Raw genomic sequence first — 57671 nt, 5'->3', positions numbered from 1 at the left:
TGCCAATATAAAAACGAGGGACCGGCAAAGCTGCCGACCCCTCGTTTTCAACGCCCATGCGCGCATGCGCGCCAGCTATGGCTCGCTAGCAAGCGCAGCGCACACCCCACGTATCACGCGCGCGCCGTCGCGTTCGCCGCATACCGTTCGTCCATTTCCGCGGCTTCGCGCTCGCCGCGCAACACGGCATGTGCTTCGGCACGCGTCGCGACGCTCGGGCCCGAGCCCAGCAGCGGCTTGCGCGCAGTCTCACGCAGCGCAATCACCGACACGATGCCGATCAGCGATGCACCCATCAGGTAGTACGCCGGCATCATCAGGTTGCCGGTGTGATCGACCAGCCACGCCGTCACGAGCGGCGTCGTCCCGCCAAACAGCGACACCGAAATATTGAAGCCGATAGCCAACGCGCCATAACGGATCTTCGTCGGAAACAGCGCCGGCAACGCCGACGGCATCACACCGGTAAAGCACGACAGCAGCACGCCCAGAATCATCAACCCGCTGAACACCGGCAGCACCGTGCCCATGCGGATCAGCAGCAGCGCGGGAATCGACAGCGCGAACAGCCCCACGCAGCCGAACAGCATCACCGGCTTGCGGCCAATCGTGTCGGACAGACGGCCGGCGGCGAGCGTCATCGGCATCATCAGCACCATCACCAGCAGCACGAGGAACAGGCCGTGCGTTTCGTTGAAGTGCAGCGTGGCCGACAGATAACTCGGCAGATACGACAACGCCATGTAATCGGTCACGTTGAAAATCAGCACGAGGCCAACGCACAACAGCAACGGCTTCCACTGCTGCGCAAGCAGATGACGGAACGACTGCTTGGGCAATGCCTTGTCTTCGGCTTCGCGCTGCTCAGCCTGCTTCTTGAATGCGGGCGTCTCTTCGAGCTTCAGGCGGATGTACAAACCCACCAGACCCAGCGGACCCGCGATCAGGAACGGCACACGCCAGCCCCACGACAACAGCGCATCGCTCGACAGCGTCGCGGTCAGCACCGCCACCGTGCCCGCGCCGAGCACGTAGCCGATCAGCGTGCCGAATTCGAGGAAGCTGCCCATGAACCCGCGGCGCTTGTCCGTCGAGAATTCCGCGATGAAGGTCGCCGCGCCGCCGTACTCGCCGCCAGTCGAGAAGCCCTGCACCAGACGCGCGACCAGCAACAGCACCGGCGCGAGAATGCCCACGCTGCCGTAGCTCGGAATCAGGCCGATCGCGAAGGTGCCGAGCGCCATCATGATCATGGTCATCGCGAGCACCCGTTGACGGCCGATCCGGTCGCCGAGCGGGCCGAACACCATGCCGCCGACCGGCCGCACAAGGAAAGCCGCGGCGAACGTGCCGAAGGTGGCAATCAACTGAGCCGACGGACTCGACGACGGGAAGAACACCTTGCCGAGCGTGACGGCGATGTAGCTATACACGCCGAAGTCGAACCATTCCATCGCGTTGCCGAGCGCCATCGCGCCGACGGCCCGCTTGAGGAGGGATCTATCGACGACCGTGATGTCGTCGAGCGAAAGGCGTTGCTCTTCTTTGTGGTGTCGCCAGAAGCCGTTGCTGGAAGCGCTCAAGATTGAAACTCCAATGACTGCGACGAAACGCGGGAGCGTCCCGTCGCGGGTGCAGGGGAAGTGCGGTTTCGCGAATGACGCAAAAAATGGCGATGGCATCCCGTCGCCGGCCATGCGGCGATAGGGGAGGGGCGGTCCACCCGACCAATCGGCCATGACCGATCGGAGAAATAGAAAACGCCCGTGCCTCGCGAACGATTCGCGAAAAAACACTCGTCTAGATTGTGCTGACTGTTGCTTCTGCGTGGCCGTGGAAGGGGGGCAGAAACATGAGGACGCCGGGTGGCTGGAAGCTGACCCACGCGCCGCTGGAAGGCTTGAAACGAAAAAGGCCGGTGTATGTTTCCTGGCCCGGTTGGCTAAGGCTCGAAAGCAGCTCGAAAGCAATGGCCAACTGGGCGAAGAGGCGACCGACAAGCCTTCTTGTATAAAAACTGTTCGATTCAGGCGCCTTGCCGGCCGGAAAATGGCGCGCAGGCACAACTTGAAAAGAACGCGAATGAAGGTGAATTGCTGTTGGAACGGTGCACATGTTAGCACGATGAACGAGGATCGTGCAAACCCCAAGTCCTGCCGGAGCGTGGGTCGAGGCGCGCAATCCCTTACCGGGCGGGGGATCGGGCGGATTGAGGCAGTCTGTAGGAGCGGCTTAAGAAGAGCCGAAAATGTACCGTTTAGACCAATTTAGGCGGCCGGAAAGAAGGCTGCCGCGGCGCGAAAACAGGCAAAAAAAATCCGCGCACCGGGCGCGGATCTGGGCGTCTTCCGCGCTCGCTTTGAGAACGCGCTTCGCTGGCTCAAGCCGGGGGCGGCGGCACGTAACCTTGCGCGGTATCCGCGCCTTCGCCGAAGAAGAACTTCTCGGTCTGCTTCATCAGATATTGACGCGCGCGCGGATCGGCCATGTTCAGGCGGTTTTCGTTGATCAGCATGGTTTGCTGCTTCAACCAGGCCTGCCAGGCTTCCTTCGAGATGCCTTCGTAAATACGCTTGCCGAGTTCGCCGGGCAGCGGCGGGAAATCGAGACCTTCGGCTTCCTTGCCGAGCTTCGCGCATTGAACCATACGAGTCATGCTGTGCTTCTCCGTTAATCGATGTAGGGGTGGGCAGTCGCGTTGGCGGGACCTCTGACGGGCCCGTTCAAAGATGCTTCATCAGCACCAGCGATTTGCGCTGCCAGTTATAGAGTCGGCGACGGTCTTCCGGCAGGTCGTCGACTGTGACCTTGACGAAACCGCGCTTGAGAAACCAGTGTTCGGTCCGCGTGGTAAGCACGAAAATGCGCGTGAGGCCGCGCGCCCGCGCCCGTTGCTCGATGCGCTTGAGCAGACGTTCGCCGTCGCCGGTGCCTTGCGCTTCGGGCGACACCGTCAGGCAGGCCATTTCGCCGATGCGCTCCTGCGGATACGGATACAGCGCCGCGCAGCCGAACAGCACGCCATCGTGCTCGATGACCGAGAAATGATCGATATCGCGTTCGATCTGATGGCGGCCGCGCCGCACCAGCGTGCCGTCGGACTCCAGCGGTTCGATCAGCGAGAGAATGCCGCCGACGTCGTCCGGCGTCGCTTCACGCAAGCTTTCGAGGTTCTCATACGAGATCATCGTGCCCACGCCGTCGTGCAGGAACAGTTCGAGCAGCAGGCTGCCGTCGAGCGCGTACGGGATGATGTGCGCCCGTGCCACGCCGCCGCGGCAGGCGCGGATCGAGTGCTTCAGATAGAAACCCGCGTCGCCGGTGACTTCACCGCTTTCGTGCAGCTTGTAGGCGTCGTCCAGCGACAGTTCGCGGACGAGTTCGGTGCCTTCCTCGCCGGTTTGCATGAGGCCCGGCGTTTCGGTCAGGAACACGATCTTGTCGGCACGCAGCGCGATGGCGGCGGCCGATGCCACGTCTTCCATCGACAGATTGAATGCCTCGCCGGTCGGCGAGAAACCCAGCGGCGAGAGCAGCACCAGCTTGCGGCTGGCGAGCGAATGGCGGATGGAATCCGCGTCGATTTTGCGCACCACGCCGGTGTGGGCGAAGTCGACGCCGTCCAGAATCCCGACCGGGCGTGCCGTGACGAAGTTGCCCGACACCACGCTGATGTGCGCATGCGCCATTGGCGTGTTCGGCAAACCCTGGCTGATGGCTGCCTCGATATCGAGCCGAACTTCGCCAGCCGCTTCTTTCGCCGATTCGAGCGCCCTTGCGTCCGTGATGCGCATGCCGTGCGAAAACTCGGATTCCACGCCGTGCAGACTCATCTGCTCTTCGACCTGCGGTCTCGAACCATGCACCAGCACGATCTGGATGCCCATGGCCTGCAACAGCGCGATATCGGACACGAGCGCATTCAGGAGACCCTGATGCACAACCTCGCCGCCGAAACCGACGACGAAAGTCTTGTTGCGAAACGCATGGATGTAAGGGGCGACTGAGCGCATCCAGTCGACAAACTGCGCGTGTTGTGCGAGGTTTTCCGTCGCTCCGGCGGGGGCCGGAACGCTCGCGGGCGCGGGGACGAGGTCGGGTTGGGAATTCATGCCGGGGATTATAATGCGCCCCCATGTCGAATGTACCTAAAAGTCCCGCAGCGGCGAACGAGAAAACGGCGCCGGCCGCCGAACCGGTAGAGGCTGGCGACGCGACGCGGCGCGAGCCGCGCAATCGCGATTCCGCACCAGCGCAGAACGCCGCCGCACCCCGGCGCGACCCGCGCGCGCCGCGGTCAGGCGAGGCGCAGGCCGAAGGCAAGGAGCGCAACGAGCGCAAAGACCTCAGCCAGCGCAAAGACCTCAACGAGCGCAACGAGCCCAGCCAGCGCAAGGACCCCAACCAGCGCAAGGCCCCCAACCAGCGCAAAGAGCTTGACGAGCGCAGCGCGCAGCGCGAGCCACGAACGCCTCGGCCACCGAAGCCACCGAGGCCACCGCGTGTCGTCGTGGCGAATCCGGTTCCGCCGATTACTTTCCCCGAAGCATTGCCGGTATCCGCCCGACGCGAAGAGATCGCGAAGGCCATTGCGGAGAATCAGGTGGTGATCGTGTCGGGTGAAACCGGCTCGGGCAAGACCACTCAGCTGCCCAAAATCTGCCTCGCGCTGGGTCGCGGCCTGGGCGCGGGCGGCGCCGGTCTGATCGGTCATACGCAGCCGCGCCGGATCGCCGCGTCGGCCACTGGCCGTCGTATCGCCGAAGAACTCGGCACGCCGTTCGGCGAAGTGGTCGGATACAAGGTGCGCTTTACCGACAATCTGTCGTCCGGTGCGTCGGTCAAGCTGATGACCGACGGTATTCTGCTCGCCGAAACGCAAACCGATCCGCTGCTACAGGCCTACGACACGCTGATCATCGACGAGGCGCACGAACGCAGCCTCAACATCGATTTTCTGCTCGGCTATCTGAAGGAAATTCTCGTCAAACGGCCCGATCTGAAACTGATCGTGACCTCGGCGACGATCGACGCGGACCGCTTCGCCCGCCACTTCGGCAGCGAAGAGAAACCCGCGCCGGTGATCGAAGTGAGCGGCCGTCTGTATCCGGTCGAGGTGCGCTATCGGCCGGTCGTGGAAGACAGTCCCGCGATCAAGGCGGCACAGGGCGGCACGGCGGGAACCGCGGCAACCGCGGCAACGCCCGTGAACCGGGGCGACAATCGCGAACGGCCCAAAACCCAGCGCGAAGCCGACCGCGATCTGATGGACGCGATCGTGGATGCCGTCGACGAGCTCTGCCGCGAAGGCCCCGGCGACGTGCTGGTGTTCCTGCCCGGCGAGCGCGAGATTCGCGATGCGGCGGAGGCGCTGCGCAAACACCACCCGCCGCATACGGAAATTCTGCCGCTGTTCGCGCGGCTTTCCGCTTCCGACCAGGAGCGCGTGTTCCGCATTTCGAACACGCGGCGCATCGTGCTGGCCACCAACGTCGCCGAAACCTCGCTGACGGTGCCGGGCATTCGCTACGTGGTCGATACCGGCCTTGCGCGCGTGAAGCGCTACTCATATCGCAACAAGGTCGAGCAGTTGCAGATCGAGTCGATCTCGCAGGCCGCCGCGAATCAACGTGCCGGGCGCTGCGGGCGGGTGGCCGACGGTATCTGCATCCGGCTGTACGAAGAGAGCGATTACCTGGGACGCGTGCGCTTCACCGATCCGGAAATTCTGCGCTCGTCGCTGGCCTCGGTCATTTTGCGGATGAAGTCGCTGCATTTGACGGCGATCGAAACATTCCCGTTCATCGAGCCGCCGCCGGGCCGCGCGATCGCCGATGGCTATCAACTGCTGAACGAACTCGGCGCCGTCGACGACGACAACCGGCTCACGCCGCTCGGCCGCGAACTCGCGCGCCTGCCGCTCGATCCGCGAGTCGGCCGGATGATTCTCGCCGCGCGCGACCAGCAGGCGTTGAAGGAAGTGCTGATCATCGCGAGCGCCTTGTCCGTGCAGGACCCGCGCGACCGGCCGATTGAAGCGCAGGAGCAGGCGGACCAGGCGCATCGCCGGTTTGCCGACGAGCGCTCCGAATTCCTGCAATGGCTGAAAATCTGGAACTGGTTCGACGAGGCGATCGCGCACAAGAAGTCGAACAAGCAGTTGCATGAAGAGTGCCGCAAGAATTTTCTGTCGCAGGTGCGCCTGCGCGAGTGGCGCGACGTGCATTCGCAACTGCTGACGGTGGTGCGCGAACATGGCTGGCGGCTGAACGAAGCCGAGGCGACGTTCGAGCAGATTCACCTCGCGCTGCTGACCGGTCTGCTCGGCAATATCGGTCTGAAGGCCGACGACGAGCCGTATTACCTCGGCGCGCGCGGCATCAAGTTTTATTTGTGGCCCGGCTCCGCGCTGGTGAAAAAGGCCGGCAAGTGGGCGATGGCCGCCGAGCTGGTCGAGACCAGCCGTCTGTACGCGCGCTGCATTGCGAAGATCGAGCCGGAGTGGATCGAGAAAATCGGCGCGCATCTGCTGAAAAAGTCGCTCTCCGAACCGCATTGGGAGAAGCGCGCGGCGCAGGTGTCGGCGTTCGAGCGGGCCGTGCTGTACGGTCTGCCGATCTATCACCGGCGGCGCGTGAGTTTCGGTCAGCAGGACCCGGAGCGGGCGCGCGAACTTTTTATTCGCGGCGCGCTGGTGGAAGGCGAGTTCGACACGAAGCTGGCGTTCTTCGCGCACAACCGCAAGCTGCTGGCCGATATCGAGCAGCTCGAACACAAGTCGCGGCGGCAGGACGTGCTGGTCGACGACGAGTTGATCTTTGCTTTCTACGATCAGGCCTTGCCGAAGGGCATGCATACCGGCGCGGCGTTCGAGCGCTGGTATCGCGATCAGGTGAAGGCGAGCGGGCAGCCGGAAGACAAGTTGCGTCTGCTGTATCTGTCGCGCGACGATCTGATGCGGCACGAAGCCGCCGGCGTGACCACCGACCTGTTTCCGAAGCGGATGACGATGGCCGGCGTCGAGATGGCGCTCACCTATCACTTCGAGCCGGGCACGCCGCGCGATGGCGTGACGCTCGCGGTGCCGCTGTATGCGCTGAACCAGGTCGATGCGCGGCGTTGCGAATGGCTCGTGCCCGGCATGCTCAAGGAGAAGACGCAACTGTTGCTGAAGTCCTTGCCGCAGAAGCTGCGCCGCCATTGCGTGCCGCTGCCCGAGTACGCGGCCGGTTTCGTCGAGCGGCACGCGGGCGTGCGCTTCGGCGCGGGCGGTCTGCTCGAAACGCTGATCGCGGATGTGCGCGAGCAGACTCAGGTCGCGATGAAGCAGGCGGATTTCAAGCTCGAGACCTTGATGCCGCATCTGTCGATGAACTTCAAGGTGATCGACGAGCACGGACGGCAACTGGCGATGGGCCGCAATCTGTCGCAATTGCGCGCCGAGTTGGGTGGTCAGGCGCAGCAGCATTTCCAGAAGATAGCGTCGAGCGCGGCTGGTGCCGCGTTGGCCGACGCGGGCGGCGGTGGAGGCGTGGCCGGGCCGGCGACGCAGGGTCTGGGGGCCGCTGGTTCGGGTTCCCGTGGCAAGAGCGGGGCTGCGGCCGGGCCGCAGACGGCGGTGGGTGGAGGGGCTTCGGGTGCTTCGGGTGCTGCGGGTGCTACGGGCACCTCCGGCACCGCGCTTTATGAAAAATTGACGACTTGGAATTTCGGCAAGCTTCCCGAGTTGCTCGAAATTCGTCGTGGCGGGCAGACGCTGTTTGGTTACCCGGCCCTCGTGGATCGCGGTACGCATTGCGACGTCGAGGTGTTCGATTCGCCGGATGAAGCCGCGCGTATTCATCGGGCCGGCCTGCGTCGGCTGTTCGCGCTGCAATTGAAAGAGCCGATCAAGTATCTGGAAAAAAATCTGCCGGGGCTGCGTGAAATGGCGATGCAGTTCATGCCGCGTGGCACCCAGGAAGAACTGCGCGACCAGTTGATCGACACGGCGCTCGATCGCGCATGCCTGCAAGACCCGCTGCCCGCGGATGATGCCGGCTTCCACACCCGCCGCGACGAAGGCCGCAGCCGGTTGACCTTGCTCGCGCAGGAAATCTCGCGGCTCGTGGGGCAAATACTCACGGAATACGCGGGCGTCACCAAAAAGCTGGTGCAGGCTAAACCGTTCGCTGCGGCTTACGCGGACATGCAGAGCCAGCTCGAAGCATTGATCGGCAAGCGCTTCGTGGTGGATACGCCGTATGCGCAGCTTGCCCATTTCCCGCGCTATCTGAAGGGCATTGCGTTGCGCATCGACAAGCTGAAAGCGGACCCGGCTCGCGATGTACGCCAGTTCGCGGAATATCAGCCTTTGCTGCAGCACTATCAGCGCGCGGTCGCCCAGCGCGGTGGTGTGCTCGACCCACGGCTCACGGAATTCCGCTGGCTGCTCGAAGAGTTGCGCATTTCGCTGTTCGCACAGGAGCTGCGCACGCCGATGCCGGTTTCGGTGAAACGACTGCATAAAGTATGGGAGTCGATGCAGCGGTGAGGGCGGGGCGGCCAGCGTTCGCTCCAGCGTCGCGCCAATGGCGCGACGCTGATCGCTCACCAGGCCGCCGTAGCGACTGTCGATACCTGCTCCGCTTGCTTACCAGTGCACACCCGCGCCGATCGATGCGCCGAACTGGCCGCGCGAATCCGTCGTGCCCTGTAGCTTGTAAGCCCATTTGCCGGTATCGGATAACTGGGACACGCCGATGGCCAATGCGGATTGTCCACCGTACGTGCCGCCGGCCAGTGCCACCATGCCATGACCCGGTAACACTGCTTGCGGCAATCCCGCCATGGCGAGAGCCGACGCCGTGCCGCCGTAGGAGTCGCGCCGGGCCGAGCGCACCTGATCGTCGGTATAACTGTTCGCCTGACTGACCGTGCTGCTCATGCCGCGCTGGAACTGCTCGACATTGACCGCGTCGGTACCTTGCACGCCGGCCGCGACGTTGGTTATCTGGCGCTCCGAACCGACCGCGCCCACCGATACTGTATTGGCCCGGTCAGCCACCGAGCCCTGGCCAAGCGCAACCGAATTGTCGGCGGTGGCCGTGGAGTAGGCGCCCAGCGCCGTCGCGTTATCTCCGCTGGCATTCGAGTTCGCCCCGAGCGCCGTGGCGTTCGTGCCGGTGGCTTGCGCGAATGCGCCGGCCGCGACTGACAGCGTGCCCGAAGCCTCGGCGGCCGTGAGTCCATAACTGTCGGCTTGCGCGCTGAACCATGGACTGGTGAACGGGCCAACGGGAATATTGATGACCGCGCCGGCGATTGCCTGATTCAACTGGCTGACGTTGACCGCGTCGTTCGCGTCCACGCCGGTCGCGACGTTGTGCAGAACCGTGCCACCGCTGGCCGTATCTCCACCCAATGTCACGCTATTGCGATCGACACTGCCGTCGCCATTCCGGTCATAGAGAACCGCGCCGTCGAGCTGCGCTGCGTTCGCGGCGCCCTGGTCGCTGACTGCCTTAAGCTGGGCGAAGTTGACTGCGTCGGTATCTGCCGTGCCGGCCGCTACGTTAGTGATCTGACGCTCGCTGCCCGCCGAGCCCACCGACACGGTATTGGCCCGGTCGGCTAGAGAGCGGGCGCCGAGTGCGACCGCATTGTCGGCGATCGCGCTGGCAGTTTGACCCAGCGCGATTGACCGGATGCCGGAAGCGTTGGCGCTCGCGCCCAACGCCACGCTGAAATCGCCACCCGCCCATGCATTCGGTCCTGTGGCCACGCTGAAATTGCCACCGGCGCTTGAATTCGTGCCTGCGGCGAAACTCAGGTTGCCATCGGCGCGCGCGGCGCTGCCGATGGCAAGCGACAACGCTCCTGGATTGCGCGCATCGTCGCTGCCGTCGTTCAGTCCATTGCCCGCCGCCTTGAAATAGCGCGAGGCGTTTGCGCTAGCCGCTTGTAACTGGCTCAGATTGACCGCGTCCGTGGCCGAGGTGCCGGCTGCCACGTGGGTGATCTGACGCTCGGCGTTTGCTGCGCCAACCGATACCGCGTTGGCCCGGTCGGCGAGCGAATGTTGGCCGAGCGCCACCGAGTTGTCGGCAGCGGCGCTGGCCAGATAACCGAGCGCCACGCCGCCCACGCCCGCGACTGCCGATGATGCACCAAGCGCAATGCCATTGGACGATGAGGCCGTCGCCGAGTGCCCAAGCGCGATGCTATCGGAAGAAGAGGTCGTCGCAGCATGCCCAAGCGCAATGCCATCGGAAGACGAAGCCGTCGCGGCATGTCCAAGCGCAATGCCATCGAAAGACGAAGCCGTCGCGGCGTGCCCAAGCGCGATGCCATCGGACGACGAGGCCGTCGCCGCGTGTCCAAGCGCGATGGCGTCCACGGCAGCGGAGTGCGCCGCATAGCCGAGTGCGACCGAGCCGTCTGCCGCTGCCACCGCCGATGTTCCGGCTGCCAATGCCGCCAGTCCGCCGGTCTGGGCGCGATAGCCGAGCGCGACCGATGTCGCGCCGCTAGCGCTGGCGTAGGACCCAATGGCTGTCGTGTCGGTGTCCGCAGCGCCTGCCTGAGTGCCCAGCGCGATCGACTGGGTGCCTTGCGCGCTGGCTGAATAGCCGGCGGCGAACGCGCTGGCGCCCCCGGCATTCGCGATGGTGCCTGTCGCGATTGAATTGTCACCCTGCGCCTCTGCTCCCAGGCCGGTGGCCACGGCGTTTTCGCCCACCGCGCTCGAGCCGGTGCCAGTCGCAATCGCGTTGTTGCCGTCCGCGGTAGCCAGCAGCCCGGTGGCGATTGAGTTGTCGGCGAACGCATGCGCTGCGGCGCCTGTCGCGATTGCGTTATTGCCGGTGGCGTTGGCCTGCACGCCGGTCGCAATCGCATCCTGTCCGACCGCGCGTGCGGCGAGGCCGTTTGCAATCGATCCCTCTCCTTCGGCATTCGCGGTAACGCCCATCGCAATGGCGTTGTCGCCCTGCGCAAGAGCCCCCTGACCGGTGGCGATCGACTTGTCGCCGAGCGCCTGCGCCGAGGTTCCGGTTGCAATCGAGTTGTCGCCCCCGGCGAGTGCTTGCAGGCCGGCGGCGAATGCGTTTTCGCCCTCAGCGGTGGCTTGCAGACCGAGTGCGATAGCGTGCAAACCTTGCGCGTAAGCCGCCACGCCGGCTGCGATCGAACCCGGAACCATGGCGATCGCGTCGGCGTCGGCGCTGCCATTGACCGCGCCCGCAGCAAAGTAATTCGTGGCGTGCGCGGCTGACGCGCCACCTACCCATACCGCCGCGGCAAGCGAGGCACGGATTGCCGCTTTGCGTGCCGATATGCCGGGCTGTTTCGAACGACCTGTCTCAGGGACGGTTGCCCGCGTAGAGGATGTTTCACACCAGACCGATTGGAAAAGCTTATGCATTTTTGTACGACTCCTCGGTGTAGTGAGTGGATGGGAGTGAAAAACGGGTAATCGGATTGGCCGTCATCGCCCTGATAAATCGCGCAAATTACGAGTTGCCGAGCGAACCGCGGTACGACCGCGGGCTCGTGCCGATTCCCGATGGAGCGGGTTTGATTTGCGCGCCGAAACGCCGTGTCACGCCGCTGGATCCACGAAATCGGGTGAACGGGCGATGAGCGGAAGGGATTTTCTCGCCGACTACGAAAAGGCGGAATAAGCAAACTCTTAAACCGGTAAAAATAATCAGGCAGTCTTATTTTTAGCAGAGTTTATCGAACGGAAATAATCAGAAAAAGGAATTGTCTCGTTCTGTCGAGTTATGATTTTTATCAGGCGAGATAAGTCTCGTCGTTTTAAATTTGATTAGGATTTAATAGGACTATTTCTTAAGCTTGCTGGCAAAAGCATGAACAAATCCGATCAACCCCCCATTACGGGTGGGCGGAAACACGACCAACGTCAACCGCGAGCCCCGGCAATCGTTCTACAATGTCGGCTGTTCTCCGAAGTGAGTTTTCATGCGTAAAATTTTTCTTTCCCGCTTGGCCGCTACGTTCGCGATCGGGGCATCACTCGTGGCCGCGACAGGTTTTTTCTCTCCGGCTGCGCACGCTAATAACGTCATCGTGCTCAATTCCGGCGAAGCCACGCTGAGCCTCATCGACGAAACCACGCGGCAGGTGGTTGGCACGGTGCCGACGGGCAAGGAACCGCATCACCTCATGTCCACGCCGGATAATTCTTCGCTTATCGTCGCGAATTCGGTATCCAACAATCTGATGTTCGTCGACCCAAAAACGGGCCAGGTGCAACGCTGGGTCGAAAACATCGAAGACCCTTATCAGATCGGCTTCGCGCCAGACCGTAAGTGGCTCGTTACCACCGGTTTGCGGCTCGACCGACTGGACATTTATCACTACGACCAGAAAAACCAGATGACGCTGGCCGCGCGCCTGCCGCTCGCGGTCATGCCCAGCCACCTGGCATTTACGAACGACAGCAAGACGGTCTTCGTCACCTTGCAGGTGTCGGGTGAACTCGCGGCGGTCGACCTGGCTACGCAAACCGTGAAGTGGAAGATGAAAGTCGGCAAAGTGCCGGCCGGTTTATGGATGACGCCCGGCGACAAATACCTGCTGGTCGGCATGACCGGCGCGGACTACGTCGCGGTGGTCGACTGGCGCAATCAGAAAGTCGTCAAGACGATCCCCACGGGCAAGGGCGCGCACAACTTCCGCTCGCTCGCCGACGGCAAGCACGTCGCGGTCTCGAACCGCGTGGCCAGCACCATCAGCATCATTGACGAAGACGCGCTCACGAATGTCGGCGACATCACCGGTTTGATGCCTGGACCGGACGACATGGAACTTTCCGCCGACAAACGCTATCTGTGGGTTACGTTCCGCTTCGCGAAGCACATCGGCATCATCGACCTGAACTCGCGCAAGCTGATCCAGACTATCGCCGTCGGCCGTTCGCCGCACGGCATCTATTTTTATAATCGTGCCCCGGTTACAGCGCCCAATGGCGCTTGACCCGGGCCGGCACCATCAGGTTTGAAGATTTGCTGTAGCACGCCTTGAACGTAGCCACCAGGCCAGCGCCATGTTCCATCTGATTTTTTCTTCTCTCGACAGCTTCGTCTCGGCGATCCAGACGCTGCTGTACGTCGACATCGTGCAGCCGCTGATGTACCGGTTCGAGCTGATGGACTACGACGAAGACACGTACGACGCACTCTATTGGGTAATCGTCGGCGTGCTCGAGGTGCTGGCGATGTACGCGGTGCTGCGTCCGCTGGAGGCACTGCGGCCGGTGGAGAAGTGGGAAAGCCGCAAGGCGGTGCGGGTCGACGTCATCTACACGTGGATCGCCAAGCTGGGCATTCTCAACCTGTTCTTCTTCTTTGCGCTACAACCGCTTTTCGACACCGTGCAGGGCTGGCTGCGGCTGCACGACATCGCCAACATCGAGTTCGACAATTTGTGGCCGGGCGTCACCACGCAGCCGCTGGTCACGTTCGTGATGTATCTGCTGGTCATCGACTTCGCGGGCTACTGGTATCACCGCTGGGAGCACCGGTTCGGCGTGTGGTGGGAGTTGCACGCGGTGCACCACAGTCAGCAGCAGATGTCGCTCTGGTCCGACGACCGCAATCATCTGCTCGACGACATGCTCCAGGCGTCGTTCTTCGCGCTCATCGCGCTGGTCATCGGCGTGCCGCCATCGCAATTCGTCGTGCTGGTCGCCATCACCAATCTCGCGCAGAGCGTGCAACACGCGAATATCCGCATGTATTTCGGCTGGCTCGGCGAGCGTCTGCTGGTCAGTCCGACTTTTCACCGCCGTCATCATGCGATCGGCTACGGTCACGAAGGCCTGAACTACGGCTGCAATTTCGGCGTGCTGTTTCCGTGGTGGGACATGCTGTTCCGCAGCGTCTCCTGGAGCCGTGAAATGGAGCCGACAGGTATCCTCGATCAGCTCGAGGGCCACCGGTACGGCGACGGTTTCTGGGCGCAACATTGGCTCGCGTTCGTGCGCATCGGCCGCCGGCTGTCGCCGAAGCGCCGTTCCGAAAACAGCGACACCGCTCGCGTCTGAACCCGCGCTCGACTCTGCGCTTGATCCCGCGTTTGCTTCCGCGTTTTGCCCCTGCCGTTGCCCCTGCGCATGCCCCTGCCGTTGCCCCTGCCGTTGCCCCTGCGCATGCCCTTGCGATTGCGCCTGCGCATGCCCCCTGCGCATGCCCCTTGCGATTGCACCTGCACCCGTCCTCACGCCTACCCGCTCCCTCCCACGTCGCCGGTTTGCCCGGCGGCGCGCCTCGTGGTTTATCCTGTCCACTTTTGTGTGCGCAGGGTGGGCCAGCGGTCACGGCGCTGCGCCGCGCGTTCACCCACCGTTTCTCTCACCGGTTCTGAATCGCATGAATGACCTGTTGCGCTCGTTCGGACGTGCGCTCGCGAGCGTGCTTCACCCGCGCATGCTTTGGCTGACCCTCATGCCGTTTTTCGCGGCGACGCTCGGCTGGGGCGTGATCCTGTGGTTTTCGTGGCAGGCGCTGATCGGCGCGACCCGCACCTGGCTGGAAGGCTGGTCGTTCACGCTCACGCTCTATCGCTTGTTCGACTGGCTCGGCTTCTCGGCGCTGCACGCGGCGATCGCGCCGTTCATCGTGATTGCGATCGCGATTCCCCTCATTGTCGTGACCGTTTTGCTGCTGATCGCGACGCTGTCGATGCCCTCGGTCATCCGTTTCCTGTCGGCCCGGCATTTCCCCGGGCTCGAAATGCGCCGCGGCGGAACATGGTACGGTAGCCTCGGTCAGGCGCTGTGGACGACGGTGGTCTGCCTCGTGCTGCTGGTCGCCACGTTGCCGCTGTGGTTGGTGCCGCCGTTTTTCGCGCTGATTCCACCGCTGCTGTGGGGCTGGCTGACCTACCGGGTGATGAGCTACGATGCGCTCGCGCTGCATGCCAGCGCGGACGAACGCCGGGCGCTGGTGCGGCGCTTGCGTCTACCGCTGTTGCTGATCGGCATTGCGAGCGGTTTGCTGGGTTCGCTGCCGACTTTGCTGTGGGCGTCCTCGGTCTGGCTGATCGTGTTGTTCCCGGTAATCACCGCGATCACCATCTGGATTTACGCTTTCATTCTCGTTTTTTCGGCGCTGTGGTTCGGCTATTACTGTTTGCGCGCGTTGCAGCGGCAGCGGGCGCAAGAGCAGGGCGGCGTGCAACAGACGGCGCCGGTTCCCTACTGATCAACCTTGAACAACCCAAGAGGCGGCAATGGCATTTGGCGTCATTATCATCGGCGATGAAATCCTGTCGGGCAGACGTGTCGACAAGCATCTGCCGAAGGTCATCGAATTGTTGGGCGCGCGCGGTCTTTCGCTCGGTTGGGCCGAATATATCGGCGACGATCCGGAGCGCATCACCGCCACACTGCGGCGTACGTTCGCTTCGGGCGACATCGTGTTTTCGACGGGCGGTATCGGCGCTACGCCGGACGACCACACCCGGCAGTGCGCGGCGGCCGCGCTCGGTGTGCCGCTCGAACTGCATCCGGAAGCCGCCACGCTGATTCAGGAGCGGATTCGCGAGATGCATCCGGCGAACGCGGCGGCGCCGCTCGATCTGGATTCGCCGGAGAACCGGCATCGCCTGAATATGGGCACCTATGCGCAAGGCGCGTCGATCATCCCGAACGGCTACAACAAGATTCCGGGCTTTTCGATCAAACAGCATCACTTCGTGCCGGGTTTCCCGGTCATGGCTTGGCCGATGATCGAGTGGGTGCTGGACACGCTGTACGCGGACATGCATCACGCGATGCCGCATGCGGAGAAGTCGTTGCTGGTGTTCGAATTACCGGAGTCGCGCATCACGCCGCTTATGGAAAAAATCGAACACGATTTTCCGGGCGTGCGCGTCTTCAGCTTGCCGAGTGTCGGCGACGCGGAGCGCGGCGGGGTTTATGCGCGGCATCACATCGATCTGGGCGTGAAGGGCGAACCCGAAGCGGTGGCCGCGGCCTTCGTCAAATTGCGCGAAGGCGTGCACCTGCTCGGCGGCGATATCGTCGAGCCGGAAGCGGCGGCAGCGGCAGCAGCAGCGGCGAAACCGCGCGACTGAAGAATGGCGGGCAGGCTCCCCGGCCGCCCCGCTGACTTATCTCAATGCCATCTCAGTGCCACATTCCCGGGTGAGGATAGTGGCAGTCCCACAAGCGGGTCTCGTCGCGTCCTGTCTTGCTGGCCGCCAACCCAGGCATCGACCCGGGCATCGACTCAGGCGCCGATCCATGGCAGGCCCCGAAAGCACCAGCCCGACACGGTCTTCCGATGCCCCTGCCCATTCTTGTCGCCTTCGAAGCCTTCCAGCAGATCGAACGCCTGACCGAATCCGGCCTGTGCGGCAGCGACGGCGGCGAGCTTCGAGCGGGCGGCGCTGCGGCACAGAAACAGCACCGGCGTGTCCGGCGAGGCCACTTGAGCGAGTTGGGCGAGGAATTCCTGATTTGGCACCGCGCCCGGATAGCGGGTCCATTCCACGTGCGCGTACTGTCCGTCGCCGATCACCGGGCGGCCGACCCAGTCGAGTTCGGCGCGGGTGCGCACGTCGACGAGACGCGTACGAGGATCGAGTTGCAGCAGTTCGAATGCTTCGGCGGGAGACAGCGCGCCGGCGTAGGGCAACTGGTTGTCGGCGCGGCGTGCGTCCGCGAGGGCGTATAGCTGTTCGAGCGTGCTCATGAGCGCAAAACTCCTTCGGGCCAAAAGGGCATTCTAGCGCGCTGCCGACAGCGAGCAGAGCCATCGGTGCAACGACAGGAGGCAGTCGGGCTCATAATAAATATGGTCCATTTTGGTGCAAAATCGTTAAAATGCACCGTCTTGAAACGGCACATCGAGTCACTTCCCACGCTTGCACGATATTGGTGCTAAATGCGACCGTGGAATTTAGGGGCTGCATTCTCCACGGTGCGCTTTTTCCCCGCGAATGCGCGCGTCATGCGGATCTGCGCCGGGTTGGCGCATGGATGGCATGGAAGATGCTTATTTGGTCCCGATCGATTTGTCCCGGCATTTTTTTCTGCTCCACTGCGGCGATCCGGGGTGGACGCGCAGGGGCGGGTCAGCTAGATTGGGCGGCGGCTGAATCCGCCGAATTCGTTAATCCAGGAGATAGGTTATGAGTAAATCCGTGGCCGACGTCGTTCAACTCGTCAAGGACGAGGACGTCAAGTTTGTCGACTTTCGTTTCACCGACACGCGCGGTAAAGAGCAACACGTTTCGGTGCCGGTGTCGGCATTCGATGAAGACAAGTTCGAAAGCGGCCATGCGTTTGACGGTTCGTCGATTGCCGGCTGGAAAGGCATCGAAGCATCGGACATGTTGCTGATTCCGGACCCGAACACGGCCTTCATCGACCCGTTCTTCGAAGAATCCACGCTGGTGCTGACTTGCGACGTCGTCGAACCGGCTGACGGCAAGGGCTACGAACGCGATCCGCGTTCGCTCGCGAAACGCGCGGAAGCCTACCTGAAGAGCACGGGTCTGGGCGACACGGCATTCTTCGGTCCGGAACCCGAATTCTTCATTTTCGACTCGGTCAAGTGGGGCACGGATCAGTCGGGCACGTTCGTCAAGATCGGTTCGGAAGAAGCACCGTGGTCGTCGTCGATGGATTTCGAAGGCGGCAACACCGGCCACCGTCCGGGCACGAAGGGCGGCTACTTCCCGGTCGCTCCGGTCGACACGTTCCAGGACATCCGTTCGGAAATGTGCCTGTTGCTCGAACAGATCGGCATCCCGGTCGAAGTGCATCACCACGAAGTCGCGGGTCAAGGCCAGAACGAAATCGGCACGAAGTTCTCGACGCTGGTTCAGCGCGCCGACTGGCTGCAGCAAATGAAGTACATCATCCACAACGTCGCGCACACGTACGGCAAGACGGCGACGTTCATGCCGAAGCCGGTGGTCGGCGATAACGGTTCGGGCATGCACGTTCACCAGTCCATCTGGAAAGACGGCGCCAACCTGTTCGCGGGCAATGGCTACGCAGGTCTGTCGGAATTCGCGCTGTTCTACATCGGCGGCATCATCAAGCATGCTCGCGCGCTGAACGCGATCACGAACCCGTCGACGAACTCGTACAAGCGCCTCGTGCCGCACTTCGAAGCACCGGTGAAGCTGGCGTACTCGGCTCGCAACCGTTCGGCATCGATCCGCATTCCGCACGTGTCGAACCCGAAGGGCCGCCGAATCGAAACGCGTTTCCCGGATCCGATGGCGAATCCGTACCTGTGCTTCTCCGCGCTGATGATGGCGGGTCTGGACGGCGTGCAGAACAAGATTCACCCGGGCGAAGCGGCCGACAAGAACCTGTACGACCTGCCGCCGGAAGAGGATGCAAAAATCCCGACCGTGTGTGCCGGCCTCGACCAGGCGCTGGACGCATTGCACGCAGACCGCGAGTTCCTGACGCGCGGCGGCGTGTTCACGGATTCGATGATCGACGCGTACATCGAACTGAAGACGGGCGAGCTGCAACGCTATCGTCAGTCGGTGCACCCGATCGAATTCGAAATGTACTACTCGCTGTAAGTGGCAAGCGCGCTTCGCCCGAACTCCGGCGAAGCGCACTGCCGACGCTCGCGATCGGTCACGAAGGGACGGCGGCGCCGTCCCTTTTTTGTTAGACCGGGAGAACGTTTGCGGTACGCAGAAGGTGCCGCGTAGAGCCAGGCAGGAAGCAGCACCCCTGATTTATCACCATCTCCTATCGGCCAGACTGCAAGATGGTTCTCAAGAATCTGATCAAGGCAAGAAAAGGACACGAGCAGACGCTATCGGACGACGCGCAGCTGGTTGCGTCCGGTTTGCTGCCGGGTTTCGAGGCGTTGCCGACGGTCGTGCTGGTGCTCGACAAGCGCACGCTGCGCGTCGCGTATGCGAACCCGTCGGCCGAAGCCATGCTCGAACTGTCGCGCCGGCAACTCACGCAGATGGCGTGGCCGGATGTTTTCATGAACGGCGACGAGCTGGTCGCGACCATTTCCGCGATCGCCGCCCATCGCTTTCACGCGACGCATCTGGACACGGTGCTCGAACGTCCTGGCCACGAGCCGCTGCATGTGCATGCGATCGTCGGCTATCTGGACAGCGCGCAGGACTACGTGCTGCTCGAACTGTTCGAGAACGAGCGCCACATGCGCACCGACCGCGAGGAGCGCATTAACGACCTCACGGCGGTCAACAAACAACTGATTCGCAATCTCGCGCACGAGATCAAGAATCCGCTCGGCGGTATTCGCGGCGCGGCGCAACTGCTCGAGTTCGAACTCGGCGAGCGCCAGCGCGACGAGCTGCGCGAGTACACGCAGGTCATCATCAAGGAGTCGGACCGGCTGCAAACGCTGGTCGACCGGCTGCTGGAGCCGCACCGTCATCCGCATATCGTCGGCGACGTGAACATTCACGAAGTATGCGAGCGGGTGCGTCAGGTGATTCTCGCGGAGTTTCCGCGCGGACTCACCATCGAACGCGATTACGACGTGAGCGTGCCGGACCTGCGCGGCGACAAGGAGCAACTGATCCAGGCGCTGCTCAACATCGTGCGCAATGCGGCCGAAGCGCTGCGCGAACGCATCTCGCAAGGCGACGCGCGTATCGATTTGCGCACTCGCGTCGCACGCAAGATTACGGTGTCGAAACGTTTATGTAAGCTGGCATTGGACTTGCGTATTACCGACAACGGCCCGGGCATTCCCGAGGAAATCCGCGACCGCATTTTCTACCCGCTCGTGTCGGGGCGCGAGGACGGTAGCGGTCTTGGATTGACGCTCGCGCAGACCTTCGTACAACAGCACGACGGTCTGATCGAAGTGGAAAGCCGGCCCGGTCACACCGAGTTTCAGATCCTGCTGCCGCTCGACTGCTAACACCGCATGCATCTCAAGACTTCTGACCGACCTATATGAAGCCGATCTGGATAGTAGACGACGATCAATCGATTCGCTGGGTGCTCGAAAAAGCACTTGCGCGTGAGAACTTTGCCACGCGCAGCTTCTCGAATGTGCGCGACGCATCGGCGGCGCTCGACCTCGATAGCCCACAGGTGCTGGTGTCCGATATCCGGATGCCGGGCGGCTCGGGCCTCGAACTGCTGCAAACCGTGCGCGACAAGGTGCCGGGCCTTCCCGTCATTATCATGACCGCGTTCTCGGACCTCGACAGCGCTGTCGCCGCGTTCCAGGGCGGCGCGTTCGAATACCTCGCCAAGCCGTTCGACGTGGACAAGGCGGTCGAACTGATCCGTCGCGCGGTCGACGAAAGCATGCGCGGCGAACAGACGTGGGACGAGCGCCCCGCCGAAGCGCCCGAGATGCTCGGCCAGGCGCCGGCGATGCAGGACATGTTTCGCGCGATCGGCCGTTTGTCCCATTCGGCGGCCACCGTGCTCATTACCGGCGAATCAGGCACCGGGAAGGAACTGGTCGCGCGTGCGTTGCACCGACATAGCCCACGCGCGAACGGTCCTTTCATCGCGTTGAACACGGCGGCGATTCCGAAAGATCTGCTGGAATCCGAACTGTTCGGCCATGAACGCGGCGCCTTCACGGGCGCGCAGGCAATGCGTCAAGGGCGCTTCGAACAGGCCGAGAACGGCACGCTGTTTCTCGATGAAATCGGCGATATGCCGTTCGATCTGCAGACACGTCTGTTGCGCGTGCTCTCCGATGGACAGTTCTATCGCGTCGGCGGCCACAATCCGTTGCGCGCCAACGTGCGGGTGATCGCGGCGACTCACCAGAATCTCGAATCGCGCGTGCGTCAGGGACTGTTTCGCGAGGACTTGTATCACCGTCTCAACGTGATCCGTTTGCGCTTGCCGGCGTTGCGCGAGCGCAGCGAGGATATCCCGCTGCTCACGCGGCACTTCCTGCAGAAAAGCGCGCGCGATCTCGGCGTCGAATCGAAGCGCGTCTCCGAAGAGGCCCTGGCTTATCTCGCCGCGCTGCCATTTCCGGGCAACGTCCGGCAACTGGAAAATCTCGCTAACTGGCTGACGGTGATGGCGCCGGCGCAGACCATCGAGATCAAGGACCTGCCGCCCGATCTCGGTCCGGCCCAGGCGGGCATGAACGAGCTGTCCGGCGGCGGTGGCGTACTCGGCTCGGGCGATGCGCCGTTTAGCGGCAGCGCGACGGCGAATGGCGCGAACGGCGTGGCAGGGGCGGGCGGGGCCGCGCATCCTGCCGGTGCGACGGGCGTGCCGGTCGTGGCCGCCGGCAGCGCGTGGGAGGGCGGCTTGCGCACGGAAGTCGCGCGCATGCTGCGCGAGAACGCAGCCGACGTGATGGACGAACTCGCGCGCCGTTTCGAAGCCGCGGTGATTCGCGAAGCGCTCGACTTCACACGCGGGCGCAAGGTCGAGGCGGCGGAGCGCCTCGGCATCGGCCGCAATACGATTACGCGCAAGATTCAGGAGCTGAACCTCGAACCGTGAGTGGTGGGCTCGCGAAGCGAGCAACGCGGCAGACGCTGCTTCGCTCCCCCACAGGAGCCGGAGCAGCGCTTTTCCTCTCAATGCTGTTTTGCCTAGGGCCGCCGCCGCCCTCAGGGCATAATCGACGCTGTTTTTCGCCCGACAGCCGACGATGCCCAAACCCTTTGCGTGGCCCCTTTCCCCCGATCCTTTCCTGTCGCTCGAGGCGCTCGACGACCCCAAAGCGCTTGCCTGGGTCGAGCAGCAAAATGCCCGCACTCGCGCCGCCTGGTGCGCGAGCGCTGAATTCACCTCCCTGAAGCAGACACTCGCGCAGGCTTATTTGCCGCGCGAGCGACCGGTCATTCCCGACCGCTGGCAGGACTGGGCTTACGACGTGTGGCACGACGAGCGCAATCCACGCGGCATCTGGCGACGCACGACCTGGGCCGCATGGCGCAGCGGCGCGCCGGTCTGGCAGAACCTGCTGGACTTCGACGCGCTGGGCGCCGCTGAAAACACGCCGTGGGTCTGCGTCGAACTCGACATTCTTTATCCGGACGGGGACCGCGCGCTGATCACACTGTCGCCCGGCGGCTCCGACGCGCAAGTGGTGCGCGAGTTCGATCTCGGCACGCAGCGTTTCGTCGAAGACGGCTTCGTCATCGCCAAGGCCGGCAAGCACACGGCGTCGTGGATCGATCGCGATACGCTGTACGTGGGCTGGGACAACGGGCGCAAAACGCTCACCCGCTCCGGCTATCCGCGCGAAGTGCGGCGCTGGACCCGCGGCAGCGCGCTGGCCGATGCGCCGGTGGTGTTTCGCGGCGGCTTCGACGATATCGCGGTCGAAGCGCACTACGATCCGCTGGATAAACGGCACACGGTCGTGCGCAGCGTCGACTTCTTCGATTCGCTGACCTATTACCCGCAGAACGCCGGCGACGTGCTCGACGAGTGGCAGCCGTTCGAGGTGCCGGCGCACGTCGCGGTGGGCGGTTGGGAAGGCTGGATGCTGCTCGAGCCGCGGCTCGACTGGGACTGCAACGGCACGCTGTTCGCGGGCGGCGCGTTACTCGCGATTCGCGAGGACGCGTTCCTGCGCGGCGAGCGCGAGATGACGGTGCTGTTCACGCCCACGACGCGAACCTCGGCCTGTTCGTGGTCGCATACGCGGCATCATCTGGTGGTGTCGTATCTGGAAGAGGTCGACAGCAAGACGCTGCTGTGGACGCCGACGCAAGCCGCCGATCGCACATGGCATTGGCAGCAGCGGCCGTTTGCTTCGCGCGACGGTTTGCAGGCCGGCGTCGCGCCGATCGAGCCGACGCTGAACGACGAAGTGTTCGTCGATACCGACGATTACCTGCAACCGCCGGCTTACTGGCTGACCGATCTCTCGCGCGACGATCCGAGCGATTGGGAGTTGCTCGAACGCTGGCCGACGCAGTTCGACGCGAGCCCCTACGTCGTCACGCGTGCGCACGCGATTTCCGCGGATGGCACGCGAGTCCCTTACACGGTGATCGGGCCGCGCAACGAAAACGGTGAGTCCGGCTCGACGACGCGCCCTTGTCTTTTATACGGCTACGGTGGCTTTGCGATTCCGCTGCTGCCCGATTATCTGACCGGCCCCGCCATTGGCTGGCTCGCGCGTGGCGCGGTCTACGTGGTCGCGAATACGCGCGGTGGCGGCGAGTTCGGCACGCCATGGCATATGGCGGCGCAGGGCGAGCATCGGCAACGTGCGTTCGACGATTTCATCGCCGTGGCCGAGGCGTTGATCAGCACGGGCGTGACCACGGCGGCGCAACTCGGCATTCAGGGCGGCAGCAACGGCGGCCTGCTGGTGGCGGCATGCATGGTGCAGCGGCCGGAACTGTTCGGCGCGGTAGTGTGCGAAGTGCCGTTGCTCGATATGAGCCGTTACCATCTGTTGCACGCGGGCGCCTCGTGGATCGACGAATACGGCGACCCCGACGTGCCGGAAGAAGCACAGGTGCTGGCCGCTTATTCGCCGTATCACCGGGTGGGCGAGGGCGTTGCGTATCCGCCGGTGCTGTTCACGACGTCGACCGCGGACGATCGCGTGCATCCCGGGCACGCCCGCAAGATGGTGGCGCGTATGCAGGCGTCGACTGCGCAGCCGGAGCGCGTCTGGTATCGGGAAGACACGGAAGGCGGGCACGGCGGCTCCGATGAACTGGAGCAGGCCGAGCACGACGCGATGGCGTTCGAGTTTTTGTGGCGAAGTCTGAACTAGCCGAGTTGAGCGACCACCGGCGCGTGGTCCGACGGTTGTTCCCACTTGCGCGGGACCTTGTCGATATCGCACGAGGTGCAGATGTCGGCGAGTGCTTTCGTCAGCAGAATGTGGTCGATGCGCAGTCCCGCGTTGCGGCGGAACGCCATCATCCGGTAGTCCCACCACGAGTAGAGTTTTTCCGGCTGCTCGAATTGACGGAATGCGTCGAGTAAGCCGAGTTCGATCAGCCGCACGAACGCCGCGCGTTCTTCCGGCGACACGAGGTTCTGACCTTCCCACGCTTTCGGATCGTGCACGTCGCGGTCGTCCGGTGCGATGTTGTAGTCGCCGAGGAGCGCGAGTTTCGGATGCAACGCCATTTCGCTTGCGATCCAGTCGTGTAGTGCGGCGAGCCAGCCGAGCTTGTAGACGAACTTCTCGCTACCGGGCGCCTGGCCGTTCGGAAAATACGCGGAGACGATGCGTACCCCTTCGACAGTCAAGGCAATCACGCGTTGCTGCGGATCGTCGAAGCCGGGAATGTTGCGCACGACGCTGCTCTCGTCGACCGCGAGACCGTCGCGAACCAGAATACCGACACCGTTATAGGTTTTCTGACCGGCGAACCAGCTGCGGTAGCCTTTTTCCGCTAGTTCGGCGCGCGGGAATTTATCGTCGGTCAGCTTCAGTTCCTGGAGACACAGCACGTCGGTGCCGCTGCTTTCGAGCCAGTCGATAACGTGTTGCTGGCGCACTTTGAGGGAATTCACATTCCACGTGGCAATCTTCATGACGTTCTCACATTCTTGCTAGGCATGGCTTGGCGGGGTCTCGTTCCCGTGATCCGGTTCTTGCGGTGCGCGTGATGCCAGTCAATGTCGTGACTGACAACCCGGCCATTCCGCTGGCTTCGCATCTTATCGCGCGTAATGCCCGCGCGTGAAATTGCAGGCGATTCGTGCTGAAAATAAAAGCGTGATCGCGCGATGCTGCGGCGTATAGTGACTGATCTTTCAACGCGGCACTTACGTTCATCGGGGACGCTCATGGCACAGCTTTATCCTGCGCTTTATAAGGATTTCGAAGTACACCCGCTGGTGTTTTCGCGCGCGTTCGACAAGTTCGATGGACACAAGCGGCACGCGGAAGGGTACGACGTCGCCGTGCGTGTATGTCGTCCCGGTGCAATCGGCGGCTCGAAGGCAAGCCGAGTATTTCGCCTCGTACTGGCTTCGACGTTTTCGGATTTCGGTGTGGCTAAACGCAGCGCGAGTCAGTATGGTGCCGACATCATCGACGGCAAGATTGCGGGTGCAACGGTCGATGATCTTTGAGTGAGGCGGGTGAGTTGCAGGTGAGTTGCGGGTGAGTTGGTACGCTGTCTTGCATGAAATAAATGGTGTGAGGGTTTGACGTGTAGAGCCCCAGCCGATATACTCTTTTTCTCTGGCGCGGGGTGGAGCAGTCTGGCAGCTCGTCGGGCTCATAACCCGAAGGTCGTAGGTTCAAATCCTACCCCCGCAACCACTTCTCATAAGACACATTTTCGGCAGCACAGACGAGCAGCCGCTTGGAAATGTCGTTATAGGATGCGAAGTAGGCATCCTCCTTCTGTTCTATGCCGATCGGTCCCATCAACGTCGCAATGATTCGTTTTGCCTCGTTGGTCGCGTCGCCGGTTAGTGCCTCTTTCAGTTCCAGCGTTTTCTGCCTCACCCTCTGAGAAACTTCCGTGAACAGGTCACGGCGGCCCTTCGTGCGTGCCAGTAGCTGAGTCAGCTTTTCGCGCTCGGCTTCCGACTGCTCGAGCCGTTCAATAATCGCCGCCGAAATTCCAATCTCTGCAAGCGCCTGGGTCAAATTGCCGATTTCCCTGGTCAGCGACTCGATTTTGTCCTTCGCCTGCTTTTCCGTTTCCTGTGCACCTAATAGTTCAGCAGCAAAAAATCGACGCACCGCCGAATCAATATCTGCCTGCGCTTCATCCGAACAGAGTTCCTGACGCAGCACATTAAGCAATCGCTCGTCCGTCTGCTCACGGAAGATATGCATGCCCTCACACGCATGCGCTCCGCGCTCCTTGCGGGTTACGCATCCATAATATCGTCGGTTAACTGACACCATTGCGCCGCCGCATTTAGGGCAACGCAACAGGCCACCGAAAAGCGATTTTGGAAACCCACCTTTCCCCGACGTGCCTGCATTAAGACGGTCCGCGCCCATGCGCGCACGCACGGCGCTCCAGAGTTCGTCAGAAATAATCCGGTAGTGGTCACGCTTTACGGTTTTCCATTCGTCCTGTGGACGATCCTGCTGCACGCGCACGCGCACGCCCGTATCCGGGTCTTTGATCCACTGCGACCGGTTCCAGATGTAGATGCCGATATAGGTCGAGTTGTTGAGAATCCCCGATCCCTTGCGCGGCGAGCCATACAAAGCCGAGCGCATCCACGTTGAATTGCGCGGCGACGGCACATTCAGGCGATTCAGTTCGTCGCAAATCTGGAAGGTCGACCAGCCTGCGGCAAACTTCTCAAAAATGAACTGGACCCAGTGGGCCTGTTCCTCGCTTACAACGTAGTCACTGCCAGCGTCGGTCTTAACGATGTCGTATCCGTAGCTTTTGCCCCCGGCGACGAATCCGCGCTCGACCTGTCCTGTCTGTCCGCGCAGCGTCTTGCAGCGCAGGTCATCAATATAGAGTTCGTTCACAAGACCGCGCACTGCGCGCTGCACCTTGCGGCTGCTAGAAGTGGAGTCATACGAGTTGGACTGCAAATGCATGGACTACGCGTTTTCATCTTGGGCCTGATGACATAGACGAATTTCAGAAAAAGATGGCCGAGGCCTCGGCCATGGAGACTGATCAACAGTTGACGACGGCTTCGCGCAAGATGACGTAACAGTAATTCAGAACTGAGCCGTCATTTGGAACCCGACCGTGAATCGCGCGGTCGGGAATCCTGCCGGCTTGTAGACTGGCGTTCCCGCGAACAGGTCATACGAGGCGCCCACAAACCGCGACGGAATGCCGCCGCGAACTCCGATCACCGCACCCGCCAGTTGCGTCCCCGCCAGTGCTGCCGTGTTCGGCCCGAACACGCGCCCGTAGTCGATCCCCGCATACAACGTTTGTCCCGTCTGGAACACCGGCCATTGCAATTCGTTGCGCCAGTAGAAGCCGCGTTCGGCCGCGAGCATCGTTTCGCCGTCGAAGCCGCGCACGGTGTACCGGCTGCCGATGGTCAGGTCGTCGATGTAGAAAAGCGTGTCGTTGGTGAATTGCCCGTGGAACGTTGTGACGTACCGGAATGACTGGTTCGCGATGGCGAACGGCACCGACAGGTTCGCATCGAGCACGGCCATATGGAAGCGGTACGTTGGGCCGTCGATATACGGGTCCGGCGTCGCGCCCAGGCCGCCGATGCCCTGACGGTAGGCGAGCGTGCCGTCGAACTGCGCCGCGCCGAAGTAATGTCGGTCTGTCCCGCCGAATTCCAGAAACGTGTTGTTGCGCGCCTGTGTCGGTATCGTCGTGTCGTCGATGAAGCTGTCGCCGAAGCGCTTCGATAGCTGCACGTAGCCGCCGAGCACGTCGTTCTGGCCGCGTGAGAGCACGCGCGCGATGCGCAGCGCGGCGGTCTGTGAATTGCCGCTCGAAACAAACGTCTCGTTCACGCCCGCAATGTTCTGGTAGTAGGTGCTCGTGTTGCCCGACAGGGTCGCCGTCCAGTGGCCGAACGGAATGGAGTACGAACCGTTAAACCCGTGCGAGCCGAGCGCCTTGTTGCCGAACGACAAATCCTGATTCGCGCCGACCGTGAACACGTCGTTCAGGCCAAGCGGGTTATCAATGCCGAGGCTGACGTTGCCTTGCCATTTGCCCGTCGACGACGTGCCCGAGTTATCGACCGATGCCACGAACGTCCAGGGCTTCGCACGCTTGACTGACAGGACGACATCGCTTTCGCCGGCCGTATCGGTCGGCTCGATCTTCATGTCCGCGTCCTGACTCGCGACGCGTTTCATCTGCTCCAGACCTTGCTCCAGATCGCGCATGTTCAGCAGGTCGCCGCCGCTGACCGGAAACGCGTTCTTCCATGTTCCCCACATCGAAGCGTCGGCCAGACGAACCTGTCGCACGAGACCCGGCACGAGCGCGAACGACAGCGTGCCGGTCGTCAAATCCTGCTGCGGCACGAGTACGCGCGTGGTCACGTAGCCGCGACTCAGCACTGCCTGCTGTAGTGCCTTGCTCAGTATGTCGATGCCTTGCTTGCCGACGCATTGCCCTGTGTAGTGGTCGAGCCATTCGCGTGCGAAGGCGAACGGGTCGAGCGGCAGCGCGGATGCGCCTTTTGCGTGCGCTACGGCCGGCAGCGTGTCGGGCACGTCGAGCGCGAACCGGTCGATGCGGAAACACGGCGTTTCGGCTGGCAGCGCTGGATAGGCTTCGATCTTCGTCACGGTCGAGCGCACGGCAGGCGCCGATACGGCGGCTTCGCGCTGCTGCGCGTCGCGTCGCTGCTGCTGGTTCTGTTCGGTTTCGATGCCGCCGAGGCTTTGGCCCTGCACATTGGGCGCGAGCGCGACCATAGCCGTTAGCGGCAGCGCCGCCAGGCTCTTTCTGATTTTCATAGAGGATGCGAGATAGAGCCGGACCCGTCAGGGACCGGCGTGCTGATTAGTCTGGGTGCGAGTCGTTACCGACCAGACGACAATTTCTCGTAGAGCCAACAAACTGTTCCACCGAAGAACCCCATGAATAAAACGAACAATGACATTCTCTCGATCCGGTGCAATGATGGAACGCTATAAGGGATGTCATTGAACAGCCACTGGATTGCGGGGCCGATGAAAAATTCACTAGCAAGAACGACGAGCGTCATTCCTATCAGCCAGATGAGGAAAAAATAAATCCAACGATAGAAGCTAATTTTACGGTTCATTTTTTCGGCACTTGACTGTTTTGAACTTTATTTTGGACTGCCCCGCCAGCCTTCTCCTGAACTACTCCGGCTGCTGCATTGGCGATCCAAGAGGGAAGTACGTTCGGAGGCACGGACTTAGATACGCCCATTCCTATGTCGACCCATTCTTGGCGATACCAAGGATTCATGAAACCATTTAGGCTACTCTCGATCTTCGAACCAATGGGGTAGCCGATCATAGTGCCGGCTGCTGCACCAGCCATTGAGGCATTCGGGTTCTGTCCAGCAATACCGGAACTTGCAAGAGCGCCGCCAGTATTGATAAGCAGGGCTGGCGAGAACCCCATTCCCGTCGCGACACCACCTGTTACACCAGCCATTGCCATACCCGCCCAATCAAACGGCTGATTGCCTGCCACTTGTACGGCGCCGTTCGCACCCATTCCAATAACGGAACCCGCTGCCATTGGACCTAACGTGGCGAGATTGCCACCGCCAGTAACTACTCCTAGTCCAATCATCCCAGCACCCGCGATAGTGGTACTTATCGGATTGTTCTTTACGTTGTTGGCGACAAGGTCGTTGTACGTGACCCCCTTGTTAAGTTGCCCCTGTCCAGCGTCATACGCCTGCTGATTGCTCGCGATGTACTGGCTGTTGTAGCTGTGGTTAGCATACTGCGGGTCATTCTTGTATCCATCGCAGTTCAGGTTCTTGCAGCCGATGATCGAGCGAACCTCGTAGTCATGCACGCCCCCGGACGCGTCTGCCGTCTGCTGATCGGAGTTGCGCTGAAGTTCGGCAACGATGCGGCCTTCAGCTTCCTGTTCGCTGATGCCTAGCTGCTTCGCGACGATCTTCGCGTCCTTCTTCGCCAGCACGTATTCGTCGGGGTGCAACTGCCGGTTGTAGCGAACACCACACCCCGACACGCCCGCCGTTGTCGATACAGGTTTTCTCCTGACGCGACAGGAACTTGCAAACCGGTTTTCCGTGATGCGCGTTTCCATCCGCAATTTTTTTCCCCGACGCGGGTTCTGGCCAGAAGGCGCGAGTTTGCCAGAGGACGCATTACGTCCATCTCAATTACATCGCATCACGAAGCAACTTCGTCCCGCCTGGTTTGCCCGTCTCGCTGCTACCAGAGTTGACCAGAACGCTTGTGCTCTCATCCGATGAACTGCTCGGGCAGAACGTCGCCCGACACGGCAAACGCGGCCCGTCCTCGAAGCTGCAACAGCAGATCGAGGCAATCAGCCAGCCATCAAAGGCGCGGCAACGCTTCGTGTCCGACATGCTTGAGACGGTGCTGGCACAGACCCAGCCGTAAGGAAAGAGATTTAAAGCAGTAGAAGAAGCGCGGGCCGCATGGGCGGCAACCCATACAGCCCGCTGACCACTACCAGTTCACTTGGAGAACTGATCATGGCTGACGCCAATCTTAAAGCATTGACCGCTCATCCCGAGCGACACGCCACCATCCAGCAGATCATGCGCTGGCGACCCAGCCCGAAACCGGGCCGACCGTGGCGAACTCCCACGTTTTTTCCGTGGCTGCGTATCGCCGGCAAGTGGCTTGAGCAGGCCGGCTTCGATCCCGGCCAGCGCGTGAGAATCGAGGTCGAACACGGCAGGCTCGTCATCACGCCAGATTGAACGACGCTACAAACGACAAACCCAGCATGAGGCTGGGTTTGTTGCTTTAACTGAAGAAGAACTTTTTAATCAACAATCCACTTATCAAGGCGAACGCGGCTCCAACACAAATCCAATAAGCTAGCTTTTGTCCGCGCGTCATTTTCGCCCATTGCTCAGGGGTTGGACCTCCACCTGCGGCCATTTAAGCCTCCTTAGTTACTTTCCTGTGGTTTGAGTGGAATGCCCCCAAGGAAGCACGCCAAAGCTGAATGCGCCCGGTGTTCCAACGCCAACCTCCAATGCCGTTGAGCCGCCATAAGCATGTGTTACAGCACCAAAGACGTTGATACCGAAAGGTGTTGGTACAGAGATAAACGCTTGATTTCCGTCGCCCGCCAAGAAGTTTCGCGTATCTTCGGCGCTTTTCGCTCCAAAAATGTAACCGATTGAACTACTGAAACCAGGTTGATAGGAAACAGCCGATGGATTTGTCATCGAAACCCCACCGGATATATAACTCGACCCATCGTAAAGATTTAAGGCAGCCGTACCGCTTCCTGATAGAACGCTGACGCTCGTTGTTGCATAGTCCGGCGCAAGTCCTCGGCCGTGTTCGCCAAATCCCGCCGAATAATCCCCCGTGTTGAATCCCGGCGAGAACGGCCCATACGGATCAACCTTCGGCGTAGCCGCCTGCGTGCTCGACGTGCCCCAGCTATACGGCGAGTTTGCGCCGCCCGTGCTTTGCGTAATTAGGTCCTGCACCGCTTTCGACGGCGTTGCCAGCATTGACGGGTCCTGCACCAGATAATTCCCCGTGCTGTCCGTCACCAGCTTCATCCCGGCCGTGTCATAAACCGCGCCCGCAGGCGTACTCGCGTTCAACGGCACAACAACGCCCGTCGCAGCGATTTCACCATACTGGTTGTTGTTCGCCGCGCGCATCCCGTTCTCAATCTGCGCCGCCGTGATCGGCGAACCATCAGGGTTCGTCAGCCCCTGATCCTTCGCTGCCGCTGCGATCTGCTGCGCCTTCGTTTTCTCAGGCTGATGCAACTGCCGGTTGAACCGGTCGACGTTGTAACCCGAGACGGCACCCGCGTTGCCGCCGATAGCGCCGCCCGCACCTGTAGCGATAGCATTCGCGACGATGTTGCCGAGCGCGCTATAAGCGTCAGCGCTACCAGTCGGATTTGCGCCTGCAATCGCGCCACTCAGTTCGTTCAGCTTGCCCGCCGCGATGGAAGCGATAGCCGCGCCAGCCGCACCGCCAACCGCATTCCCGCCCGCGAGTCCGGTCACGATAGCCGCGCCCGCAGCCTGCATCTCCGCACGCGCAATGCCGCCTTCCTTCCACGCATCCATGCCGGCTTGATCGCCGCTGGCTTTCGCCTCGTCGTACTTCGACTGCGCAAAGTCGCCCACGCGGCGCGAGACCGCTTCGCCCGCGGCGCTTGCCGCTGCCATCATGTCGGACTGCCTGTCGAGCAGGTTGTTCACGTCAGGCAGTTTCGCAACCGTGCCGTTCGTGTTCGTCGCATCGCGCGACAGACCTGCAACGTCCTGCGTCTGGTGGGCCGCGTCCGTCACGCTGATGTTGCCTGCGCTGATCGCGCTGCGCGTCGTCGCGCTGTCACTGCCGCTGTCGTTCTGGCTCAACATCGGCACGACCCCGCCCGTATTCAAGCCCGACGTGCTGCCGTGCGTCGCGTAGTTCGATCCCCCGTCACCCAATGTCACGCCGCCGCCAATACCACCCGAATGCACGTTGTAGCTGGAACTGTTCTGGATGTCGCTGAACGTGAGAGTACCGGTCGAAAGGTTATTGTTCGCTGCGTCCGCCGTGCTCGCAATCGTCGCTCCCTTCAGGTCGGTAATGCCTTTGACGTTGACGTTGAATCCGCCTTCACCTGCCTGAATGCCGGCTTGTTCGTTCACACCCACATAGTTGCCGCTTGCGTCGCCATGCTGTGAACTGAAGCTGCCGCTCGCGCCGCCCTGACTGACCGAGAAGCCGCCGCCCGAACTTTCCTGATGCGCCGCGCTGGTCATCGTGTCCTGCACGCTGGCGATGTTCAGGTTCCCGCCCACGTCTGCATTGACCTGGCGCGCGTTCACGTTCGCACCAATGATGTTCGTATCGCCACTCGACAGAATCGTGGCCGAGTTACCTGCATTGATGTGCGTGTTGTTCACGATGGCCGAATCGCTGTTCGCGTTGCCGTGCGCCTTCGACATCGAAGCGTCAACACCAAAGCCACTCGTACCATACGAAATTCCGACGCTCCCACTGCTGGACTCGTTTGTGCTGCGCGTCGAATCCGTGTCGGTCGTATTGACCAGATTGACCTTGTTGCTGGCGGCGAGAATCACGTCATTGGCGTTCACGTTCGAACCGGCAATCGTCAGGTTGCCGCTTCCCGGCGTGCCGTCTCCCGTGGCCGCAAAGGCTGCTGTGCCGCCCGCCGCGACGCTCGAACCGCGATTCGTGGTGCTGTCTTCGGTGTAGGTGCTCTTGCTGTGGCTGCTGCCGTAACTCAGTTCGATCTTGGCTTCCGGCTTCTGTCCGTTCGCAATATCGCCGAGCGCCGCGCCTGCCGCACCGAGGGAATCAATCGCGCCACTTGCAGCAGCCATGCCGTGAAGCGCTGCCGCGCGGTCGTCCTTACTGCGGCTGGCTGCACGCGACTGGTCGACCGTGTTTGAAATTGCGTCGATGACAGGCGCCTTGATCGCGAGCGTGAAGCCGGATTGTTTGACTTCGTGGCTTTCGTCGTGGTGCGCTGTATCGACGGCCGAATCTATCGTCACGTTCTGGCCCGTGCCCGTGACGTTCTGCGCCGCAATCAGGTCGCTCCCCGTTACGTGCAGGTCTTTGCCTGCCGAGATATTCACGCTGCCATTAAGCGAGCCGACCGTGCTCGCATTGTTCGATACGGTTGTATCGTTGGCAGTGTCCGTTTGCGCGCGCGTGCCGTAAGAGATGCCGATACCGCCGCCCACGCCGAAGCCCGTGCTGCGCTCGCTGTAGGATGACTGTGAGGTTTGAGTATCCTGTGATGTCGTGATTGTCACGTTGCCTACCGCGGCAAGGTTCACGTCATTCGAGCCAACAATCGTGCTGCCTTTTACGTTGATGTCGTTGCCGCTTGCAATTGACACCGCGTCAGCAGACACGAGACTGCCCTGCGAAAGCGTAGTGGTCGTGTTGCTCGAACTCGCGACTTCCTTGCCGCTCACGACGTTGCTGTGCCTGTGCTGCTCCTGTGAATTTTCGACGTGCGTTTCCGTCGCTGCGGCGATGTTGACGTTGCCTGTCGCCGCGAGCGTCGCGGTTCCCGCGTCGAGACTGATTGCGCTGCCCGTGACGTTGATGTCCTTGCCCGCTGCCACGGTCAGCGAATTGCCCGCGTTGAGCGTGGTTGCCGTGAGCGCGTCGTCCGAGCGGTGCAGCGATTCCGAGTAACTGCCGTGGCTGTCGCTCCCCGAACTGTTGCTGTCCGTGGTCGACGTGGCTTTCGCCGCCTGCAAGGTCACGTTGCCGTTTGCTGCAACGACGCCGCCGCCTGCCAGATTGATGTTTGCGCCGGTCGCCGTCAGGTCGCCGCCGACACCAATCAACGACACGCCGCCGACGTTCACAGAACTGCCGGTCGTCTGGTTGATATCGGTGTTCGACACGCCGTTCGCGCGCTCGACAATCTTGTGTTCGCCAGTCTGCACCGAGCCGATGTCGTAGTTGCCGCCCACGGCCATACCAAGATTGCCGCCGACGTTCAGGTTGCCCGCGTTCTGTTCGAAGTTGCCGCCCGTGACGATGGCGGCGTTGCCTGCCACGTTCAGGTTGGCAATCGGGCCGAGCGTCGACGTGGTGCGCGTCGCGCCGGTTGCGCTGACCTGGTCAACCGTCTTGACCGCCGTGTTCAGCAGAAGGTCGCCGCCCGCGTTCAGCGCAAGACTGCCCGCATTCACGGTCGCCGAAGTCAGGTCAATATTGCCTTTCATGTTCAGCGACATCAGGCCGCCGCTTTGCAGCGTACCGAACGCGTTGCTGATCTCGTTGCCCTGAATCGACATCGTGTTTCCGGCCTGCACGGTGCCGCTGTTCGTGAAGGTCTGCGCGTTCTGGATGTCGATGTCGGTTGCCGCGATGAGCGGCCCGTTCACATTCTGCTGGCTGGCCTTCGCGAGATAGACGACGGGCACAAGAACCTGCTGACCGTTGACGGTCTCGGTCTGCATGATGATGACGTTGCTGGTTAGCGCCGCCACCTGTTCAGGCGTCAGACTCATGCCGAGCGGCAGGTCGAGCGACTTCGACAGCGACGCGCCCGCCGCAAGCAGCGACTCATACATGCCCTGAAGGTCGGTGTACGGGCCGAGTACCGCCTTGCCGGTCAGTGACGTAATCTGGTTGCGGACAAGCTGCTGTTCGTAGAAGCCATCGCCCAGCCGCTTCTCTATCGTCTGCGGGTTCAGGCCAAGCTGTTGCAGGTAGTAGTCGCTGGAAATGAACGTCTTCTGGTTCGTGAACGCCGGATTCGTTTCGATCAGGTACGTTGCCCCCGATGCGGTCGCGGGGCTGAACAGGCCGCCCTGGGGAACTGAGAGGTTTTGAAGAACGTTCTGCGCCGTCGCGCTCGCAATCGCCGGGTCGACCATGCTGCCGCCACCACTGACTGATGCCGCGCCAGACTTGCCGCCGCTCGCGTTGCCGCTGATACCGTTGATATTTACGCCCGACATGGCCTGACCTGGCGCAAGATTCAGCGATGGCACGCCGGCATTGCCTGCCGTGTTGTCGATGCTGATGCCGTTACCGGAAAGCGTGCCGCCCGTCACAAACGATGATTCGTAGTCTGGGAGTGAGTAGGGGCGGATATAGGCCGGCGCTGCCTGCGTATAGCCGCCTGGCCGCGAGCCGACGAACGGAGCATCGCCGAACGGCAATTGCCAGTCGTGTTCGGTGTTGTCGTAATTGTTGTAGTGATACTCGCCGGAATACGTGACCTGCACCTGGGGAGCCGTTTGACCCTGCCAGCTATTCTGGTCGAGCGTCATGGGCGCGGCGATGTTGCCGACCGCTGCGACCGCGCTCCAGTAGTTCTGGAACAGTCCCACGTTGGACGCGTCGAGATTACCGCCCGAAACAATCTGCGCCTGCGGGCTGATACCTGCGATCAGGTTCGCCAGCGCAACGCCCGTGTAGGTGGTGTACTGGTAGGTCGAATTCCATTGCCCACCGTGGGGCGGATCGGTATAGACGCCGCCAATGCTATTCGGGTCTTGCACGCCGACCTGGCCAGTGCGGCCGGACAGGCTGATGCCAAGTTCGTCGAGCAGCACCGGCGCGACCGGCTGGTTCAGGCCGGTCGTCGTCATCGTCGTGCGGGTATTCGTCACCTGAGCGGCGTGCAGTTCCATGTCGCCCGCCGATTCGATCAGGGCCGACTGGTTGCGGATCAGGTTCGCGTTGATGTAACTTCCATCTGTGTTCTTGCCACCCGCCAGCACCACCTTGCCGAGACCGTAAATCGCCGTGGTCGCCTGGGTGTCGGTTGCCGTGGTGTCGTCGCGGTTTTCGATGTCGTTCGACAGCAGTTCGAGCGTGCCGTTGCTGTCGGTTGCGCCAATCAGCGCAGTCGGCCCGGTGTTCGTCAGCGATTGCGTCGCGTTGAGCGAGACGCTGCCGCCGACCACCGTGCCCGTGTTTTCCAGCGTATTCGAGTGCGTCGTGAGCGTGCCGCCCGCCATCATGACGCCGCTGTTCTGCACGTCGGCCGCGTTGACGTTCAGGTTGTTCGCGGCTTCGACGAGTGCGTTGTTGCTGAATGTGCCCGGCAGAGTAAAGGTCAGGTCGTGACCGGCGTTGAACTGGACATCGGGCGTGGGCGCAAAATCGCCCTGAACGGTCACAGCGACATCGTTCGCTGCGCTGTAGCTGCCGCCGCCCGTGAGCGTCGCGGCATTCACGGCCAGGTCATGCGTCGCGCCAATCTGGCCGTTCGCGTTCGTGACCGCGCCTGTCGTCTTAATTGCGACATCGCCATTCGAACCTGCGAAACTCCCAATCTTGCCGCCGCTGTTGTCGACGGTGTCGCCTTGCACCGTGACGTCCGCGCCGCTGACCTGACCGTTCTGCGTATTGACGAGCGCCGACGTGTCTACGGCAACATTGCCGTTGCCTGTGATGACGCCGCCGCTGTTCAGGGTCTGGCTGCCGCCATGCACGGTCATCTCGCCCGTGCCGAGATTACTGACGAGGCCGTTCGTGTTGTCGAGCGCTGCGGCCTGAATGCCGGACGTGCTGGTGTCGCCAGCCGCGCCCGTGCCCGACTGAATCTGTCCGTTGGTGTTCGTCAGCATGCCGCCGCTCGCGAGCGTCAGCGACGAAAGCGAGCGAACCGAACCTTGCGAGTTGTTCAGGTCGCCCGCGATGTTCGCCGAGATCCGGCCTTGCGCGGCGAGCACGCCGTTCGCATTGTTCAGGCTCGCAGCCTGTGCGTCGATCTGGCCCGCCGAAATGATCTTGCCGCCGACGTTCGAGAAGCTGCCCGAACCGTTGCCGGGTTTGATGGTCAGCTTGCCAGTGCCCGCGTCGATGATCGAGCCGTCATTGTTGTTCAGTGCGCCGGGTGCGAGCGTGAAATCCGTGCTGTTGGTTTGCAGCGTGCCGCCGTTCGAATTGTCGAGCGCGCCGCTGACATCGAAGCCCATCGACGACGCACCATATTGCGTGATGTTTCCGCCGCGATTCAGCAGATCGGTCGCTTTCAGCGCGAGCTGGTTCGCTTCGATATCGCCGCTGCTGTTGTCGAGCGTCGTCGTTGCCGTCAGCGTGAGGTCCGGCGCGACAATCGAGCCGCCGCTGTTCGTGAGCGATCCTGTGCTGATTGTTTCCTTCGTACCTGCACCGATCTGGCCGCCGTTGTTGTTGAGCGTGCCGCTTGTGATGGTGGTGTCCGTGTTCGACAGCAGTTTGCCGTTCGCATTGTTCAGCGCGCCGCCGACCGTTGCAGTCAGGCCGTTCTGCCCGATGACCGAGCCCGCCGCGTTATTCAGCGTGCCGCCCTGGACTGTGCTCTGGCCGTTCGTGGCGATCCTGCCGCCGACGTTGGAGATTGCTCCCGCGCCGTTGCCCGCGTTGATCGACAGCTTGCCGGTCCCGGCGTGCGTAATCGTGCCGCCGTCGTTGTCGAGTACGGCCGGTGCAAGTGTCAGGTCCGTGCTGTTGGTTTGCAGCGTACCGCCCGCCGAGTTGTCGAGCGTGCCGGATACATCGAGCGTCATCGCGCCGGTTCCGGTCTGCGTGATCGTGCCGCGGTGATTAACGAGGTTTGCTGCGTGCAGCGTGGACTGGCTGGCGCTCGCGGTGCCCCCGCTGTTGTTGAACGTGGCGGCCGAAAGCGTGAGCGCGCCCGCCGTGCTGAACTGGCCCGCGTTGCTGAGCATCGACCCGGCCGAGAGCGTCAGGTTCGCGTTGTTCGCGAACGTGCCGCTGTTAAACAGGGTTTGCACGGCCGACGCAATCAGGTTCTGGACAGCAGTGATAGACCCGGCATTGGCAATCTGTCCGGCTTGCAGTGCGAGGTTGCCATTGCCGCTTATATTGCCGGCCCCGGTGCCGCTCGCGCCGTTGTTGAGCAGGCCGGTCGTCGTGATGGAAACACCATCTGCGTTCAGCGACGCAATGTGACCGCCCGAGTTGTCGAGCGCCGCGCTCGATGACGCGAGCGCGCCCGCAGCCTGCATCGTGCCGCCCTGGTTGATCGTCTGGCCCGCGACGTTTTCCGTCAGCGTGCTACCTGAGACGATTTGACCGCCACGGTTCGAGAGTGCGCTCGCCGTGATGGTCTGCGCACCGCCCGACGACATGGCGCCGTTGTCGTTCGTGAGCGTGCCCGCGGCGCGTGCCGTCAGCGCAGCGCCCGCGGTCGTGGTCGCGTCCGACAGATTCAGGTCGCCGCCGTTTGCCGCGAGCACGAGCGCGCCGCTCGCAGAGTTGGTCGCGCCCGCGAGATTGACCGCCGCGCCGCTGACGCGTGCATTGCCGCCCGCGACATTCCTGCCTGACGCGACGACAGTGCCGGACGCGTACACATTCAGGTCGCCCGTCTGCGCGAGCGAGCCGTCGCCGTACACGCCAGATGCGAGCGTGCCGGTCGAACTCACCGAACCGGTTTTTGCTGTCGTGTTCTGCTGCGCGGCAATCATGCCGCTGTTGGTCAGCGCTCCCGACGCGGAGAGGTTAGCGTTTTGCCGCGCGTAGGTCGTGCCGCTGTTGTCGATGTCCTGTGCGCTCGCAACGATGTTGCCGCTTGCATTCGTCTGGGCCGCCAGTACCAGCTTGCCCGCCGATGTCAGCACGAGGTCGCCGGCATTGGCTGCGACTACACCCTTCAGGGAGACCCCGACCCCGGCCTCAGTACCCACGAGTACGATACGATTTGCATACATTCCGCCGAGACTGCTTACGTCGATGGAGACACCAGGTGTGGAACCCGTGCCCGCGATCGGCGTCGCCGCGAGTGAGTCGCGGGCGATGCTGTTCGCACCAGTCACGACGTTCAGGTTTTTAGCGTAAATCGCGGCATTAGCCTGCACCGCACGCGCAAGAAGGTCGACCTGGTCGACATCGGACGCATTCAGCCCCGCACCCTGGATGCTGATGTTGCCACCCGACACACTGAAACCCGCAAGCGAACCATCCGGCGAGAAGTTCGGCATCCCCGTGGTCAGGATTGCGCGTGACGTGTTGATAAAACCACCACCGTTCACTGCAATCCCGCTTCCGTTTGCTATCACAACTTCTGCACGCTGGCCGGCGACTTCCAGATGTCCATTGATCTGGCTCGCCGCGCTGCTGTTGACCTGATTGACGATGACGCGCGCGGACTGACCGGGGCCGAAATTCGGGTTGCCGTTAATCATGCCCGCCTGCTGCGTCTGCACCGTCACAGGCGAATTGTTCAGGATCGCGCCTTTCTGCTGCACGTCGAACTGGCCGTAGGTATTCATCGAAACGCCAGCACCGGACGGCCGGTTGATGTTCACCTGTTCAAGTCCGTTCGGCGTTTGTACGACCGTAGGCGCGCGTGCGCCACCCGGTACGATTTGTGCGCTCGACCATGACGGCAGCACGCCGAGTAGCGCAAGTGCCGCGAACGCGATCTGCCGCAAAGTAAATAGCGCACCGTGACGCGCGGGATGATCGCCGCGGCGTTCCGTAGTCTGTCCACTTTCTTTTCCCGTAGCCGTGGCGGTTTCCTCGACGGCGACAAGCATGTTTCTCAGTCGGCTGAATACCAGCCGGTAGTTATTCTTGTTCATCTGGCCTGTTCGTTATGCTTATCTGTAACGCTGCGTAAACTAGCGCCAGATGAAACGAACAGGCTCGACATGACCGTCAGTCTTGAGCTATATACAACGGTTCAAAGCAAATCAGACTCGTCCTATCGAGCATTGCCGTGAGATGACGTAGCTTGGGCGGCCACAAAAAAACGCCCGCTCAAAGGCGGGGAAAGGAGCCGACCGCCCAAGGGAGGAGGTGGGCGAGGCACGCGTGTGACGCCCCGAGTTTTGGCTGACATTGACGCGTTGTCTGGAAATGTCGTTGTCAGGCGCGAAGTCAGCGTCGTCTGCTTGTTCCGGTTTAATCCTCCTTCTGCTTGTTCTAACTGAACGACAATCATCTGTCGGCACGTCGAAGTTTTCGCGCGCGCCGAGCCTGCCCAGTTATCGCTCGCATCACTCAGTCACGCTTACGTCTAAACACCGTCCGCTTGTTCCCATAGAGTCTTCAAGCGATCGACGAACCATCTGCCCGCCGGTCCCGGCGGCTGCGACGGCTGGTGATACACCGACATGGTCAGCATCCAGCCGCTCGGCGGCATGTCGTCCACGTCCAGAACGACCAGTGTCCCTGCCGCGATGTCCTTCTCGACCATATGCAAGGGCATGCCTCCCCATCCCACGCAATCTTTGAGAAACGCGTATTTCGTCGACAGGTCAGCGAGGCGCCACGTCGACGCCGACGCCACGCCGAAGTCACGGCCGGCAGTCAGATCGGAACGATCGGTCAGCACCAGTTGAATATGCCTGGCCAACTCCCGCCGCGGTATCCGATGGCCCACGCGAGCAAGCGGATGCGACGCCGATGCGACCGCGACTAGCGGCAGTTCGCCAATCCGTTCGCTAACCAGCGTGGGGAAAGCCTGCGGCAGCGGCGGCAGAATCCCTAAGCTACAACGCCCGTCCAGAACCGGTTGATAAGCCGCCCCCAGACCTTCGACGAAAAGTCGCAGCGGCGTCAACGGAAACTGCTCCGCGAATGCTTTGGCGACGGCGCTGATCACCGTCGTCGGAAAGAAAACATCGACCACCACCGAGAGTTCCGGCTCCACGCCCGAAGTCATGAGTCTCGCGCGTGCCTTCAGCGTGTCCACGCCGGCGACGATGTTGCGGGCATCGGCGAGCAGCAGCACGCCCTCCGCTGTGAGCTTCGGAAACCGGCCCGAGCGGTCGAACAGCACCACGTCCAGTTGACTTTCCAGTCCACCGACCCAGCCGCTCACTGCGGACTGTACGCGGTTGAGCTTGCGGGCGGCCGCCGAGAAGCTGCCTTCATCCACGGCAGCGATGAAGGTTCTGAGCTGATCCAGCGAAATTCCGTCCAGCATTGCTTTGTCACCTATCTCTAAGGTAGATGGATTGTATCGTGATATACCGGCTTCTCAGATGCACGGGGCGCTGCGATGATTCTTCCCAACGCAGCGACGTTCTCGTTTAGCGCAAACCTCTCAGGAGTTGTCATGACTTATTCCATCATCGGCAGCGGCAGTGTCGGCGCCGCCATCGCACATCGATTTGCCCGCAGCGGCATCCCGGTCGGCATCGCGAATACACGTGGTCCGCAATCGCTCGCGCCTCTGGCCGGCGAGTTGGGTGACAAGGTGGTTCCTCTCACGTTGCAGGCCGCGCTCGAGGCTGACGTGATCATTCTGGCGGTCCCATTCCGCGCCCATCGCGACGTCGCGCGGGCAGCGGCCAGCTGGCAAGGCAAAGTCGTGATCGACGCCACCAATGCCTACGGCGTGCCGCTCGACGAGCTGGACAACCTGCCGTCTTCGGCGGTCGTGGCGAAAGCGTTCGCGGGCGCATCGCTCGTCAAGGCCTTCAATCATCTGCCCGCGAAAGTGCTTGCCGAAGATCCCGTCGGCGCCGGCGGCCGCCGCGTGATCTTTCTTGCCAGCGACGACGACGCTGCCAGCGCAACGGTCGCGAAACTCGTCGAGCGGCTCGGCTACGCGGCGGTCGGTCTCGGCCGGATCGCCGAAGGCGGCCAACTCGTGCAGGCCCGCGACAAAACCTGGGCGCCGCTGATTTTTCAGGATCTCTTCAAGAAGGCGCCATAAGCCATGTATGACCATGTCATCTGGCCGGAGCGCTACGACCCGAAAACGTCGGCCATTTACGCGCTCAACGACATCGACGTGAAAGCGCCGCCCGAAGTGGTGTGGAAGCTGCTCGTCGACGCGACGAACTGGGCGAGCTATTTCCCGCCCGAAGATCAGGTCGAGATCCTGTCCGGCGAGTCCAAGCTGGCTTTGGGAACCCGCTATCGCCGCGTGACGGTCGGCTTCCCGATGAGCCTCGAAGTCACCGAATGCGTGCCGAACCGAAGGCTCGCCTGGGCGACCACCGTCGACGGCGATGCAACCGGCTCGAGCGCTTATCACGGCTGGGTCATCACGCCGACGGAGCAAGGCTGCCACGTGCTGACGGAAGAGACGCAGCAGGGCGAATGGTTTCTCGACGTGCTCGGACGGCAACATCCCGGCGGGCTTTATCGCTATCACCAGGAGTGGGTCGAGCGACTCGCGCGTGCCGCCGAGGCGGCGGTCGCAAACAACGTCGGGTGATCGTGCCAGTGCGCGGTAGTCATGTACCCGTTCGGCGGAGCGATCTTGCGAAAGCCGCGCTCGAGTTAGCGGCATCGGCCAGGCGCTCGACATGAAAAAAGGCGCCACAGGCGCCTTTTTTTATGTCGCTACCAGCGCTTACGAGCGCGTGGCTTCGAACAGGAACCACACACGCTCTTCCGTCTGATCGATCCAGTTCTCGATCAGACTGGCGGTCGCGACGTCTTCCTTGTCGTCGCACAACTCGTGCAGTTCGCGCATGTACTTGACGAGCGACTCGTTGTCGCTACGCAGTTCGTTGAGCATCTCGATCGGCGGAACGAAATCCGCGTCGTTATCGGCAAGGCGCTTCAGCGTACTGATTTGTCCGACGGATCGCAGCGTCGTGCCGCCGAGCTTGCGCGCGCGTTCGGCGATCGGATCGATCATGTCGTAGACGAATTGCGCCTGGTCGTCGAGCAGCAGGTGATAGTCGCGAAAGTGCGGGCCGCTCACGTGCCAGTGGAAGTTTTTCGTTTTGACGAAGAGTGAAAAGACGTCGGCCAGCAACTTCGTCAGTCCTTCGGCCACTTCCTTGCGCGCGTCGTTGCCGAGGTCGGTCGGGGTGGTCAGTTTGGCGGATGCGGCGCTCGGTTTTTTCGTCGATGTAGCCATGGAAGCTCCAGAGTTCAAGAAAGAGGTGAGACGGGTTTTCGTCGACAGGTGAGTGGGACGCACGTCGCGTGCCTGGTTGCATCGGCTCATCGGAACCTGTCCGGTTTCAACTCGACGAAGACGCAACCCGATGGCCCGTGTTTTCCCCTACGTCTTCCTTGTTGACTCGAAGGGCGGCGCACACCACACTTCGTTGCAAGGTGTGATCACAGGTCACACATCTGGTAAGGAGTCGTTTTTCTCATGGCACAAGGCATCCCCCGAGCCCCCGCACGAGTCCCGGCACGCGAGCCGGGCGACTCGCTGCCGCTCGAACTGGTGGCACGCGAAACCATGGCGGGGCGCGTTTACGCGCAGTTGCGCGAAGCGATCATGACGGGCCGTTTCGCGCCGGGCCAGGCGTTGAGCCTTCGCGGTGTCGCGGAAGCCGTCGGTTCGTCGACGATGCCCGTGCGCGCCGCGCTGACCCGACTGCAGGCCGAAGGCGCATTGATCGACGGTCCGGGGCGCGCACTGATGGTGCCGCCCATGACGCTCGATCTGCTCGACGAATTGCGCGATGTACGGATTTCGCTGGAAGGCTGCGTGGCGAAGCGCGCTGCATCGCGAATGACGAAGGAACACTTGAGCACGCTGCAAGCCGTCTTCGACGCCATGGACGCGCATGTCGAAGCCGGCGATGTCCCCGCGTATCTGCGCAGCAACTTCGAATTTCACATCGCCATTTATACGCACGGCGCGAGCGACCTGACGCTTGCGACCATCCAGAACCTGTGGATGCGCATCGGACCGTTTCTAAACCTCGTCGCGCCGGATATTCCGCATATGCGTCTGTCGATGGCGGCGCACAAGAAGATCGTCGAGGCGCTCTGGCAAGGCGATGGCGAAGGCGCGCGAGCGGGTATCGAAGAAGACATCGGCGGCGCGGCGGCCGACTTGCAGGAGCGCCTGCAAAGCAGGGAGGCAGCACGGGCATAGCTGGACAGGTGTACTTGCAAGCCTCGAAAAAACATCAACGGAGACAGGCATGACGGTTCTGCAAATGTTGAAACCGCACGCGGGATTACGCGTGCTGGTCACGGGCGGCGCATCGGGTATCGGGCTTGTCATCGCGCGTGCTTTTGTCGATGCCGGTTCGCGCGTGCATGTGTGCGACGCAAGCGCGGACGCCACGACCGCGCTGCTCGACGCCGAAGCAGGCGTCGAGTTGAACGCGATCACCGCGACACTTGCGGATGTCGCCGACCGCGCGGCAGTCGACCGGGTCTTCGACGACGTCGCGACACAACTCGGCGGCCTCGACGTGCTGATCAACAACGCGGGCATTGCGGGGCCGACGGGGGGTATCGACGCGATGGACGTCGGCGAGTGGGAACAGACCATCGATGTCAATCTCAACGCCCAGTTCTATTTCGCGCGGCGCGCGGTACCCCTGCTGAAAGAAGCGCGCGACGGCGGGTCGATCATCGCGATGTCGTCGGTGGCGGGGCGGCTCGGCTATGCATTCCGTACGCCGTACTCCGCGACCAAGTGGGCGGTGGTGGGGCTCACCAAAAGCCTCGCCATCGAACTCGGACCGGACAACATTCGCGTCAACGCCATTCAGCCGGGCATCGTGAAAGGACCTCGCATCGAGCGGGTCATCGCTGCTCGCGCCGTGCAACTCGGTCTCTCCTACGAAGACATGGAGAAGCGCTACCTCGAGACGATCTCGCTGCGCCGCATGACCACGCCGGAGGAAGTCGCCGCGACTGCCCTGTTCCTGTGTTCGCCGGGCGGCAGCGGCATCTCCGGGCAAGCCATTTCGGTGTGCGGCAACGTCGAAACGCTTTAAACACGTCTCTCAATTGCAAAGAGGTCTGAAAACCATGGCTACCAAGCGCAAGGTCATCATCACCTGCGCGCCTACGGGCGCGATTCATACTCCGTCGATGTCGCCGTATCTGCCCGTCACGCCGCAGGAAATCGGCGATGCGGCGCTGGCTGCCGCGAAAGAGGGTGCGGCCATCCTGCATCTGCATGCACGCGATCCCGTCGACGGCCGGCCGACGCAGGACCCCGCCGTGTTCCAGCAGTTCCTGCCGCGCATCAAGGCCGAGACCGACGCGGTGATCAACATTACGAGCGGCGGCAGTCCGCACATGACTGTGGAAGAGCGTCTTAAGCCGGCGCATCACTTCAAGCCGGAAGTGGCATCGCTGAACATGGGCTCGATGAACTTCGGTCTCTATCCGATGCTCGATCGTTTCAAGGAATTCAGGCACGACTGGGAGCGCCAGCATCTGGCCAACAGCCGCGACCTGATCTTCAAGAACACCTTCAAGGATATCGAATACATCCTCACGTCCTGCGGCGCGAACGGTACGCGTTTCGAGTACGAGTGCTACGACATTTCGCATCTGTATAACCTCGCGCATTTCGTCGATCGCGGGCTCGCGAAGCCGCCGTTCTTCGTGCAGAGCGTGTTCGGCCTGCTCGGCGGTATCGGGCCGCATCCCGAAGATCTGATGCACATGCGCCGCACCGCCGACCGTCTGTTTGGAAGCGACTACGTGTGGTCGATCCTCGGTGCGGGCCGTCATCAGATTCCGCTCGCGACACTGGGCGTGGCGCAAGGCTCGAATGCGCGTGTCGGACTCGAAGATTCGCTATGGATCGAAGCCGGCAAGCTGGCCGAATCGAGCGCGGCGCAGGTCGTGAAAATCCGTCAGGTGATAGAAGGCCTGTCGCTCGACATCGCGACGCCCGACGAAGCGCGCGCCATGCTCGGGCTCAAAGGCGCGGACAACACGAATTTCTGACGCATTCCTTCAACTTCGACGGCGGGGATCGCTATGACTGTGCCCAAACTCAAAGTGGTCGCCATGCCGACGGGCTGGCTGACCGTCGACCGTTCATCGCAGATCTACGGCCGGTATTACGGTCAGCAGATCAAGGTGCCGGTGTGGTCGACGGCGATCGTCGGCGGCGACAAAAAGATCGTCGTGGACACCGGCATTCACGACCCCGGCTGGGTGTCGAGCTTCGTCTGCCCGTGCGAGCAGGCGCCCGAAGAACGTCTCGAACGCGCGCTGCGGGAGTACGTCGGCTGGAGCGCGGACGACGTCGATATCGTCATCAACACGCATTTGCACTACGACCATTCGGGCGGCAACACGCTGTTTAAAAATGCGCGGTTCGTCGTGCAGGCCACCGAATGGGAATACGCCGGCCGGCCGCTGCCGACCCAGTCGACGTTCTATCAGGAGTTTCTGATCGGCCGCGAACCGCTTGGTTATTTTCGCTGGCAGTTCGTGCATGGCCTCACCGATATCGCGCCGGGCGTGCGTGTCGTCCCGACGCCGGGCCACACGCCGGGGCATCAGTCCGTTGCCGTCGATACCGCCGACGGGGTGGTGCTGATCGCAGGCGATTGCGCAAGCTGCATGGAAAACATCGTCGATCTCGTGCCGGTCGGGATCGTTCATGAGACCGCGGCCGAACTCGCTTCGCTCAGGCGAATCAGGCAGATCGCGGACTTCGTCATTCCCGGTCACGACCCGAATGTCGTGGCGGGGTCCGCCGGCATCGCACTACCCGCAAGCGCACGTCTGAAGCACGTTGAAAGTTAGTAGTACCGGAATAAATAACCATACATTGGGTTGGAGGAAGACATGAAAACGCTGACGAACACCATCCGTCGGGCGGCAAGGTTCGCGCTCGGGGCCGCGTTGCTGGCGACGCTGACGGTCTCGCATCAGGCATCCGCCGCGGAGAAATACAAGGTATTTCTGTCGATGAGCTATGTCGGCAACGACTGGCAGACCGAAGCCGCCAACATGGTCAAGGCCATGGCCGCGACACCGGGCCTGAAAGACAAGGTCGATCTCGAAGTCCAGGTCGCCGGCACCGACGCGCAAAAGCAGATCCAGCAGATCAATTCCATGGTGCAGGCGGGCGCGAAGGCGATCGTGATCTATCCCATCTCGCCGACCGCGTTGAACCGCGCGATCAGGAATGCCTGTTCGAAGGGCGTGATCGTGGCCGCGTACGACGGCGAAGTCACCGAGCCGTGCGCGCACAACGTGACCATCGACCAGAAGCAGGCCGGCACGGTGACCGCCGAGTGGCTCGCGAAGACGATCAACGGCAAGGGCAATATCGTGCTGATCAACGGCGTGCCGGGCACCTCGGTGGATCGCGCGCGCACGGAAGCGGCGAAGGCGGTGTTCGCTAAATACCCGGGTATCAGGATCGTGGCCGAAGGCACGGGCATGTGGAGCCAGGCGACCGCGAAGACCGAGTTGTCGAAGATTCTCGCGACGAATAGCTGGGACAGGATCGACGGCTTGTGGATGCAGGTGGGCTGCTTCACGGCTGCCTCGATGCAGCTGGAAGCCGGCATTGCCGACGACAAGGTCAAACCCTGCGCGGGTGAATCGTCCAACGGCCACCGCGTGCAGATGTTGCCGCCGGGCACGGTAAAGGGCGAGGGTTCGTATCGCTCGATCGGCTACCGGTCCATCTCGTACGGCTCGCCGCCGTACTCGGGCGCACTGGCGCTGAAGATGGCGGTCGGCAAACTCGAAGGCAAGGAATTTCCGCCGCACGTCACGCTCAAGCTGCCGCTGGTTCTGACCGCGGAATCGAAACTCTGCAAGACGGGCGCTATCGACGAGCTGAAAGCCGGGTGCACGGCATTCACGCCGGACAAGGTGCCGCCGGGCTGGTTCGCCGACATCTACTCGAGCGAAACGAGCGAGGTCGGCTTCAATGCGGCGCTGACCGGCAAGCCGGACTAAGGAGCATTTCCATGCAGAGTCATTCACTGGCGGCAGACGGCAGCCTGGCGATCGATCTGTCGAACGTGACCAAGCGCTTCGGCGCAACGGTCGCGCTCGCCGACGCGTCGTTTCGCGTCAGACGCGGCGCCGTTCACGCGCTGCTCGGCGAGAACGGCGCGGGCAAGTCGACGACGGTCAAGCTGCTCTCGGGTTTGATGCAGCCGGACGAGGGCAGCATCTCGATCCTCGGTCGCAGCGTGACCCTGCGTGGTCCGCGGGACGCGCATCGGGCCGGCGTGCAGACCGCATTCCAGGAGATGACGCTGGTGCGCGACCTGACGGTCGCGCAGAACCTGCTGATGTCGTACGAGCCGACCGGATGGTTCGGCCGCATCCGTCAGCGCGAAGCCCAGCGGCAAGCGGCGGAGTGGCTCGATCGGCTCGAACTGGGCGATGTGCGTCCCGGCGCCTATATCCGCGACCTCGCGTTGCCCGTGCGTCAGAAGATCGAGATCGCCAAGGCACTCGTGCGCAAGCCGGACGTGCTGCTGCTCGACGAGCCGACCTCGGCGCTGTCGGGCCGTGACGTGTCCTGGCTCGCGCGCCGTATCGAAGAGATGAAGGCGCGCGGCGTGACCTTCGTGTTCATCACGCATCGCATGCAGGAAGTGCGTGAGTTCTGCGACAGCCTGACGGTCTACCGGAATGGCCGCGATGTGGGCGCATTCGACACCGCCGCCATCTCCGACGACGAAGTCATTCGTCTCGTCATCGGACGCTCGATGGAAGCGAAGTATCCGGTAAAGCTCGCGTCTCCCGCCGTGCTGGCGACGCCCGCGATGCAAGCGCGCGGCATCCGGATGGACGGCGTGGTGAACGACTTCGACCTGACCTTGAAAGCCGGCGAAGTGCATGGCATCGCAGCGCTGCAAGGCATGGGACAGCGCGAGATTTTCGAGGCCCTGTTCGGCGCGGCGTTTATCGATGCGGGCCAGATTCTCGTCGAAGGAAAGCCGGTCACGCTGACCTCGACGGCGGATTCGCTGAAAGCAGGCATCTCCACCAGCTTTCTGCCGGAAGACCGCAAGACCGAAGGTCTGTTCCTGCGACTGCCCGGAGGCGAGAACGTGTCGTTGCCAGTCATCAGGCGCTTCACCCGTTTCGGGCTGATCGATCGCAAGCGCGAACGGTCTGCCATCCAACGCGTGCTCGCGCAGATGGAAGTGAATCCGCGCGCCGAATACAAACCTTGCCTGTCGTTCTCGGGCGGCAACCAGCAGAAGATCGCGATGGCGAAATGGTTGCTCACGCAAAGCCGCGTGTGGCTGATGTTCGATCCGACGCGCGGTATCGATGTCGGCACCAAGCATCAGATTTTCGTGCTGATGCGCGCGTTCGCCGCGGCCGGCGGCGCCGTGCTGTTCTATTCCACGGACGTCCCCGAACTGGTCAACGTATGCGACCGCGTGACGGTGGTGTATCGCGGGCGCAATGTCGCCGAACTGGATGGCGATGCGCTCACCGAAGAAAACGTGATGCGAAAGATGCTGGCGAGCTGAAGCATCGCGAGCCGGATCAGGAACCAGAGGTCGATCATGAAAATTGCAATGGCGTCACACGACAAAGACATCGTGCGGCCGGGTGCGCACCTCGGTGTGCGGGCGCGCGTCGATCATTATCGTGGACTGATCATCGCCATCGGCGCGCTCGTCGCGATGCTGATCGCGTGGGTATCGTTGTCGGCCACGCCGGTGGGCCTGTACGACGTCGGCTCGGTGATCTCGAGCAGCGCGACGCTGGCGCTGGCGGCGATCGGGCAGACCATCGTGGTTCTGAGCGGCGGTTTCGACCTGTCGGCGTCCGCGGTGGTGTCGCTTGCGAACGTGCTGGCCGTGCACTTCGTGCAAGGCACGCCCGTTCAGCAATGGGGCGGCGTTGCGCTGATTCTGGCGATAGGCGGCGCTATCGGTCTGATCAACGGGGCGCTGATCGCGTGGTTCCGGCTGCAGTCCATCGTCGTCACGCTGGCGACCATGTTCATGGTCCAGGGCCTTACGCTGCTGATCCAGAACAAACCGGGCGGCAGTATCGGCGAGCAGTTCGGCGGCTTCATCACGGCGGACCTGATTCAGGACAAGGTGCCCATGTCGGCCGCCGTGCTGGTCGTCGCGCTGCTGGTGTGGACTTTCGTGAAGCGCACGCGTTTCGGCGTCGGTCTCTACGCGCTGGGCAGCGACCCCGATGGTGCGTACTCGAACGGGATGCCGGTGCGTGGCTACCGGATCGCCACGTATGCGCTCGCCGGCATGTTCTACGCGGCGGCGGGGCTGTACGTGTCGGCGCAGACGGGTTCCGCCGATCCGCTCGTCGGCCGGCCGTTACTGCTGTCCATGTTCACCGCGGTCGTGCTCGGCGGAACCTGGCTGGGCGGCGGGCGGGGCGGTTGCGTGGGCACGGTGTTCGCGGCCATGACGCTGATGATCACCGTGAATATCCTGCTCGTGCTGAACGTGTCCGCGTTTTTCACGACCATTGCCGAAGCGGTGATCCTGATTCTGGCCGTGCTGGGATCGTCGATCGGCAAGCAGTCCGCGGTGCATCGCTGCGCGCAGACTGCCAGCCGATGGTTGAGCGCATGGCGCACCGGGACACGCGCCACGGACGATCCGCACGCGCGGCGCGTGAACTTCGAAGTCGAAGATTTCCGGCCGCTGGAGAACACCGAACTCAAGGGCCGCGCCGTATCGGACTGGATAGAGCGCAATCGCGAATGGGTCAAGTACGTGGTGCCCGCCTACCTGCTCTTTTTCGCGGTCATTGCGATTACCGGTGTGGTGTACGGGCCGGGCGTGCTGGTGAGCGCCAATTTCTATACGAGCCTGCTGACGCTCACGCTGTTCCTCGCCATCCTGGGCCTCGGCCAGGGCGCGGTGATTCTCACCGGCGGACTCGATCTTTCCGTGCCGTGGCTCATCACGTTGTCGGGCGTGTTGCTCACGGGTCTCACGCACGGTCTGAACGAAGCCGCCGTCTGGGCCGTTCCGCTCGTGCTGGGCGCGGGCCTGCTCGTGGGCATTTTCAACGGTGTGGGCGTGGTGGTGCTCGGCTTGCCGCCGATCGTCGTGACGCTTGCCGCCAACGGCCTGCTGCAGGGCATCACGCTGATCTATTGCAACGGCTCGCCGCAAGGCTGGGCGCCGTCGGCCATCAGCAACTTCACCAACGGCCGCTTCGGGCCGTTGTCGCTGGCCGCCTGGTGCGTGCCGTTGTTCCTCGCGGTTGCGCTGTTGCTCCTGCATCGCACGGCATTCGGACGGCGCGTTTATGCGGTCGGCAATTCGCCGGTTGCCGCGAGACTCTCGGGCGTGCGAGTGGGCGCGACGCTGGTGGCCGTGTATTGCCTGTCGGGCTTGTGCTCCGCTGCGGTCGGGCTGTTGCTCGCCGGTTTCAGCAGTCAGGCATTTCTCGGCATGGGCGACCCGTATCTGTTGCCGTCGATTGCGGTCGTGGTGGTGGGCGGCGCCCTGATCACCGGCGGGCGCGGCCATTATCTCGGCGTGTTCGGCGGCGCCCTGCTGCTGACCGCGCTCGGCACGTTGCTGGCGGGAACGACCGTGCCGCCAGCCGTGCGCGACATCATCAACGGACTCGTGGTCCTCGCAGCCGTGATCACGTTGCGCGACAAGAAAGCCTGAGAACTCAAGGGAGCCGACTATGGGCAGCAACCGTGTGGCGGTGGTGGGAGCGGGGCGCATCGGACGCGCGTGGGCCATCGTGTTTGCGCGCGCGGGGTTCGACGTGCGTCTGCACGATGCGGACAACGCGATGCTCGATGGCGCGATTCCGTCGATACGCGAGAGCCTGCTGGATCTGCGGGAATATGGCCTGATCGAAGAACCGGTCGAGCAGATCGTCGCCCGTTTGAGCGCCTGCGGGAAACTCGGCGATGCGGTGCGGGACGTCGATCTGGTGCAGGAGAACATCGCGGAAATCGTGGAGGTGAAGCGCACGTTGTTCGCCGAACTGGACGCGCTCACGCGTGCCGACACGCTGCTCGCGAGTTCGACGTCGGGCTTGCCCGCCTCGACCTTCACGGAGGAACTGGCCGGCCGCGCGCGATGTCTGGTGGCGCATCCCGTGAACCCGCCTTCGCTCGTGCCGCTCGTGGAGTTATGCGGCGCGCCGTGGACCGCGCCGGCCACCATCGAGCGCGCTCGCGCAATCTATGAAGCCGCCGGACAGCAACCGGTCACCGTCACGCGTGAAATACCGGGATTTCTGTTGAACCGGCTGCAAGGCGTGTTGCTCGACGAAGCGCTCAGCCTCTATGCAAGGGGTTACGCCAGCGCCGCCGATCTGGATACCGTGATGCGCGATGGCCTCGGATTACGCTGGTCGTTCATGGGTCCGTTCGAAACCATCGACCTGAATGCACCCGGCGGCATCCCCGACTATGCAACGCGATATGGCGCGATGTACCGATCGTTCGCGAAAGACAGCGTGCCGTTCGACTGGGCGCCCGACAGCGTGGCGCGGCTCGACGCCGAACGTCGCGAGGTTTTGCCGCGCGACGAAATAGAAAACCGCAGCCGGTGGCGCGACCGGCGGCTGATGGCCTTGCTGGCGCAGCGCCGCGCGGAGGCGAAGGCCGCGATGGCGTCGACTGCGCAAGCGGATGAATAACCGGAGACGACCATGATCGAAACGCGCCTGATTGTCGATGCGAACAATCATCTGGGTGAAGGGCCGCTGTGGGATGTCAGGGAGCAGCGCTTGTACTGGATCGACAGCACGGCCGCCGAGATCAACAGTTGCCGCGCGGACGGCAGCGATATCCGGCGCTACTTCGTGCCGCGTCACATTGGTTCGATGGCGCTGCGGGAGCAGGGCGGTGCCGTGGTCGCGCTCGCCAACGGTCTGCATTTCTACGACTTCGACGCGCAGACGGTCGAGCTCATCGCCGATCCGGAAAGCGACGACAGCGAGACGCGCTTCAACGACGGCAAGGTGGACCGGCGCGGACGGTTTATCGCCGGGACCATGGCTTACGACTTCGACCGTTACGACGCCGATCGCGGCCAGCGGTCGAGCCGCAGCGGCGCTTTGTACCGGCTCGACACCGACGGCCGGGTCACGCGGCTCGATGGCGGCATCAGTTGCTCGAACGGTCCCTGCTGGAGCCCGGACAACCGGACCTTCTATTTCACCGATACCTACGACCGGCAGATGTACGCGTACGACTACGACATCGAGACGGGCGCCGTCGCGAACCGGCGCGTGTTTGCTTCGGCACGGGATAGGGCGGGGACGTTCGATGGCGCGACCGTCGATGCCGAGGGGTACGTATGGTCGGCGCTGGTGTTCGGCGGACGCATTCTGCGATTTGCACCGGACGGCAGGCTGGACCGCGTGGTGCCTTTTCCGGTGCGCAATCTGACGAGCGTGATGTTCGGCGGCCCGGATCTGGATATTCTTTTTGTGACGACGATGGGCCGGCCGATGTGGGGCATTCCGCAGAAGGAGCGGGATAAGGGTGGGCTGTTTGCGGTTAGCGGATTGGGTGTGGTGGGGTTGGCGGAGCCGCGGTTCGGGGGGTGAGGGCGATGGGTGGGGAATGAGCACCTGGCCTGACGAAAGCGCGCAAGCGTATCCCGACGAGCTTCGCGCGACCCCCGCAGCCAGAAAAGAAACAGCCCCCCGCGCCCAGTCGGCTATCATGCCTGTCCTCCTCGAAGTAGCTTCCTATGATTTCCGTCCGCAATGTCACGCTGCGCCGTGGCGTCAATGTCGTCCTCGACAACGCTTCCGTCACCTTCACCCCTGGCGAAAAGATCGGCCTCGTCGGCCGCAATGGCGCCGGCAAGTCGTCCTTTTTCGGCCTTCTCAACGGCACGCTGCACGAAGACGGCGGCGAGTTCTCGATTCCCGCTGCCTGGAAGATGGGCCAGGTCGCGCAGGACATGCCGGAGACCGAGCAAAGCGCGACCGATTTCGTGATCGAGGGGGACACCGTGCTGCTGGCCGCGCAGGCGGAAGTCGCCGCCGCCGAAGCCAGCGACGACGGCATGCGCATGGCGCACGCGTACATGGCCCTGCACGACGCCGGTGCACACGACGCCCCCGCCCGCGCGCAGGCGCTGATCCAGGGTCTGGGCTTCAGCGCCGCGCAACTGACCCAGCCGGTCAACAGCTTCTCCGGCGGCTGGCGCATGCGACTGCAACTGGCGCGCGCACTCATGTGCCCCTCCGACCTGCTGCTGCTCGACGAGCCGACCAATCACCTGGACCTCGACGCGCTGGTCTGGCTGGAAGCGTGGCTCAAGCGTTATCAGGGGACCCTGGTCGTGATCAGCCACGATCGCGAATTCCTCGACGGAGTGACGCAGGTGACGGTCCACGTCGACAACGCCAAACTCGTGCGCTACGGCGGCAACTACAGCAAGTTCGAAGAGATGCGCGCCGAACAGATGCTGCTGCAGCAGGCCGCGATGGCCAAGCAGGCGGACAGGATTGCCCATCTGCAGAAATTCATCGACCGTTTCAAGGCCCAGGCCTCGAAGGCGAAGCAGGCGCAGAGCCGGGTCAAGGCGCTCGAACGCATGGAGAAAATCGCCCCGGTGCTGGCCGACGCGGAGTTCACGTTCGAGTTCAAGGAGCCGCTCAACGTCCCGAACCCGCTGCTGTCGATGCTGGACACGAGCTTCGGCTACCCGCCGCCGGCCGACGCGCAGCCGGGCACGCCGCCGACGGTGATCGTGCGGGGCATCAACCGGTCCGTGCTGGCCGGGCAGCGCATCGGCATTCTCGGGGCGAACGGGCAGGGCAAGTCGACGCTGGTGAAGACCGTGGCGCACGAACTGGCGCCCATCGCCGGCGAAATCAGCGAGGGCAAAGGTCTGAACATCGGCTATTTCGCCCAGCAGGAACTCGACGTGCTGCGTCCGCTCGACACGCCGATGGAACACATGATCCGCCTCGCCAGAGATACGCCGGCGCACCAGCGTGCCCCCGGCCAGAGCGGCACCGAACAGTCGCTGCGCACGTTCCTCGGCACCTTCAACTTCAGCGGCGACATGGTGCATCAGGCGGTCGGCTCGATGAGCGGCGGCGAAAAGGCGCGGCTCGTGCTGTGCATGATCGTGTGGCAGCGTCCCAACCTGCTGCTGCTCGACGAACCGACCAACCACCTCGACCTGGCCACCCGCGAAGCGCTCGGCATGGCGCTCAATGAGTTCGAAGGCACGGTGCTGCTGGTCAGTCACGACCGCTCGCTGCTGCGCGCGGTGTGCGACGAGTTCTGGCTCGTCACCAAGGGCGGCGTCGAGCCCTTCGACGGCGATCTGGACGATTACCAGCAGTTCCTGCGCGACGAAGCGCGTCGGATGCGCGAGCAGGCGGCCGGCGGGGAGCAGAAGGTCGCCTGAGCGGGGTCGTCTCGTCGAGCGACGGAGCGAGCGGGAAGGGCGGCTGTCGAGCTGCTGTCTGCCTTCACGCAACGAAGCGCTTCGGGCTCGACCCCGTCAAACGACGAAACATGGCGATGAAGGCCGACGACGACGCATAACCCAGATCGAACGCGACCGATTCGACGCTGCGTCCGTCCCTAAGCATCGGCAACGCGGCGACGAAGCGCAGCCGCTGTCGCCAGTCGGTCAACGACATGCCCAGTTCGCGCTGGCAACGGCGAATCAGCGTGCGTTCGGTCAGGTTCACGAGCGCGGCGAGTTCGGCGATGGTGCGGTTATCGGCGGGATCGTCGCGCAACCGTTGCAGGATCGTGTTGAGTTCCGCGTCGTCGCTGTGCGGCACGAAGCTACCGGTCGTGCGGCACGTGGAAAGCTGATCGACCAGCACACGCAGCAGTCTTGCGCGGGCGGGTTGCGGCTGCGGTTGCGGCGCATCGGTCTGCGCGTGCGGTTCACGCAGATCGCGCAAGTGCTCGAGGATCGAACGGACCAGCGGCGTCACCATCACCGCGCACGATTCTTCGGGCATGCCGTGGCACAGATCGCGGCGGATATAAACCGAGCAATGCACGGCTTCCTGATGATTGAAGCCCGTGTGTTCGATGTCCGGCGCGATCCACAGGCCGAGATGGGGCGGCGCGATGAAGTGTGCGTTGCCGGCTTTGACCTCGGTGACGCCGCTGTAGGAATAGACGAATTCTCCCCATGCATGGCGCAACACCGGATAGGTTGCATGCGCCGGCATGTGCTCCGTGCGGAAGAAAACCGGCGCCGGCAGCTGGTCGGAGAAAGGCGGCAGCCGCACATGGGCTGTCGGAGACGGTATGCCGCGTTGCACAGTTGACGTCCTCGCGCGATCGAATGTCAGTTTGGCACTATATCGTGCTAAACGGTTCAGTCGATACTGTGGGCCGTCGAGTTCGGGGTGAGCATGAGAAAAACAGTCGATGGTCGGGCGGCACTCACGATGGTCGCGCTTTGCATGACGTGGAGCCTGCAGCAGGTGGCGCTCAAGGCATCGGCCATCGATGCGGCGCCCGTGTTCCAGATCGCCCTGCGTTCCGGCGCCGCTGCCGTGATGGTTTTGCTCTATGCGCGCCTTATCGTGCGCGAGCACTGGCTCAAGCGCGGCATGCTGATGCCGGGCGCCGCGGTCGGCGTGCTCTTTGCCATCGAATATCTGTGCGTGGCGCAAGGCCTGAACTGGACCAGCGCGTCGCACATGGTCGTATTCCTCTATACGGCGCCGCTTTTCGCGGCGCTCGGCCTCCATCTGCGATTACCCGACGAACGCCTGAGCCGGTTGCAATGGAGCGGGATGGGACTCGCGTTCCTCGGCATCGTGCTGGCGTTTCTCGGACCCGCGTTGCTGGATTCGCATTCCGCGCGACTTCCCGCGTGGATGTGGGGCGATCTGCTCGGCCTGTGCGCCGGGACGATGTGGGGCATGACGACCGTCGCGGTGCGAACCAGCCGCCTGAGCGAAGCGCCCGCCACGCAGACGCTGTTTTATCAGCTCGCCGGCGCGTTCGTGATTCTGCTGGCGGCTACCGTGCTGCTCGGCAAGACGCACTTTCACGGGTCGCCGGCGCTGTGGACGAGCCTCGTCTTCCAGACCGTATTCGTCTGTTTCGTGAGTTTCCTGGTCTGGTTCGCGATGTTGCGCCGCTATCTGGCCGCGCGGCTCGGCGTGCTGTCGTTCATGACGCCGCTGTTCGGCGTGGTGTGGGGTGTGGTGCTGCTGAACGAGCGGCTGAGCGCCGCTTTCGTGGCGGGCGCGGTGCTGGTCTGCGTCGGGCTCGTGGTCGTGAACGGCGATGCGTGGATTAAAACCTGGCGAACGCCATGGCAGCGCCGGGTGAAGTCTCCTCAAAAAAGTGCCAGTTCCCCGTAGCAACTTTCCGTGTAGGATACTGTATATCCATACAGTCTTTTCCTACACCTCATGCCCGCCGCCGCCAGCACTATACCGGAAGCCATTCACCCGTCCCTGTGGCGGGCGTCCCAGCTTGCGCGCGGCCGTGGCCGCGTCGTCGAAACCGGCTATCCCGCGTTATCGGAACAGCTTCCGGGCGGCGGCTGGCCCATCGGCGCGCTGATCGACCTGCTGGTCCAGCAAGCCGGCGTCGGCGAATTGCGCCTGCTGCGGCCCGCCCTCAGCACGCTGGGCAAACGCCCCGTCGCGCTGGTTCAGCCGCCGCACACGCCCAACGGACTGGGCCTCGAATACATCGGCCTCGCCCCGGAACAACTGCTGCAAATCCGCGCGTCGAAAACAGCCGACGCCCTGTGGTCCGCCGAGCAGATCCTGCGTGCCGGCAGTTGCGGCGCGCTGCTTTTCTGGTCCCAGCACGTCCAGACGTCGTCGCTGCGCCGGCTTCACCTGGCAGCTCAATCGGCGGAAACGCTTTTCTTCATGGTTCGCCCGCTGGCCGCCGCGCAAGACGCTTCACCCGCCGTCCTGCGCCTCGCGTTAAGACCCGACAAAGACGGCCTCACGGTCGATATAACCAAGCGACGAGGTCCAGCACGCGCAGAACCTCTGTCGATTCCCCTCCAACCCACACCTGTCCTGTTTTCGCACCATGCGCGTATTTCTCGCCGTCCACTT

At 62.7% G+C, this 57671-nt stretch carries 42 protein-coding genes and 1 tRNA gene (3 of these 43 running past the window's edge); 29 read left to right on the top strand and 14 right to left on the bottom strand.

Translation table 11 applies throughout. The features are described from left to right. A protein-coding gene (locus FQ746_RS26275) for a metallophosphoesterase family protein (protein ID WP_144112697.1) crosses the window boundary here: on the top strand, positions 1 to 11 show its final stretch. Its footprint begins 475 nt before the window's first position; 11 of the gene's 486 nt are visible here — the last part of the coding sequence; its start codon lies beyond the left edge, outside the window; its stop codon occupies positions 9 to 11. A 102-nt stretch (positions 12 to 113) separates the two neighbouring features. Here FQ746_RS26275 and proP read toward each other — a convergent pair whose 3' ends face one another. The 4 genes from proP to argA form a co-directional block, all read right to left on the bottom strand. After that, positions 114 to 1583, bottom strand: coding sequence for a glycine betaine/L-proline transporter ProP (gene proP, locus FQ746_RS26270; protein ID WP_144112696.1), 1470 nt, complete (start codon positions 1581 to 1583; stop codon positions 114 to 116). A gap of 217 nt (positions 1584 to 1800) precedes the next feature. Further along, entirely contained in the window at positions 1801 to 2115 is a 315-nt protein-coding gene (locus tag FQ746_RS26265) for a hypothetical protein (RefSeq protein ID WP_144112695.1), read from the bottom strand. A gap of 265 nt (positions 2116 to 2380) precedes the next feature. Beyond that, a complete protein-coding gene (locus FQ746_RS26260; protein WP_144112694.1) occupies positions 2381 to 2656 on the bottom strand; it encodes an oxidative damage protection protein in 276 nt (91 codons plus the stop codon). A 67-nt stretch (positions 2657 to 2723) separates the two neighbouring features. Beyond that, positions 2724 to 4112: an amino-acid N-acetyltransferase gene (gene argA, locus FQ746_RS26255; protein ID WP_144112693.1), complete on the bottom strand. Its 1389-nt coding sequence runs from the start codon at positions 4110 to 4112 to the stop codon at positions 2724 to 2726. A 23-nt stretch (positions 4113 to 4135) separates the two neighbouring features. On the opposite strand from argA, the gene hrpA reads away from it, so the two are divergent. Beyond that, entirely contained in the window at positions 4136 to 8533 is a 4398-nt protein-coding gene (gene hrpA, locus FQ746_RS26250; protein WP_144112692.1) for an ATP-dependent RNA helicase HrpA, read from the top strand. A 99-nt stretch (positions 8534 to 8632) separates the two neighbouring features. Here the strand turns inward: hrpA and FQ746_RS26245 are convergent, their stop codons facing one another. Further along, positions 8633 to 11404 carry a YadA-like family protein gene (locus FQ746_RS26245; RefSeq protein WP_144112691.1) on the bottom strand — a complete coding sequence of 924 codons (2772 nt, stop codon included), beginning with the start codon at positions 11402 to 11404 and terminating at the stop codon, positions 8633 to 8635. Positions 11405 to 11964: 560 nt separating this feature from the next. Here FQ746_RS26245 and FQ746_RS26240 point away from each other — a divergent pair. The 4 genes from FQ746_RS26240 (at position 11965) to FQ746_RS26225 (ending at position 16083) form a co-directional block, all read left to right on the top strand. Further along, on the top strand, positions 11965 to 12981 hold the full coding sequence (locus FQ746_RS26240; RefSeq protein WP_144112690.1) for a beta-propeller fold lactonase family protein: 1017 nt from the start codon (positions 11965 to 11967) through the stop codon (positions 12979 to 12981). A gap of 70 nt (positions 12982 to 13051) precedes the next feature. Further along, positions 13052 to 14050, top strand: a complete 999-nt coding sequence (locus FQ746_RS26235; RefSeq protein WP_144112689.1) for a sterol desaturase family protein — start codon at positions 13052 to 13054, stop codon at positions 14048 to 14050. 325 nt (positions 14051 to 14375) lie between these two features. Then, positions 14376 to 15209, top strand: a complete 834-nt coding sequence (locus tag FQ746_RS26230; protein ID WP_144112688.1) for an EI24 domain-containing protein — start codon at positions 14376 to 14378, stop codon at positions 15207 to 15209. Between the two features lie 28 nt (positions 15210 to 15237). Further along, positions 15238 to 16083, top strand: a complete 846-nt coding sequence (locus FQ746_RS26225) for a competence/damage-inducible protein A (protein ID WP_144112687.1) — start codon at positions 15238 to 15240, stop codon at positions 16081 to 16083. Between the two features lie 155 nt (positions 16084 to 16238). On the opposite strand, the gene FQ746_RS26220 is transcribed toward FQ746_RS26225, so the two are convergent. Further along, a complete protein-coding gene (locus FQ746_RS26220; RefSeq protein WP_144112686.1) occupies positions 16239 to 16703 on the bottom strand; it encodes a rhodanese-like domain-containing protein in 465 nt (154 codons plus the stop codon). Between the two features lie 439 nt (positions 16704 to 17142). On the opposite strand from FQ746_RS26220, the gene glnA reads away from it, so the two are divergent. The 4 genes from glnA (at position 17143) to FQ746_RS26200 (ending at position 23705) form a co-directional block, all read left to right on the top strand. Next, positions 17143 to 18558, top strand: a complete 1416-nt coding sequence (gene glnA, locus FQ746_RS26215; RefSeq protein WP_144112685.1) for a type I glutamate--ammonia ligase — start codon at positions 17143 to 17145, stop codon at positions 18556 to 18558. 194 nt (positions 18559 to 18752) lie between these two features. Next, positions 18753 to 19895 (top strand): nitrogen regulation protein NR(II), encoded by a 1143-nt coding sequence (gene glnL, locus FQ746_RS26210; RefSeq protein ID WP_144112684.1) that lies wholly within the window; start codon positions 18753 to 18755, stop codon positions 19893 to 19895. A gap of 35 nt (positions 19896 to 19930) precedes the next feature. Then, complete coding sequence (ntrC, locus tag FQ746_RS26205; protein ID WP_144112683.1) at positions 19931 to 21463, top strand: nitrogen regulation protein NR(I); 1533 nt, start codon at positions 19931 to 19933, stop codon at positions 21461 to 21463. 151 nt (positions 21464 to 21614) lie between these two features. Next, entirely contained in the window at positions 21615 to 23705 is a 2091-nt protein-coding gene (locus FQ746_RS26200) for a prolyl oligopeptidase family serine peptidase (protein WP_144112682.1), read from the top strand. Here the strand turns inward: FQ746_RS26200 and xth are convergent. Further along, on the bottom strand, positions 23702 to 24478 hold the full coding sequence (gene xth / locus FQ746_RS26195) for an exodeoxyribonuclease III (protein ID WP_144112681.1): 777 nt from the start codon (positions 24476 to 24478) through the stop codon (positions 23702 to 23704). The two genes, FQ746_RS26200 and xth, sit on opposite strands and share 4 nt — an antisense overlap. 255 nt (positions 24479 to 24733) lie before the next feature. Here xth and FQ746_RS26190 point away from each other — a divergent pair, with 255 nt between their 5' ends. Further along, complete coding sequence (locus tag FQ746_RS26190; RefSeq protein WP_144112680.1) at positions 24734 to 25021, top strand: hypothetical protein; 288 nt, start codon at positions 24734 to 24736, stop codon at positions 25019 to 25021. Between the two features lie 116 nt (positions 25022 to 25137). Continuing rightward, positions 25138 to 25214: transfer RNA gene (locus FQ746_RS26185), tRNA-Met, on the top strand. On the opposite strand, the gene FQ746_RS26180 is transcribed toward FQ746_RS26185, so the two are convergent. The 3 genes from FQ746_RS26180 to FQ746_RS26165 all read right to left on the bottom strand — a co-directional run bounded on the left by FQ746_RS26180 (position 25200) and on the right by FQ746_RS26165 (position 29628). Next, entirely contained in the window at positions 25200 to 26471 is a 1272-nt protein-coding gene (locus FQ746_RS26180) for a recombinase family protein (RefSeq protein WP_144112679.1), read from the bottom strand. The genes FQ746_RS26185 and FQ746_RS26180 overlap by 15 nt on opposite strands. A gap of 126 nt (positions 26472 to 26597) precedes the next feature. Then, positions 26598 to 28325, bottom strand: a complete 1728-nt coding sequence (locus FQ746_RS26175) for a ShlB/FhaC/HecB family hemolysin secretion/activation protein (RefSeq protein WP_144112678.1) — start codon at positions 28323 to 28325, stop codon at positions 26598 to 26600. A 307-nt stretch (positions 28326 to 28632) separates the two neighbouring features. Beyond that, positions 28633 to 29628: a hypothetical protein gene (locus FQ746_RS26165; protein ID WP_144112676.1), complete on the bottom strand. Its 996-nt coding sequence runs from the start codon at positions 29626 to 29628 to the stop codon at positions 28633 to 28635. Positions 29629 to 29780: 152 nt separating this feature from the next. Here FQ746_RS26165 and FQ746_RS34885 point away from each other — a divergent pair, with 152 nt between their 5' ends. Further along, positions 29781 to 29948 (top strand): hypothetical protein, encoded by a 168-nt coding sequence (locus tag FQ746_RS34885; protein WP_186310840.1) that lies wholly within the window; start codon positions 29781 to 29783, stop codon positions 29946 to 29948. A 95-nt stretch (positions 29949 to 30043) separates the two neighbouring features. Continuing rightward, positions 30044 to 30274 carry a SymE family type I addiction module toxin gene (locus FQ746_RS26160; RefSeq protein ID WP_144112675.1) on the top strand — a complete coding sequence of 77 codons (231 nt, stop codon included), beginning with the start codon at positions 30044 to 30046 and terminating at the stop codon, positions 30272 to 30274. A gap of 198 nt (positions 30275 to 30472) precedes the next feature. Here FQ746_RS26160 and FQ746_RS26155 read toward each other — a convergent pair whose 3' ends face one another. Continuing rightward, positions 30473 to 39586, bottom strand: a complete 9114-nt coding sequence (locus FQ746_RS26155; RefSeq protein ID WP_144112674.1) for a hemagglutinin repeat-containing protein — start codon at positions 39584 to 39586, stop codon at positions 30473 to 30475. A 437-nt stretch (positions 39587 to 40023) separates the two neighbouring features. After that, complete coding sequence (locus FQ746_RS26150; protein ID WP_144112673.1) at positions 40024 to 40935, bottom strand: LysR family transcriptional regulator; 912 nt, start codon at positions 40933 to 40935, stop codon at positions 40024 to 40026. A 132-nt stretch (positions 40936 to 41067) separates the two neighbouring features. Here FQ746_RS26150 and FQ746_RS26145 point away from each other — a divergent pair, with 132 nt between their 5' ends. Both FQ746_RS26145 and FQ746_RS26140 read left to right on the top strand, forming a co-directional pair. Then, entirely contained in the window at positions 41068 to 41670 is a 603-nt protein-coding gene (locus FQ746_RS26145; RefSeq protein ID WP_144112672.1) for an NADPH-dependent F420 reductase, read from the top strand. Positions 41671 to 41673: 3 nt separating this feature from the next. Beyond that, positions 41674 to 42177 (top strand): SRPBCC domain-containing protein, encoded by a 504-nt coding sequence (locus tag FQ746_RS26140; protein WP_144112671.1) that lies wholly within the window; start codon positions 41674 to 41676, stop codon positions 42175 to 42177. Positions 42178 to 42315: 138 nt separating this feature from the next. Here the strand turns inward: FQ746_RS26140 and FQ746_RS26135 are convergent, their stop codons facing one another. Further along, the gene (locus FQ746_RS26135) at positions 42316 to 42831 is read right to left on the bottom strand and encodes a Dps family protein (RefSeq protein ID WP_144112670.1); all 516 of its coding nucleotides are present in this window, start codon (positions 42829 to 42831) and stop codon (positions 42316 to 42318) included. 333 nt (positions 42832 to 43164) lie between these two features. On the opposite strand from FQ746_RS26135, the gene FQ746_RS26130 reads away from it, so the two are divergent. The 10 genes from FQ746_RS26130 to FQ746_RS26085 all read left to right on the top strand — a co-directional run bounded on the left by FQ746_RS26130 (position 43165) and on the right by FQ746_RS26085 (position 55018). Further along, a complete protein-coding gene (locus FQ746_RS26130) occupies positions 43165 to 43809 on the top strand; it encodes a GntR family transcriptional regulator (protein ID WP_144112777.1) in 645 nt (214 codons plus the stop codon). A gap of 49 nt (positions 43810 to 43858) precedes the next feature. After that, positions 43859 to 44665 (top strand): SDR family oxidoreductase, encoded by an 807-nt coding sequence (locus FQ746_RS26125; protein ID WP_144112669.1) that lies wholly within the window; start codon positions 43859 to 43861, stop codon positions 44663 to 44665. A gap of 34 nt (positions 44666 to 44699) precedes the next feature. After that, positions 44700 to 45632 carry a 3-keto-5-aminohexanoate cleavage protein gene (locus FQ746_RS26120; protein WP_144112668.1) on the top strand — a complete coding sequence of 311 codons (933 nt, stop codon included), beginning with the start codon at positions 44700 to 44702 and terminating at the stop codon, positions 45630 to 45632. 33 nt (positions 45633 to 45665) lie between these two features. Next, on the top strand, positions 45666 to 46442 hold the full coding sequence (locus FQ746_RS26115) for an N-acyl homoserine lactonase family protein (RefSeq protein WP_260854166.1): 777 nt from the start codon (positions 45666 to 45668) through the stop codon (positions 46440 to 46442). Between the two features lie 42 nt (positions 46443 to 46484). Beyond that, positions 46485 to 47612, top strand: a complete 1128-nt coding sequence (locus FQ746_RS26110) for a sugar ABC transporter substrate-binding protein (protein ID WP_144112667.1) — start codon at positions 46485 to 46487, stop codon at positions 47610 to 47612. 11 nt (positions 47613 to 47623) lie between these two features. Beyond that, entirely contained in the window at positions 47624 to 49153 is a 1530-nt protein-coding gene (locus FQ746_RS26105) for a sugar ABC transporter ATP-binding protein (protein ID WP_144112666.1), read from the top strand. A gap of 36 nt (positions 49154 to 49189) precedes the next feature. Then, entirely contained in the window at positions 49190 to 51289 is a 2100-nt protein-coding gene (locus tag FQ746_RS26100) for an ABC transporter permease subunit (protein WP_144112665.1), read from the top strand. Between the two features lie 19 nt (positions 51290 to 51308). Then, positions 51309 to 52277, top strand: coding sequence for a 3-hydroxyacyl-CoA dehydrogenase (locus FQ746_RS26095; RefSeq protein ID WP_144112664.1), 969 nt, complete (start codon positions 51309 to 51311; stop codon positions 52275 to 52277). Positions 52278 to 52289: 12 nt separating this feature from the next. Next, on the top strand, positions 52290 to 53192 hold the full coding sequence (locus tag FQ746_RS26090; protein ID WP_144112663.1) for an SMP-30/gluconolactonase/LRE family protein: 903 nt from the start codon (positions 52290 to 52292) through the stop codon (positions 53190 to 53192). Between the two features lie 146 nt (positions 53193 to 53338). Next, positions 53339 to 55018: an ABC-F family ATP-binding cassette domain-containing protein gene (locus tag FQ746_RS26085; protein ID WP_144112662.1), complete on the top strand. Its 1680-nt coding sequence runs from the start codon at positions 53339 to 53341 to the stop codon at positions 55016 to 55018. Between the two features lie 64 nt (positions 55019 to 55082). On the opposite strand, the gene FQ746_RS26080 is transcribed toward FQ746_RS26085, so the two are convergent. Continuing rightward, positions 55083 to 55805 carry an AraC family transcriptional regulator gene (locus FQ746_RS26080; RefSeq protein WP_186310838.1) on the bottom strand — a complete coding sequence of 241 codons (723 nt, stop codon included), beginning with the start codon at positions 55803 to 55805 and terminating at the stop codon, positions 55083 to 55085. A 186-nt stretch (positions 55806 to 55991) separates the two neighbouring features. Between FQ746_RS26080 and FQ746_RS26075 the strand changes: the two genes are divergently transcribed. Beyond that, a complete protein-coding gene (locus FQ746_RS26075) occupies positions 55992 to 56954 on the top strand; it encodes a DMT family transporter (RefSeq protein WP_144112660.1) in 963 nt (320 codons plus the stop codon). Between the two features lie 51 nt (positions 56955 to 57005). Continuing rightward, positions 57006 to 57671, top strand: partial view of a translesion DNA synthesis-associated protein ImuA gene (gene imuA, locus FQ746_RS26070; protein ID WP_144112659.1) — the 5' portion only. The gene runs 45 nt beyond the window's last position; only the first 666 of its 711 coding nucleotides appear in the window; the start codon lies at positions 57006 to 57008; the stop codon falls past the right edge of the window. Next, a protein-coding gene (locus FQ746_RS26065; RefSeq protein ID WP_186310837.1) for a Y-family DNA polymerase crosses the window boundary here: on the top strand, positions 57646 to 57671 show its beginning. It continues 1447 nt past the right edge of the window; the window shows 26 of its 1473 coding nt (coding positions 1-26); it begins with the start codon at positions 57646 to 57648; its stop codon lies beyond the right edge, outside the window. Before imuA ends, FQ746_RS26065 begins: the two co-directional genes overlap by 71 nt.

Source organism: Paraburkholderia sp. BCC1886 (assembly GCF_900996245.1).
In the GTDB taxonomy this organism is placed as follows: Bacteria; Pseudomonadota; Gammaproteobacteria; order Burkholderiales; family Burkholderiaceae; genus Paraburkholderia.
The sequence above is the reverse complement of the archived record's forward strand: the minus strand, read 5'-3'. Positions and strand labels throughout refer to the sequence as shown.

What these genes read in the sequence shown, in the direction of transcription:
- FQ746_RS26140 (WP_144112671.1), top strand. Translation starts at nt 41,674, where the DNA reads ATGTATGACCATGTCATCTGGCCGGAGCGCTACGACCCGAAAACGTCG.
- FQ746_RS26220 (WP_144112686.1), bottom strand. Translation starts at nt 16,703, where the DNA reads ATGAGCACGCTCGAACAGCTATACGCCCTCGCGGACGCACGCCGCGCC.
- FQ746_RS26235 (WP_144112689.1), top strand. Translation starts at nt 13,052, where the DNA reads ATGTTCCATCTGATTTTTTCTTCTCTCGACAGCTTCGTCTCGGCGATC.
- FQ746_RS26115 (WP_260854166.1), top strand. Translation starts at nt 45,666, where the DNA reads ATGACTGTGCCCAAACTCAAAGTGGTCGCCATGCCGACGGGCTGGCTG.
- FQ746_RS26230 (WP_144112688.1), top strand. Translation starts at nt 14,376, where the DNA reads ATGAATGACCTGTTGCGCTCGTTCGGACGTGCGCTCGCGAGCGTGCTT.
- FQ746_RS26145 (WP_144112672.1), top strand. Translation starts at nt 41,068, where the DNA reads ATGACTTATTCCATCATCGGCAGCGGCAGTGTCGGCGCCGCCATCGCA.
- FQ746_RS26155 (WP_144112674.1), bottom strand. Translation starts at nt 39,586, where the DNA reads ATGAACAAGAATAACTACCGGCTGGTATTCAGCCGACTGAGAAACATG.
- FQ746_RS26130 (WP_144112777.1), top strand. Translation starts at nt 43,165, where the DNA reads ATGGCGGGGCGCGTTTACGCGCAGTTGCGCGAAGCGATCATGACGGGC.
- FQ746_RS26175 (WP_144112678.1), bottom strand. Translation starts at nt 28,325, where the DNA reads ATGAAAATCAGAAAGAGCCTGGCGGCGCTGCCGCTAACGGCTATGGTC.
- FQ746_RS26095 (WP_144112664.1), top strand. Translation starts at nt 51,309, where the DNA reads ATGGGCAGCAACCGTGTGGCGGTGGTGGGAGCGGGGCGCATCGGACGC.
- FQ746_RS26080 (WP_186310838.1), bottom strand. Translation starts at nt 55,805, where the DNA reads ATGCCGGCGCATGCAACCTATCCGGTGTTGCGCCATGCATGGGGAGAA.
- hrpA (WP_144112692.1), top strand. Translation starts at nt 4,136, where the DNA reads ATGTCGAATGTACCTAAAAGTCCCGCAGCGGCGAACGAGAAAACGGCG.
- FQ746_RS26245 (WP_144112691.1), bottom strand. Translation starts at nt 11,404, where the DNA reads ATGCATAAGCTTTTCCAATCGGTCTGGTGTGAAACATCCTCTACGCGG.
- FQ746_RS26075 (WP_144112660.1), top strand. Translation starts at nt 55,992, where the DNA reads ATGAGAAAAACAGTCGATGGTCGGGCGGCACTCACGATGGTCGCGCTT.
- FQ746_RS26090 (WP_144112663.1), top strand. Translation starts at nt 52,290, where the DNA reads ATGATCGAAACGCGCCTGATTGTCGATGCGAACAATCATCTGGGTGAA.
- glnA (WP_144112685.1), top strand. Translation starts at nt 17,143, where the DNA reads ATGAGTAAATCCGTGGCCGACGTCGTTCAACTCGTCAAGGACGAGGAC.
- argA (WP_144112693.1), bottom strand. Translation starts at nt 4,112, where the DNA reads ATGAATTCCCAACCCGACCTCGTCCCCGCGCCCGCGAGCGTTCCGGCC.
- FQ746_RS26135 (WP_144112670.1), bottom strand. Translation starts at nt 42,831, where the DNA reads ATGGCTACATCGACGAAAAAACCGAGCGCCGCATCCGCCAAACTGACC.
- FQ746_RS26190 (WP_144112680.1), top strand. Translation starts at nt 24,734, where the DNA reads ATGGCACAGCTTTATCCTGCGCTTTATAAGGATTTCGAAGTACACCCG.
- FQ746_RS26125 (WP_144112669.1), top strand. Translation starts at nt 43,859, where the DNA reads ATGACGGTTCTGCAAATGTTGAAACCGCACGCGGGATTACGCGTGCTG.
- FQ746_RS26260 (WP_144112694.1), bottom strand. Translation starts at nt 2,656, where the DNA reads ATGACTCGTATGGTTCAATGCGCGAAGCTCGGCAAGGAAGCCGAAGGT.
- FQ746_RS26150 (WP_144112673.1), bottom strand. Translation starts at nt 40,935, where the DNA reads ATGCTGGACGGAATTTCGCTGGATCAGCTCAGAACCTTCATCGCTGCC.
- FQ746_RS26180 (WP_144112679.1), bottom strand. Translation starts at nt 26,471, where the DNA reads ATGCATTTGCAGTCCAACTCGTATGACTCCACTTCTAGCAGCCGCAAG.
- glnL (WP_144112684.1), top strand. Translation starts at nt 18,753, where the DNA reads ATGGTTCTCAAGAATCTGATCAAGGCAAGAAAAGGACACGAGCAGACG.
- xth (WP_144112681.1), bottom strand. Translation starts at nt 24,478, where the DNA reads ATGAAGATTGCCACGTGGAATGTGAATTCCCTCAAAGTGCGCCAGCAA.
- FQ746_RS26100 (WP_144112665.1), top strand. Translation starts at nt 49,190, where the DNA reads ATGAAAATTGCAATGGCGTCACACGACAAAGACATCGTGCGGCCGGGT.
- FQ746_RS26265 (WP_144112695.1), bottom strand. Translation starts at nt 2,115, where the DNA reads ATGTGCACCGTTCCAACAGCAATTCACCTTCATTCGCGTTCTTTTCAA.
- FQ746_RS26160 (WP_144112675.1), top strand. Translation starts at nt 30,044, where the DNA reads ATGGCTGACGCCAATCTTAAAGCATTGACCGCTCATCCCGAGCGACAC.
- FQ746_RS26200 (WP_144112682.1), top strand. Translation starts at nt 21,615, where the DNA reads ATGCCCAAACCCTTTGCGTGGCCCCTTTCCCCCGATCCTTTCCTGTCG.
- FQ746_RS26165 (WP_144112676.1), bottom strand. Translation starts at nt 29,628, where the DNA reads ATGGAAACGCGCATCACGGAAAACCGGTTTGCAAGTTCCTGTCGCGTC.
- FQ746_RS26120 (WP_144112668.1), top strand. Translation starts at nt 44,700, where the DNA reads ATGGCTACCAAGCGCAAGGTCATCATCACCTGCGCGCCTACGGGCGCG.
- FQ746_RS26105 (WP_144112666.1), top strand. Translation starts at nt 47,624, where the DNA reads ATGCAGAGTCATTCACTGGCGGCAGACGGCAGCCTGGCGATCGATCTG.
- FQ746_RS26225 (WP_144112687.1), top strand. Translation starts at nt 15,238, where the DNA reads ATGGCATTTGGCGTCATTATCATCGGCGATGAAATCCTGTCGGGCAGA.
- FQ746_RS26240 (WP_144112690.1), top strand. Translation starts at nt 11,965, where the DNA reads ATGCGTAAAATTTTTCTTTCCCGCTTGGCCGCTACGTTCGCGATCGGG.
- ntrC (WP_144112683.1), top strand. Translation starts at nt 19,931, where the DNA reads ATGAAGCCGATCTGGATAGTAGACGACGATCAATCGATTCGCTGGGTG.
- FQ746_RS26110 (WP_144112667.1), top strand. Translation starts at nt 46,485, where the DNA reads ATGAAAACGCTGACGAACACCATCCGTCGGGCGGCAAGGTTCGCGCTC.
- FQ746_RS26085 (WP_144112662.1), top strand. Translation starts at nt 53,339, where the DNA reads ATGATTTCCGTCCGCAATGTCACGCTGCGCCGTGGCGTCAATGTCGTC.